Source organism: Duncaniella muris (assembly GCF_003024805.1).
GTDB lineage: Bacteria > Bacteroidota > Bacteroidia > Bacteroidales > Muribaculaceae > Duncaniella > Duncaniella muris.
The window spans coordinates 1-44,568 of record NZ_PUEC01000029.1 but is presented as its reverse complement, the minus strand read 5'-3'; the positions used below and the strand labels follow the sequence as shown (position 1 = coordinate 44,568).

Here is a 44,568-nt window from a genome sequence, read left to right as displayed (position 1 = left end):
CTGAAACAGCAACTGAGGTAAAATAAAATTGACCCCCGCCGCCAGGACTTTTAAGGGGTCAATCTTATTATGCCCGTGGGGTCAAATCCCGCGTGCCCGAAGGGGTCAAACTCTCGCGCCTTTTCCAGTTGGTCTGAAACTGGATGCCGAGTGACAGGGTGAGGTCGTTGGCCCAGGATTTGGATTTGAATTTCTCGGTTGAATCCTGATTGCCCCCGGAGGTGCTGACGGTCAGGCTTGCCGATTCAAGCGGATGGTGATAGCAGATGTCAAAGATCACGCTGCATACTCTTGATGTGCGGAAGCCCACTCCGAATCCGCCTTCGATGAAGTAGGGGGCTATTTCCCGTCTGACGGTAGTCTTTATGCCATTCCACTCTTTTGACTGCTTGTTGGTTTTGACCGCTTGGCATCCGGCTCCGATGCGTGGCATGAACTGCCATCGGCCTACCTGGGAGAGGTGTGATGCGCCGATTGAGAATGAAGGATGTATTGTGCTGATTCCTGGCATGATCAGTTTGACGAGAAGGTCTGCGTATTTATCGGAAAGCGGGTCGGAGTGAATGCTGTAGAATGTGTAGCCAAGGTCGGCATAGACATTCCAGTTGCGGTGAAATCCGAAGTTGAATCGGAAGTTTATCTGAGTGGCGGCATCGGGGCGGCATCCGAACACTTCACTGTTATGACGACCGCCGGTGTTGAAATTAGCCCCTGCTGACAAGGTAAGCATGAATGGTTTTTCAAGCATTCTAAAGCGGTCCTTACGAGCGGTGCTGTCTGCCGTTACCGCAACTTCTCCGATGCTGGCTGCCTGAACTGTCACCATGCCGAGGCATAGCGAGAGAAGGATTGTGGAAAGATATTTTTTCATGTGTGGTCCTGTGTATCTGCTAAATGTCTATCGCATAGTTGCTTGTAGTACTATTCGTCTCTGAGGGATTGTCGGGTTTAAGACGGGGTCCATGACAGCGGCTTTCACGCGCAGCTCATTGGCTGTCAGTTTTTCTATCAGCCAGAACAGGTCTCCGTGTGTGGCACTGTAGAGATAGATAACTGCGAAATTTTCGGTAGTGAAAGTCCAGTCGTAATACTGAGTTTCATTATAGGTCGTATTTCCGTTCTTGTCTGTCCATTTGTAAGTGACAGAGGCTTTGCCTTTTTTGTCAAAACTCCATGACTGGCGGCACACGATCGGATTTTCCGGATCGTGGGAATCAGTTGATTGCTCAGTCCATCTGGTGGCTGTCAGCAAATCGAGGCGCTTTCTCTGATCATCATTGTAATAGCCCGACCGCTCGCAAGACAAGCAGATCAATAGGCCAAGTATAAGCGGGAGTAAGTGTGACTTGCCGGTTTTCATGTTGCTATTTTGATGCAGAATTCGTATGTTAAGTGGTAAACTGTGCAAATATACGCAAAACCGATGATAAAAAGTGTGACTGAAATCACATTTGCTGATTTTTACGCGTGATTTATCTTCCATTCAATAAAATAAGAGCCGTCTTAAGAACGCAAATGCGGCTCGATTAAGCGGAATAAAAAAATGTCAGCCTTACGCTTGGGTGAGGCTGACATCTGATTCTTTTGGTTTGTGGTTTAGAGCTTTCAGCTATGCGACGGAGTGGGTACAGAAGTGGGAATTGACCAGTCGGCAATGAAGTCGAGAGTCTGACGGGGAGTGATTGTCTTGATGGTCTGAACAATTGTCCCTACGATGTTGCCGAAGAATTCCTCATGTACGGTTGAAAATTTGTCTTTAGGTTCCATTGTGTTTGGTCATTACGTTAGATACAAAATAGTATTCAATGGTAATAACACTCCAATGGGTGGTAGGGTTTATGGGAATTGCGTTAATAGAAGTTAAAAACGGCGAGATCTCTTCCTATCGCGAAGGCTTTGGATCAATGGTGAATCTGTCAGCCGCTTTGTAGAACGGAAAGCGCTCTCGGCTTTCTTTCAGATGGTCTTTGTCAAGCAGTGCATAGATGTGGCCGTTGCGGCGGGTTTCGCGGATCTCTTCCCCAAGGCAGTCGAAAACGGAGGTCATTCCTGCCGGATAGTCTCCGAATTTGTCGGAGCCGGTGCGGTTAGCGCCTACGGTGTAGATCTGATTTTCCACCGCTCGGGCTGCAAGAAGCAGTTTGTAAGGCTTGACTCTTGCCACAGGCCAGTTTGACGGCACCAGCAGAAGGTCATAGAGGTCATCAGGGTTGTTGCGTGTCCACACCGGGAAGCGCAGATCGAAGCAGACTATCATGCGGATGTTCCAGCTACGGAAGCGTATGGCCTGCGGTTCGCCTTCTGCGGCGGTATAGACAGTGTGTTCGTTAGAGAGAGGGAAGAGGTGGCGCTTGTCAATGAATGTGATGTCGCCTATCGGTTCGACAAAAAAGGCGCGGTTGAAATAATTGCCTTGTCCGTCAGTGGCCAGGAAACTCCCGGCTATGGCAAATCCGAAATACTGAGCCCAGCGTTTTAGGGCTTCAACCGTGCGTCCGTCATTCGGCTCGGCGGTGGCGGCCACGGCCTTTGCGTCGGGGACAAAAGCGGTGGTAAACAATTCCGGCAGGACTACTATGTCGGTGTCAGGTTCTACCTGATTGAGCTGATGGGCTGTCGAAATGAGATTGTTTTCGACATCGGCATAGGCGATGTCAAGCGGTATGACGCAGATTTTAAGCATTATTTCGGTGGCTTTCGGTGGCAGATCTGAGGCTTAGACGGTAAAATTATCCCGGTTTATTCCGGTAAATGGCCTGTAATAGGCTTTTACGGCTTCCATGTCGGCTTCAGTATCGCCGGTCGGGAAGAACGTTTTTTGCAGATGTATGGTCTTGGTGGCTGCGTCAATGGCGCCGAGCACTATCGGAATTTTGGCCCCGTAGGCAATGTGGAGAAAACCGGTGTGCCATTGCGAGACTTTGGCTCTGGTCCCTTCAGGGGTTATGGCTATTGACATCCGCTCTGTTTCCGAGAATTTTTTGATCAGTGTGTCTGTGAGTGACGAGCCTTTGCCTCTTTTGACCGGGATTCCGCCAAATGCTTTGAAGATGAGGTTCATCGGGAAGAAAAACCACTCCTGTTTGATCAGGAATCCGGCCTGCCGGCCGAGCGACCAGTAGGCCAGTTTTCCGAGAATAAAATCCCAGTTGGAAGTGTGGGGCGCAACGCAGATTATACATTTTGGATAATCCGGAACGCTGCACACCACCTTCCAGCCGAATAGTCGTAGGATTGTGCCGCTTAATGACATGGCTTTTCTTCTACGTGTTTATTTATCTTTGTTATGCTTTGAGAGCTGCTTTGTTGGCGTCTTTCTGAGCCTGCGGAAGAGCTTCGTTCATTTTCTTGACGATAGCCTCCACATGAGCGTTGAATTCGCCTTTGAGCTTCCGGTAGGCGGCTTTGAAGTAGGCTGAGCGGGCTTTGTTGTATTCAGCTGCGCTTGCAAAGGCTTTGGGCGACTGGGGGAAATCGAAGTTCACACGGCTGAGTGCGTTGTACTGTAGCTCTGCGAGTTCATAGATGATTTCATTGAGCTTTTCGGGATCAATGCCCGGAACGGTGATTTTGGCTATCACGCATTCGCCGGCGAGCGCGCCGCATATCATTCGGATTTCTTTCTTTAAAATACGTTTGTTAGATGCCATAAGTGATGGTGTTTTGGGGATGATTTATTTTCGTCCGGCATCCATGATTGAGTGGATGCCGGATGCAGTTATGCAAATTTAACAAAAAAGAATTGATTTAGGTTGATGTTATCAGGATTTTTTTGAGTGCCTGCAATGCGGGGGTGATTTTAGGCACGTCATGGCGGACTGATATGCAGCCTGTCGAGTCTTGCTGCGGATTCTTGATTTCGGTCCCAGTTATACGTCCTACGATATCGGCGAATTTTGCCGGATGGGCAGTGGCGAGAAAGATTCCGTTTTCGCCGTCTTTAAGGTCTTCGGCGAGTGCCCGGTAGGCTGTGGCGGCATGAGGATCAGCTATATATCCGTGTGATCGGTAAAGATCCGCGATCGAATCGGCTATTTCGTCATCACTGTAGGAGTAGGCCTTCATGTCGGAGCTGATCGGCGCAGGTGCCGCGTTATACATGTCGGTAATGCGCGAGAGATTCGAAGGGTTACCGACATCCATCGCACAGGCTATGCTGTGGTGCGGACGGGCGGGAGTGAAATGACCTGTGCGGACAAAGCGTGTGAAGGAGTCATTGCTGTTGTTAGCCACCACAAAGCGTTTCACCGGAAGTCCCATCTTTCTGGCCAGAAGACCGGCGGTAAGGTTCCCGAGATTGCCGCAAGGCACTGAAAATACCACTCCATCGCTGTCGATCCGGTCTGGCTGCCCGCTGAGGAGCTGACTGTAGGCATAGAAATAGTAGAACATCTGAGGCAGCAGACGGCAGATGTTTATTGAGTTGGCCGAGGTGATGTTCAGTTTACGTCGCAGATCCTGATCCACGAAGGCTTCCTTGACAAGCCGCTGGCAGTCATCGAAGGTGCCGAGCACCTCGATCGGAATTACATTGTCACCAAGCGATGTGAACTGATGGCGCTGTTTGGCTGATAGCCCTCTCTCCGGGTAGAGAACGAACACTCTGACACCGGGCACTCTGTGGAAACCGCTTGCCACAGCTCCGCCTGAATCGCCCGATGTGGCCACCAGTACATTCACCGGTTTGTCGAGATTGCGGGAGTAATGGCTGATTATGCGGGCGAGAAAACGTGAGCCGATGTCTTTGAACGCAAGGGTGGGGCCATGAAAAAGTTCGAGCACGCTGATATCTGATGATATTTTGCGCAGAGGAATGTCAAAAGTAAAAGTGTTGTAGACAATATCCTTTAGCTCGGCTGCGTCAATGTCATCGCCAAGCATTGTGGAGGCCACCACGTAGGCTATGTCGCGGATTGACATTTCCGCGATATTGTTGAAGAATGCGCGTGGGATGAGCGGGATGCGCTCAGGCATATAAAGGCCGCCGTCAGCCGGCAGGCCTGTCATCACAGCTTCTTCGAGCGAAGCCTGGCTGCTTTGTCGGTTTGTGCTGTAAAATTGCATGATGATTATAACAGAATGTGATTCTTGATAAGCAAAGATAACTAACTCGGAGCGCCGATGCAAGTGCGATGATTTAAAAATGGTGAAAATGGCCAATTTTGATGTCTGTGTAGATCGGACGGAGCATCTGCGGGAATAACTGTTTGCTTCAGGATTTGTTCAAAGTTAGAGGGTGTTTCATAATAATTTATCTAAAAGATACACCACTCAGATTTTAACTATTGTTATTACCCCCCTTAAAATAGTATTCTCGCCAGAGAGTCGTTGTTGGTGCGGATATAGTCGGTGAATCCGCGTTCATAGTCTGCGGCGGCCTGAGTGCCGAGTTTCGATCGGATATTGCTGATGCGGGCGCGAATGTCGAGCAGCCCGTCCTGCAGGGCATCTTCATTATTCGCATATTGCAGCAGGCGTTCGGCATGTTCTTCTCCGAGGTGGTAGGCTTTCTTGTCTTTGACCTTGCTTGAGACGGTCTCGGTGTGGCTGCCGCTGTTTTCAGAAAAGCTGCATGAGAGGCATATCTCACCGGTAAGACAGGCGATGGCGAGAGGCAGGAATTTCAAGATTGTATGATGAAAGAATTTCATAGAAGTGTCATTGCTATTTTTGCACACCCTTCGGCATCGGCGAGTGCATCGTGATGGTTGTAGAAGGGTATGCCGAGAAATTCACAGACAAATGGCAGTGAATATGATGTCAGCATCTGGCGTGGAATCTGTTTACGGGCGGCGGTCAGGGTGCAGTAGAATGGGTAATCTGGATAGTCCATGCCGTAGACGCGGTGGGCGGCACGGATACATTTCTCGTCAAATGCCTTGTTGTGGGCCACAAGCGGGAGATCTCCGATAAACCGGTGGATATCTCGCCACACCTCTGAAAACACTCTTGCGTTTTCAGTGTCCTCGCGTCCGATGCCGTGGATGTTCTGTGTGAAATGACGGAAGTAGTATTCCGGTTCCGGCTTGACGAGCTCGTAGAACCGGTCGGTGATTACTCCGCCGATGACTTTTATAGCGCCGATAGCGCAGATTGATGACGGCTCGTTGTTGGCTGTCTCTACGTCAATGGCTATGAAGTTATCCATTTGACGCTACTTTATCGCGCACTTTCTCCATCAGCCAGCGCGGAGTTGAGGTTGCTCCGCAGATGCCTACGGTGCCTGCGCCTTCTATCCATTCCGGACGGAAGTCAGACGGGTTTGAAACCAGATAAGAACGCTTGTTGACATCGCGGCATTCATGATAGAGCACTTTGCCGTTGCTGCTTTTGGCTCCGGCCACGAAGAGAATCACGTCATGGGCGCGGGCAAACTCCCGCAGGTGTTCCACCCGGTTTGCCACCTGGCGGCAGATGGTGTCGAAATATTCGAAACGTACTCCGGGGCTAATCCGGCGGTTGATTTCGCCGACCATCTCTGCCAGGCCCTGAAGCGACATTGTAGTCTGTGAGTAGAGGGCAATGTCGCGGTTGAAATCAATGCGGTCGAGCTGAGCTATGTCTTCCACTACGATGGCTTCGCCGTTGGTCTGCCCGACAAGCCCGTTGACTTCTGCATGGCCGGCCTTGCCGTAGATCACAATCTGTGGTCGGGGAGTGGTGCTGTCAAAAGTCTGCTTTATCCGTTTCTGCAACTGGAGCACCACCGGGCAGGTGGCATCAATTATCTCGATCCCTTTCTCGCGGGCTATGGCATAGGTTGACGGCGGCTCGCCGTGGGCGCGCAAGAGGACTCTGGCTCCCGGCAGACGGTCGAGATCGGCATGGGTTATTGTGGCAAGCCCTTTCTGTCCGAGTCTTTCTACCTCATCGCTGTTATGAACAATGTCGCCGAGGCAATACAATGGTTCCGGTGAGCGGTCAAGCTCTTCCTCGGCTTTCCGTATAGCTGTCACCACACCATGACAGAATCCTGAACGGGCATCAATTTCTATTACAGGTGAATTTTTCATCTGGCAAAATCCGCTTGTTATATATAATAAATATATGTGGCGGGACGGCTCACAGTCCTACCGTTTTCCGCCTGAACAGATCGAGAAGCCATCGGTCCTGCTCTTCGAGAGTCATTTCGGAATTGTCGAGTCTGACAGCGTCATCGGCGCAACGCAGCGGGCTTTCATCTCTTGTTTCGTCGATGTGGTCACGGCTGACCACATTGGCCAGGACTTCTTCATAAGTGATTGACTGGCCTTTTTCGGTCAGTTCCTTGAAGCGCCGTTCGGCGCGTTTTTCGGCTGACGCATCGCAGAAGATCTTCAGCTCGGCCTGCGGGAAAACCATAGTGCCGATGTCGCGGCCGTCCATCACTATGCCCTTGCTTTCGCCCATATCGCGCTGCATTTTGACCAGTGCGCGGCGCACTTCGGCTATCGTGGCTATCGGTGAGACGTGGGCTGAGACTTCGAGGGTGCGGATCTCGTCTTCCACATCTTTGCCGTTGAGTTGAGTCCGCTGTCCGTCGGGGGTGACTTTGAAGTCGATTTTTATCTCCGGGAGGGCGCTGACAAGGGCTGCTTTGTCAATCGAGCCGTCAGCGGCGATGAAACCGTGCTGCATGGCATAGAGAGTCACTGCGCGATACATTGCGCCTGAATCTATGTAGCGGTAGCCGATGGCTTTTGCCAGACGGCGGGCCATTGTGCTTTTGCCTGACGATGAGTAACCGTCGATGGCTATGATGAGATTGTCAGAATTCATATAGTTTGGTTGATAGGTTCAGCATTATGGTTGTGGCGCCGGTGTGGGGCTGTGACAGAGCCACGCCTACACCGAAGTTTCTGACATTGAGCCCGGCGCAGACTGAAAATCCCGAAAGGAAACTGCGTTTGTAGGTGGCCATGTCAGTGCGGGTTTTGTAGTTGTAGCCGAGTCCGATGTGGAATTTCTCACTCGGCACGAAGTCGGCGGCAAATATCAGATGGCGAAAGAGATTCGAACTGAAGCTGTCTTTGACAGTCGGCTCGGAGCTGTCTGTTCCGTCGCCGTTGTCATAGAAGGGGAGATGCCATTTGGTGAGATTCCATGCGGTGACTGACCATGTGATGGGTATTGAGCCGAATGATTTGGAAACACCGATGCGCAGATCGACCGGCAGGCGGTCATAAGAGTCCTGAAACCGCTTGACCTGACCGCCGAGATTTGCGATGACGGCTGAGAATGACAGGTTGCTCTCCGGATTGTAGTAGTTGACACCGAGGTCAGTGGCTACGGCCATTGCCGAGTAGGCATCGTAGCTCGAATAGATAAACTTGAGGTTTATGCCCCCGCGCCAGCGGTCTGTGATGTCATGGGCATACATGGCGTTGAACACCATGTCTTTGGGCGAGAAGTCGCCGGTGAGTATTCCGTTGACATCTGCACCGCGTATGGTGCCGTAGCCGAAATACTGTATTCCTGCGGCCCACGCTCCGTGTTCTCCGGCGCTGTGGCCGAACTTTACGCCCGCAAAATTGCTGTCGCCAACATAGCGCATGTAATTCACGCCAAGCTGCATGTCGATCTCAGGTCCCAGCAGACCGGGATTCTGATCAATGCTGTTGATGTCATCTTCGATTGCCGTGATGTTTATTCCGCCAAGGCCATAGGCCAGGGTTGACGATGGAATTTCCAGGAAACGGTAGGCTGGCGAACTGTCCTGGGCCTTCATCCCGCCGGCTGCTGTGACGGCGAGGAGCAATGAGAGCAGAAGGCCTAAGCCTCGGGCATGGGTGTGGAGCGTATGTTTGAATCGGGGTAATGTCATGACGTGGAATCTTCAAATAAATAACGCGCATGTGCCTGTATTATTATATGCCGCCGGAAATGTCAACAAAACAAAAACAATTGTAATCAATCTCAAAATACTTGCATCAAGACGCTCTGAATTATAATTTTGTATTGTCACATTAGCTGATTTTATATGCCTAAAACTCTACTCCGCTCAATTCTCCTTCTTCCTCTTATGGCTGGAGCCGCTGTCTTTTCAGCGGCACAGCAGCCCAGGCATATTGCCAATGTCTCTTCACGTGCCGGCTCGGCTCCGGTCTGTGTGGATGTCTACGAATATGATTGCGTAGATATTCAGCCGCAGTTTCCCGGAGGCGATGGCGCGATGATGCGCTTCATCAACAACGAACGCCGCTACCCATCGCGAGCCTATCACGAAGGCATAGAGGGGCGGGTGCTGTGTGGTTTTGTTGTGAACGAAGACGGTTCACTGTCACATATATCTGTGATCAGAAGTGTCGAGAAGTCGCTTGACCGTGAAGCTGTGCGCATTATCTCCAACATGCCGAAGTGGGACGCCGGCGTGCTTTCAGATACTTTTGTCCCGGTCTATTATATTCTTCCTATTCCTTTCCGCCTTTGATCTTATGGGCATCATGAGCAGCCGCGCGGCTGATGGTGACGAGATAGACTCCAGAGAATATAAGCGCCACGGCCACTATTTTCACCGGTGTGAAGCGGTCGAGTCCGAGGCACACGCCGATAACCGATGCCACAATTGGCTGGACATAGTTGTACATTCCGACAAGAGTAGGGCGCAGATTCTTCTGTCCGATCATAGTGCATATATAGGCTATGAAGGTGGCGAATATGACCACATAGCCTATTCCGGCAAGTTCGATAGCCGAGACATCACCCCAGAAAGTGCCAATCCATTCTCTGACCGACACGGGAGTGACGGCTATCGCAGCGAATGTAAACATCCATTTCATCAGCGTGAACACCGAGTATTTCTTTATGAAATTTCTGTAGAAGGTGAGATACAGCGCATAGCTTAGCTGTGCGGTCAGCACGAGCAGGTCGCCGAGCACCGGATTGTCTCCTTTCATGCCGGAACCGGCGCTTCCGAGCACCAGCATCAGCGCGCCTGTGCCTCCGAGGGCTATGCCGCCTGCCTTTTTCCAGGTGATAGGCTCCTTCAGAATGACGGCGGCAAGAAGCATTACCCAGATTGGCATTGTCGTTGTAATGATTGACGCTTCGCCAGGGGACGTGAAGCCCACGCCGAATACGTAGCATCCTTGATTGAAGACAATGCCGAGAAGGCCGGCGCCTGCGAGTCTCAGCAGGTCACGCGAGGACACATGCTCGCGGGGTGTGAACAGTGATGCGATCCAGAAGAGTATGGCCGCGCCGAAGATTCTGAAATTGGTGAGCAGCAGCGGGCTGACTATGCCCGCTGCCATAACGAGCTTTGCCACGGGTGCCATGATCCCCCACATGGTGTTTGCTCCTAACATTGCCAGATGACCTTTGAGTCTGAATTCCCTCATCGTCGAGTGAGATTGAATGATATTTTTTCTTAATTTTGTGACTTCTTTCCTGCGCGGGAAAAAATCGCGCAAAATTATTCAAAAACATTTAACCGTACAAATGTACAAGCTCTAAAAAAATCGGTCCCGTCGTCTTATGGCTTCATCTACCTTACATCCGTCTTGGCTCACCGGCCTGGCATCCTCTTCGGGATATCAGGTCATGTTCACTTCGAGAGGCGGAGATGGAAATCAAAAGCCTCCTTACGCAGATTTCAATATCTGTCATTATACCGGTGATGATCCCGCTCATGTGGCTGCTTCTCGGCAGATGCTTATCAGTGAACTTGGTCTGGATGCCGGTTCATTGATCGTGCCTCGCCAGACCCACTCCGCCAATGTGCGGGTAATAGACTCTCTCCCGGTAGATCCGGCTGCGATTGAAGGTGTCGACGCCCTTGTCACAAGGTTGCCGGAGGTGGCTGTCGGAGTCTCTACGGCCGATTGTGTGCCTGTGGTGATCGTGGATGAACGGAACGGAGTTGCAGGCGTGGCCCATGCCGGCTGGAGGGGCGCGCTCGGAGGTGTTGTCCATAATACGATCGACGCAATGCTTGAGCTTGGGGCCGATGTCTCGCGCATGGATGTCTTTTTCGGCCCGTCTATTTGCTGCGACTGTTTTGAGGTAGGGGAGGAGGTGGCTGCTCGTTTCCCTGAGGAGTATGTGGTGTGCAGAGCGGAGTGGCCACGCCCTCATATCGATCTTCCGGCCTATGTGACCGGCCGTTTGCTGTCAGCCGGTATTCCGGCGGAACGGATAAGAAATTTCTCGCCTGATCTGTGCACCCGATGTCATTCCGGCCGTTATTTTTCGGCTCGTATTGCAGGAGTGGAGTCGGGGCGTAATTTCACCTTTGTGATGTTGAAACGGAAGATCTGAACAAGATGTGTTTATTTAGAATGATTATAAATAGAGCTTGCGCCGGAAGAAATTGGCCCGCATTTTCATAATGCCGAATTTCAGCGAGTTCGCAATCTGTAGAGCTTGGTGTAAAGAGTTTCGATGAAGGAGCGTTTGCAGACGTAATATATTGAGAAATAGGAGTATACGTAGGTGTGGCGGATGCAGGGCTAAAGCAAGTGTTAAATGCGGTGTAAGTCTTTGTGACTCAGTATTGTATAAATTATTTGAAACTTCCAAATAAAAAGCGGTTTGATTTTGAAGAAAAAAAGTAAGAAATTTGCATTCACAAGTTGACAATTATTCAACGGCGCATAATCAATCAGCCTAAGTTTCCAATCAACCGACACAGACACATTTCTCCTGCCACTCAAGTTTGATTGACATGCGCTATTCACTTTAACTGAGCAATGCAAGAAGAATACTCAAAAAAATGGGACAAATGTCTTGAGATTATTCGTGACATTATTCCGGCAGAACAATTCAAATCCTGGTTCAGCCCGCTGACATTTCTGCGGGTTGAAAATGATGTTTTGACCATTTACTGTCCTACCGAGTTCTTCGCCGAGCAGCTTGAAGAGCGTTATATCAACGTTCTTGGCAAAACCCTCAAACGAGTTTTCGGACCGTCGATCCGTCTGATCTACGAATATCCTATTGTGGCAGATGATCCGAGCAGCAAAATCTCAGTCGGAAGCGCACACCCCAGCCAGGCTGTCAAGCCTATGCCCGGAGCCACCTCGAATCCGTTCAAGGAACAGATCGTAGAGGATATCGACTCGCAGCTCAACCCTGACTATACGTTTGAAAACTATTGCATCAGCGACAGTAATAAAGTGGCTCGTTCTATCGGTGAGGCTATTGCAAACGATCCGAAGCTCCAGACATTCAACCCGCTCTTTGTGTTCGGTCCCTGCGGAGTAGGAAAAACCCACCTGATCCAGGCCATCGGCATCCGCATCAAGGAACGCAATCCCCGCGCGCGCGTACTTTATATTACTGCACGTCTGTTCGAAAGCCAGTACACTGCCGCAGTGCAGCGCAGCAAAGTCAATGAATTCATCAACTTCTATCAGAGTATCGACACCCTGATCATTGATGATATCCAGGACTTCATCGGCAAAGACAAAACTCAGAAAACATTCTACCACATATTCAATCACCTCAAGCAGAACCACCGCCAGCTGATCATGTCGAGCGACTGCTGTCCGTCGCAGATGGAAGGTATGCAGGACCGTCTGCTTTCGCGATTCAAGTCGGGTATGACCGCACAGCTTGAGAAGCCTGACCTTGATCTCCGCCGCGACGTACTGACGCAGAAATCACTCCGCGATGGACTCTCGCTCCCAAGAGAGGTGATGGATTTCATCGCATCTAATGTCACTGAGAGCATCCGTGAGCTTGAAGGTGTGGTTGTTTCGCTTCTGGCCCATGCCACCTTCCTTGACAAGGATATCTCGGTCGAACTTGCGCGCCGTGTGCTCTCCAACTCTGTGAAACTCAACAAGCGCACCGTCAACTTCGAGACCATCGCCCGTCAGGTCAGCGCGTTCTACAACATTGAGACAGATCAGATCTTCACTAAATCGCGTAAAAGAGAAGTCTCGGATGCCCGCCAGATGGTGATGTATCTTGCAAAGAAACACACCAAAATGCCCCTCAAGGCCATCGGTACACGTCTGGGCCGCACACACGCCACCGTGCTGTATGCCTGCCGCCTGATCGACGAACGTATGCCGCTTGAGAAGAAACTTCAGGACGATATAGCGAAAATAGAAAGCGAACTCCTGTCGGTGTGAAGTTGTGACAGACCTCACACCAGCGCCTCGTAAGCCGGAATCTCTTTAAGAAACCTGTATCTGCCGCTCTCCTCGTCAAGCATACAGCAATAATGGTGCAGCCCGTTTGAAACGGTCAGATACTTCACACGGAGCACAATATTGTAGCGGGCTATCTGCTCGAAAACTTTTTGTGTGATGGCCACGTGAGGCGCCTTATATTCCACTATCATTATCGGTTTGGCCGCATGACTGTAGACCACTGTGTCGCAGCGCTTGCTCGTGCCGTTGAGGTTGATGGCCGTCTCGTTGGCCATAAGGCCTGCGGGGTAGCCGAAATCCGAGATCAGCCACGATATGAAATTCTGACGCACCCATTCTTCAGGTGTCAGAACCAGCCACTTGCCACGCAGCGGATCAAAAATCTCATCTCCTTTTTCGCCGTGACGCAGTCTGAGCTGTGCGGGGGGCAGGTTGAGCGCCTGAATGGCAGAGGATGGTTTTGCTTGCTCTTTCATGATGTGGTGTCTGTGGCTGTTGGATTGCAAAATTAGTAAATAAAGCGCTCTGATCGTCTGTGCATGATGATTTTTCTTGGCTTTTTCGCACACATTGCGTAAATTTGTAATATTAAAAACCTCTAAACCACTCATATCACCCCAGCCGATGGCCTCCGCAACTCCTACATTTTCAGAACTCCGGCGTCAGCTTACCGCACGGACCTCTTTAGCTCCCGTATATCTGCTTCACGGAGAGGAAGGCTATTATATCGACGAGCTCGTAAAGGATTTTGAAAACCTGATTCCCGAAGAGGAGCGTGATTTCAATCTCTACACTCTCTATGCTCCTGAATCAGGCATTGAGACTGTCATGGATGTCTGCCACCGCTACCCGATGATGGCCGAGCGCCAGGTGGTGATAGTAAAGGAGGCCCAGGCAGTCAGAGCCGATATGCTCAACAAGCTGCATAATTATGTGGCTCAGCCAAACCCGACTACAATTCTGGTGATCTCCTGCCGCGGTGCACAGGCCAAGGGCAAGGAACTGCTTGCCGCTGTCAGGAAAAATGGAGTGATATTTGAATCCAAAAGGCTCAGCGAACGCAACATTCTGCCGGTGATCTCTGATCTGATCAAAGAGAAGAAACTCAATGTCGATGCCAAGGCTCTTTCTATGTTGCGTGACTATATCGGCACTGATCTGTCGCGCCTTTACAATGAAATCGGCAAACTGGCTCTGATTCTCGGTCAGGGAGCCATGATCACCCCTGAAGCCATCGAGCGCAACATCGGCATATCGAAAGACTACAACAACTTCGAGCTGATAGATGCCATAATAGCCCGCAATGCCGCCAAGGCATTCACCATCATTGAATATTTCAGAAACAATCCGAAGAACAACCCTACGGTGATGACCGTATCCTCGTTGTTCAACCAGTTTTCAAATCTGCTCGTCTATCAGTACACCCGCGACAAAACCCAGAGCGGCTATATGGATGCCCTCGGTCTCCGTTCTTCCTGGGCCTTGAAATCATATGAAGCCGCCGCGCGGAGCTACAATGTCAGGCAGACCATTGAGATCATCTCGGCCATACGCGAGTTTGACACCCGCAGCAAGGGCATCGGCTCTCGTCAGAATGAATATGACCTGCTTAAAGATCTGATCTTCCATATTCTCACCGCCCGCGGAATCATCGGATGAAAACAAGAATGAGTTACTTATGAAAATACGCCTGCACATATGTCGTCTTCTGGTTTTGGCCTGCCTGTCAGTGCTGACACTATTGTCGCCATGTGTGGCAAAGGCTGATCTTAACGACTCTTTGTCCGGCCGGCTGGCCTATCTGAAAGAGCATGAAGATGACAAGCAGGCCATAAAAGATGTAGCCTTTCTCTATCTGAACCTCGGCAACTATGAAGAGGCTAAGAAATATGGCCGGCGCCTGCTTGACATGGGGAGCTCGACCGGCGACAGGGATTTCTGTGAACTTTACGGGCGTATAGTCATAGGCTCATCTATGCTTGACGAGGATGCCGACGAGTGTTTCCGTCAACTCGAAGAAGCACGGCTGATTGCCAATGCCACCGGCAATCTGGATGCGCTGGTCTCGATCGACAACAGTTTCGGAGCATATTATCTTCTTGGGCAGAATGATGCCTATACCTCGGCCGCATATTACTATGAAGCCCTTGAAAAGGCAAAGGAGCTGAATGACACCCGTCGTTACGGCATAATCCTGTCCAACTTGTCAGGAGCCTACCTGCTGATGAAAGATGTCTCCGGCCGCAGGCTTGCGGAAGAGGCTCACGAAATAGCCGAAAAGCGTGGAGATCCCATCCCGTTGTATTACGCCAAGTCCGCATTGACCCACTTCTGTCTTCTTGCCGACAGTCTCGACCAGGCCGGGCGGCTGATTGCCGAGATCGAAGATCTTCACCGGCAGGGTGAATTCGGAGGCGAACCGAACCTGTATCTTGTCAAAGGTCTCTTGGCCGACAAGCGCGGTGACACTCGCAGCGCCTACCGGAACTATACCCTCGCTATGGAACATTTCCGTGAATCAGATGCCTCTGAGGTCTCTGCCACTTATCTTGCCTATGCGCGTCTGCTTCGGCGCGACGGCCATCTGAAAAGCGCCATAGAGGTTCTTGAACAAGGCCTTGTCCATGCCAGAAGCGCAGAGATGAAAGTCCATGCCCCGGAACTGATGAAAGAGCTGGTCTATAGCTACCGCGATGCAGGCGACTATCGCAAGGCTCTTGATTATAGCCTTGCCTGCCAGGCCCTCCAGGACAGTGTCTTCACTCTGAGCCGCGAGCGGACACTGCATGAAAACCGTATCCGCCATGAAATCTATGCCAATGAACGGCTCATTGACGAACAGCGGATGGAACTGATGGCCACACGTCACCGCATGATTCTTCTTGCTGTCTGCGTGGCAGCAGCTGTCGCTCTGGTGCTTCTGGTCTATTTCAACTACAGGAAAAAAGACCGTCTTTATCGGGCCATCGTATTGCAGAACAAAGAATACATGGCCCGTGAACAAATGCTGGTGGAGCGGCTCGAAAGAGCCAGAGAGCAGGAGGGTCCGCAGGCTCAGGCTTCGCAAGCCTTGGCTGATGACGGTGGCAGAAGCAGGATCAACAGCCTGATGCCAAGTTTCACATCGCTGATGATCGAGCAGAAAGTCTTCTGTGATCCGGCCATTACCGTGGGTAAAGCCGCAGAGATGCTTGGCACCAACCGCACCTATCTCTCAAAAGCTATCAACGAATCCACCGGGAAGACATTCACGCAGATCGTCAACGATTATCGCATCCGTGAAGCGATCGCTCAGATCTCTGATCTGGAAACCGACAAACCGTTGAAGCAGATCTGCAGCGATGTGGGGTTCAGCTCACTTTCCACATTCTATTCGTCATTTCAGTCAATCACCGGAATGACCCCTGCCCGCTATCGCTCCCAGCTTAAGGAGATCTGATCTTCCTGCATCGGCATTTGATTTTGCGCACGTAGGTTTAGGCCCGACAAAAAAGCTAATTGCAGGCTTGTATATCATGGAGTTATTTTTTTTTGGCGTCTTGTTTTCCTGTTCTTTCAATTTTTACGTTTTCGGAAACATTAAATTTGCATTTATATCGCTGACATTTCTATATTTGCGATTGACAACAAATAATAGAATCTGTCAGCGATATTATTATTGCATTTCATAAATCACGTCTCATCAGTCGGATTTCGAAGCTTTAAAGTGAAAACCAGTCACCCACAAAATATTTTCCTTATGTTTAAACCAATCCTATACATCCTGACTGCTTCATTGGCTCTTTCCGTGCCGGCAATGGCGGATGCACAGGCTAAAAAATCGCCGTCTGTATCCACAAGCATAGATAAGATTAAGAGCAACACAATCTCAGGAACAGTACTTGACGAAAACGAAGAACCGCTACCAGGTGCCACGGTGATGATTGAAGGCACCGGCGAAGGCACTTCAACTGACATGGACGGCAATTTCACCTTGCTTTGTCACAAGCCGGAGCCGACATTGGTGTTTTCCTACGTCGGCATGAAGACAAAACAAGTCAGGGTTGATAAAAATTACAATTATATCCGCATTGTGATGGAAGCGGTCCCCAACATGATGGAGGAAGTAGTCGTGACGGGCTATCAGAACATCAAGCGTGAAAACGCCACCGGTTCCTACCAGATAATACGGGCAGAGGATATGGACAAGCGTTACACCGGCGACATCACTTCTAACCTCGAAGGCCGGGTGCCAGGCGTGGTTTTCGACCCGAAATCCAACACCAAGGATGAAAATGCTATCACCATCCGAGGCAAAAGCACCTTCAACGCCAAGGAGTCGCCGCTCGTTGTTGTCGACGGACTCCCCATCGAGGGCGGCATGAACACCGTCAACCCCTACGATATTGAAAACATCACCATTCTCAAAGATGCTGCGGCAGCCTCGATCTATGGTGCCCGCGCTTCAAACGGTGTCATTGTCATCACAAGCAAGAAAGCCAAGTCGCAGAAACTGAGCATCGACTTCAATGCCGATCTCCAGATCAGCGAGAAGATGAACTACGACAACTACAACTGGGCTTCGGCGGCCGATCTGATCCAACTCGAAAAATACAATTTCGATGCCATGCTCAAAAACAGCCCTCAGAGCATCCAGGACAATTTCAACCTGCTTGACCGCGGCAAAGCCAACGAGCTGACCCAGGTGATGCGGGTGCTTCTCGAAAACAACCGTGGCAATATCAGCGACGATGAGATGAACAGCACCTTCGACCGCTGGAGCCGTAACAACTACCGCAAGGAATATCAGAAAGTCCATGACCGCACCCAGGTCTCTCAGCAGTACAATCTTGCCTTGCGTGTCAATGGCAAAACCCTGTCGTCAAACATCGTAGTCAACTGGAACGGCAACAACGGCGGTGTCAGAGGCTATGATGCATCATCGCTCGCCCTCAAATATCTCGGTGATCTCAAAGTCGCTTCATGGATGGACCTCAATTTAAGCCTCAATGTGCTGAACAACCGCACCAAGAGTCATGCGCTCGGAAGCTATGGAAACATCAACTCATTCCTCGCATATCAATCCATGTACAACCCCGATGGTTCCCTTGCGCGCATGGAAGCCGACATCTACCCCGGCGAGGAAGTGCTTAACAATCCCGAATACGAACTTAAGGATGTGACCTACAACGTAGCTGACGAAATTGACAAAGGCTACAACACAAGCAAATCGCGCTACACCAATGTGCGCACCAACGTCCTTGCGCTTTTCCGTCTTCCCGTGACCGGATGGACTGCCCAGGCCCAGTTCCAGTATGAGGATATAGTTTCAATCAGCAGCACCCAATACAGCAAGGACTCTCAGTTCATGCGCAGCCTCTACAACCGCTACACAACCTCTTCCTCCGTGACTGAGTGGGTTGATACCGACGACCCATTCAACTGGGACTTCGGTAGCTGGGACGGTGATCCAGACCATTTTTATAAAGATCCTGTGACCATCAACAAGACAATCCACAACATCCCTGACGGCGACGCGCTGAGCGAAAGCACTGCACAAAGCCAGTACTATACATTCCGCGCACAGACCCGCTACAACCGCGAATTTCTCGGCGTACACGCCATCGACTTCATAGCCGGTTTCGAATACCGTCAGACCCATTCCTCTATGGAACAGGGCGGATACTACGGTTATGACCGCCAGACAAGCTCGAACCTCAACATGATCACCAACTGGGAATATATCAACAAACCGACCGTCGGTGTGATGGGCTCGAACTATACTCCCTATGGCGCACCCATAAGTTTTAGAACCTCTGAGACTCTTCACCGTTACTATTCTTACTACTTCACCGGCAACTATGTCTATGACAGCCGCTATTCTGTCTCAGGCAGCTACCGTGTCGACAAGGCCGACATGTTCGGAACCGACCCCAAATTCCGCGGCAAGCCCCTCTGGTCTGTCGGTGCTTCATGGAACGTCCACAACGAACGCTTCCTCCGCCCCGCCACCTGGCTCAATGTCCTTAAGCTCCGTGCCAGCTACGGTCTCACCGGCAATATCGACAACTCCGTGTCATCCTATCTTACCGCAAGCATGGCCACTAACCAGTTCGGCAATCTGCAAGGCACCCTTAACACACCCCCTAACGACCAGCTCCGTTGGGAAAAGACCGCCACTTGGAATGCCGGTATTGACTTCGCTTTCCTTGGCTACCGTCTCGCCGGTACATTCGACTTCTACCGCAAAAACAGCTCTGACATTCTGACTTCTGCCGAGCTCGACCCGACTACCGGGTGGACCACCCAGACCATCAACAGCGCCAAGATGACCAACACCGGTGTGGAACTTCAGCTTGACGGACAGATTCTTCCCGCGCGTCGCCGCAAAGACATCGGCATCAACCTCGGATTCAACATCGCCTATAACCACAATAAGGTGACCGACCTCCGCCGTTATCCTGCCTCGGCAAGCGAATTCCTCGGCATGACCTATCACAAGGGCTATCCCCTCAACTCTCTCTTCTCGATCGACTATGCAGGCCTTGTTGACAAAGACGGCACAATCTTTGTCGGATGGTATGACAGAAACGGCGAAGTCCAGACCACTTCTACCTCAAGTTCGACCTTCACAATGGACGATGTCATCTTCTCAGGCACGACCACTCCGAAAATCTCCGGCTCTCTGACTCCCGAAATCAGATGGAACGGCTTCTCGCTCTCGGCAATGTTTGCCTTCTACGGCGGCCACTACATGCGCACAGACAATGACGCATGGTCAAGCTCCACAGCCGGAACTGCCGGCTACAAGGGCGCTTTCGGCGATGCTTCCTTCTCCCGCGACCTTCTTCGCTACTGGAATGGCGATGAGGTTCCCGCCAACGGCTGGATGTCGACAAAGAACGGCAGCAACATCTCCACCGGCACTATCCGTAACACTGCCGTCAAACATGCCGACTACATGAAATTCCGCAGCCTGATCCTCAGCTACAGCTTCGATCAGAAACTTTGCCGGAAAATCGGTCTCAACGATCTTCGTCTCCGTTTCCAGATGAACAATATAGCGACATGGGCGCGCAACGGCATGGGCATCGACCCCGAAGCCTATAATCTCACCTCCGGCTTCCACATGGATAAAACTCCGCGTAGCTACACTATGAGCCTTATGTTCAACCTCTAAAAATCTAACCGACACAATGAAAAAGATATTACTGACACTTGCATCCGCTGCGATGTTGCTTACATCCTGTGACGACAAACTCGACATAAAGCCCTACGGTTCCTCAACCCTCAGTACAGTCGATGAACTTGAGACTCTTCTCAATGGGCTGCCATATCTGTGGTCCGGCAATGACTATTTTGATCTGGATGTCATCTGCAACAACACCTATCGCCCCTGGAACGGTGTCGCCGACTATATCGGCAATGACAACAGTCTCCGCTATGCCTATTTCACTTATGACGAAAGCATAGACCGGGCCGACCTTACTGATGATGACTATCGCTATAACAACCTTTATCAGAAAATAAATTATATGAACACGGTGATCTCCAAGGTGCCCGGCGCCGATGGAGGAACCGCTCAGAAGAAAGATCAGATCGTAGCCGAAGCCCGTGTGCGCCGTGCCTGGTATCACTTCCTGCTTGTCGGAATGTATGCCCGGCAGTATGACGAGGCCGAGGCCGACAAGCTTGGCGGAATCCCCTATGTCGATAACACCAATTCCGCCGAGGAAAAGACAAAACTCAGTCTCAAGAAGACCTATGAGCGGATTCTTGAGGATTGCGCTGACAATGTCCTCGAAAAACTCGTTCCGACCGGCGTCGACAACGTCTGCCGTTGCGGTCTCGACTTCGGCTACGGTGTCCGTGCCCGTGTGCTCTTCCAGATGAAACGCTATGACGAGGCTCTCCGCTATGCCGATCTCGCGCTGAAAATCAACGGCCGTCTTGAAAACCGCTCTGCTGTCAAAACCACAGGAGACTGGATTCTTGACTACGATTGTCCAAGCAACTACTATCTGATTTATTCAGACAATTCCAACCTCGGCGACTTGTATGGCTACGTGATTTCGCCCGAAGTCGCTGCCTGCATCGACCCGGATGACTACGTGTTCAAATATTATGTTGCCGAACCTTATATGGACCCCGCCTGGGGCACGCCTTATCCAACAGTTCCTGAAGGCTGTCTCCAGTCAAACATCGGTGATGCCCGTTGTAACGTCTGGGGCCTGCGCTCGGAGTCGATGTACTACATCAAGGCCGAGTGCCTGATCCGTTCAGGACAGATATCCGAAGGCCTCGCTCAGATTGACAAGGTCCGTGCCTCGCGCATCGAAGATCCTGAAATCTACGCTGACAAGACCGGTCTGACCGAAGCCGAGGCCATGAAGCTCCTCCAGGACAGCAAGCGTTTTGAATTCATCAAGACTTTCGAAAACTTCTTTGACCGCAAGCGCTGGAACTCGGAAGAAGCCTACAAGGCCACAATTGTCCGCGATCTCACCTCGCTCGGACTTGGTACATACTCCCTTTCGCCCGATTCGCCCATCTGGGTGTTCCCCTTCCCGATGAACGCTGTCAAACACAACAAATCTCTGACTCAGAACTATTGAACAGATCAAAAGACAACCCATAAATATCATTCATAAATATCATGATGAAAAGATTTTTCCTGAGTTCGGCTCTCTGTCTTGGCTTCGCCTTGACAGGAGCCGCACAGACTGAATTCCGCCACATTTCATTCGAAGAGGCTCTGACGGCAGCCAAAGCCGAGGGAAAGAAAGTGTTCATTGACTTCTACACCTCATGGTGCGGTCCGTGCAAGCGCCTTGCCGCCAATGTTTTCCCTACAAAAGAAGTGGGCGACTATATGAACAGCAACTACGTCTGTCTGAAACTTGATGCCGAAAAGGAAGGCGCCGATCTCGCAAAACAATTTCAGGTCAGCGCATATCCGACCCTGATTGTGGTCGACACCGACGGCAAACTCCTTGGCTCATTTGCCGGATATAAGGAAGGCAAGGATTTCATTGCGGCTGTCGATGCTCTCAAGGACCCTGAAATGAATCCCGAACGTGTAAAGGAACGCTATCTGGCCGGAGAGCGCAACGGCAAGCTCGTTTTTGCCTATGCCCGCTACCTCATGGAAAACAACCGTTCATATCAGGAGGGAATCCGTCAGAGCCAGCAGGTGATTGACGAGTATTTCAACTCACTCTCTGACTCCGACCGCCTGAAGCCCGAAAATGCGTTGATGTTCACAAACTACACCTATGAATATTCTAATCCGAGGCTGAAATTCATGTGCGACAACGTCAATGCTTTCGATGAATCACTGCGCGAGGATGTAAAGAAGATGATCGCCATTCTTTACCGCCAGGAAGCCTATCGCTATCTTTCCGGCAATCATCTTGTTGATGAAGCCTCTCGCTCTGCCTATGACCTCTTTAAAAAAGAATCGGCCGGCCTTGGCTATGCCGATGACTTTGCCGGAATGTTCCGCTTCATAGAGAAACGGGCCGAGTCTGATGACGCTGCCTATCTTGCATATTGCAACGAGAATTTTCCCTCGCTTGATGATGATGCGCAGTCAAGCCTTGTTTCCGGAGTGGGCGAGATCTTCAATACGGATACCCCTGAGCAGAAAAAAGCCATCTCGGCCTTTATCCGCAAATATATCGGCACAATGTCAAGCCAGGGAGTCTATATGGCGGCAATGTCGATCTATCAGCTTGAAAAGTAAAATAGGGGAGAGAGACTCCCTGTCTTGCTTAACATAAGGTTAATATATTTTGTGAGAGTGCTTGCCTGTTGCACGGGCAAGACACTCTCTGTTTGATTGGAAATGGAACCGGCGCTTGGTTTGCGTCGGCTTCATTGTTTTTTCTGCCGGTTTGTACACGTTTGTTGTTGAACGACCTCTTAAATTCGTGGTCCAAAATTTGGAAATTATGGCTCTGAATTGTAATTTTGTCGATTGATGAACGAGGAAAAGCGAAAAAGCGAGGCTGAAAGCCGTCTGCGTCAGTATCTTTCTGAGCGTCACCTGCGTTGTACTCCCGAACGTCTGGCGATTCTTGGAGTAGTTATGGATGCACGCGGTCCGTTTACACCAGCCGACCTGCTCACAGAGCTTTCCGGCCGTGACTTTCGGCTGAGCCAGGCTACTGTCTACAACACTCTGAAACTTCTTGAAGCAGCCTCGGTGGTCAGACATCGCCCTTCATCGGGCGGCGTAGAGACCTACGAATGCGCCTCGCGTGTCTACGAGCATCTCACCCTTGTCTGTTCGCGTTGCGGCCGCACCCGCGAGCTCCGCGATGCCGAACTCACCAAACTCATCAAGCTACGGCGCTATCCGTCGTTCGTCATGAGCGGTTTCGACCTTTATATCCACGGTCTGTGTTCGCGGTGCCGTGGGGTAGGGAGGGCCCGCCGGACAGCAAAAGAAAAATAAACATCACACAGTATAAATCATAGAACTTAGTAAAATCATGAAAGTTGACGTGCTTCTCGGTCTCCAGTGGGGCGACGAAGGAAAAGGTAAGGTGGTCGATGTGCTGACCCCGCGCTACGATGCAGTTGCCCGCTTCCAGGGTGGTCCAAATGCCGGCCACACCTTAGAGTTCGAAGGCAAGAAATATGTGCTCCGTTCAATTCCCTCAGGCATTTTCCAGCATGGCCAGATCAATATCATCGGCAATGGCGTGGTTCTTGACCCCGTGCTTTTCAAGCAGGAAGCCGAGGAACTTGAAAAAAGCGGAGTTGATCTGCGCTCCATCCTGAAGATCTCGAAAAAAGTTCATCTCATAACCCCGACCCACCGTCTGCTCGACGCTGCCAATGAAAAGGCAAAAGGGGGCAAAAAGATCGGCACCACAGGCAAAGGCATCGGCCCGACCTACACCGACAAGATCTCGCGCAACGGCCTGCGTCTCGGCGATGTCTTCCACAACTTCAAGGAAAAATATTCAACTCTGCGCCAGCGTCATCTCGAAATGCTCGCATCGCTCGGTGCCACCCCTGACAATCTCGAACAGCTTGAAGAAACCTGGATGGACGCCATTGTCTATCTCAAAGGCTTCGGCATTGTAGACTCCGAATTCCTCATCAACCAGCTTCTTGCCGAAGGCAAGAGTGTGCTCTGCGAAGGAGCTCAGGGCACGCTCCTCGACATTGACTTCGGTTCATATCCCTTTGTGACATCATCCAACACAATCAGCGCCGGTGCATGCTCAGGACTCGGTGTGGCTCCCAATAAGATTGGAGAAGTGTTCGGCATTTTCAAAGCCTACTGCACCCGCGTGGGCAGCGGTCCCTTCCCCACAGAACTTTTTGATGCCACCGGAAAACGCATCCGCGACCTCGGCCATGAATACGGCGCCGTAACCGGCCGCGAACGCCGCTGCGGATGGATCGACCTCGTGGCTCTTCGCTATGCCATCATGCTTAACGGTGTGACCCAGCTCATCATGATGAAGAGCGACGTACTTGACGATTTCGACGAAATCAAAGCCTGCGTGGCCTATCGCATAAACGGCCGCGAGACAACCCAGTTCCCATTCTCGATCGACGAAAGCATCGAACCCGTCTATGCCACTCTTCCCGGATGGAAGACCGACATGACCGGAATGCAGAGTGAATCGGAGTTCCCGAAGCAGTTCAAAGACTATATCGACTTCCTTGAAAAGGAACTTGCCACACCGATCACCATCGTGTCAATCGGTCCTGACAGAAAACAGACAATCATACGCGACAGAAAGGCCTGACAGGGGCCTTTCTCCTCGCCTTGTGACAATATACAACTTACCTTAAACCAAAAACCAAAACACATGGCAAAAGTAAAACCGTTCAAGGGGATTCGTCCCCCGCGTGAAATGGTCACCCGCGTCGCATCCCGTCCTTACGATGTTCTGAACTCCGAAGAAGCCCGCCATGAGGCCGAAGGAAATCCCAGCTCGCTCTATCACATCATCAAGCCTGAGATTGATTTCGAGCCCGGAACAGACGAGCATGACCCCAAGGTCTACGAAAAGGCCGTTGAAAACTTCAACGCTTTCCGTTCCAACGGATGGCTGGTCCAGGACGAAGAGGACCACTACTACATCTATGCCCAGACCATGAACGGCCGCACTCAGTACGGCATCGTTGTGGCTGCCAATGTGGCTGACTACATGGAAGGACGCATCAAGAAGCATGAACTTACACGCCGTGACAAGGAAGAAGACCGCATGAAGCATGTCCGCATCAACAATGCCAACGTCGAACCGGTGTTCTTCGCTTTCCCTGACAACGAACCGCTGCAGAAAGTCATCGACACTGTCACTGCCGGCGAGCCTGAATATGACTTCACTGCTCCTGACGGCTTCGGCCACCACTTCTGGGTTATCAGTGACCCGGTTATGATTCAGTGCGTTACCGAAGAGTTTGCCAAGATCCCTTATCTATATATCGCCGACGGCCATCATCGTTCAGCAGCAGCAGCACTGGTGGGGCATGAGAAAGCCCAGGCCAATCCCGCGCATACCGGCGAAGAGGAATATAACTATTTCCTTGCCGTGGCTTTCCCCGCTTCGCATCTTAACATCATCGACTACAACCGTGTGGTGAAAGATCTCAACGGTCTCACTCCCGCGCAGTTCCTCGACCGTGTGGCCGAAAACTTCACAGTCGAAGAGAAAGGCGCTGACGAATATCGCCCCCAGGAGCTCCACAACTTCGCGCTCTACCTCGGCGGAAAATGGTATTCGCTCACAGCCAAGCCCGGAACCTATAATGACAATGATCCCATCGGAGTGCTTGACGTGACCATCTCAAGCGATCTGATTCTGCGTGACATCCTCGGCATAACCGACCTCCGCAGCGACAAGCGCATCGACTTCGTGGGTGGCATCCGCGGCCTCGGCGAACTCAGCCGGCGTGTCGACTCCGGAGAGATGGCTGTGGCCCTTGCTCTCTATCCAGTGTCGATGAAGCAACTGATGGATATCGCGGACACCGGCAACATCATGCCTCCGAAGACAACCTGGTTCGAACCTAAACTCCGTTCAGGCCTCGTTATCCACAAACTCGACTGATACCGCCAATCACCCTTGGCAGTCAGACCGATCGGCCTGACTGCCAAGGGCAATAAAAAACAAATCTCACAGATCCGTCGCGGATTTGTGAGATTTTTTGTTGGCTATGTCTGATATGATAAAACTATGGTTGTTATAGTGTGTATTTTATGAGAGTCGTGTTTTAGGCTGTCGGGCTGTTGACGCCGATGATCCGCTTGGCTCCGATGTAGCGTTTGGAGTAGTAACCGCCGTCGGGGAAACGCTGGTAGGTCACGCCCTGCGATGTCGATGCGTGGATGAATGTGCATGAGCCGTCTTCCTTGACATCGACCACCATTGCCACATGGCCAACGGTCTTCTTGCCTCCTGCTCGGCCTGAGAAGAAGAGCAGGTCACCGGGACGGAGATCTTCGGTGTTCACCTTTTCTCCTTCGCTGTACTGGCTGCGTGACGAGCGGCTGAGATTGAAACCGAATTTCTTGAACACGTAGCCCACAAAACCTGAGCAATCGAAGGCCGAAGGGCCGGAAGCTCCGCGACGATAGCGTGTGCCGAGAAATTTTGCAGCGTAATCGGTCATCTTGCCGATGAGATCTGAATCAAACTCCTCCTCTGCACTTTCTTCTGAAGTGAAAGGCGAGAATGCCTGAAGGGCGCTGATGGCATCTCCGCTTACGCCCGATGCCGCGTTAAACAACTCTATGTGGGCTGCCGGAAGCTTGAAGGGAGTGGGATTCTGTTCTGCTTTAGTCTGAATGGAACACATGAGCGGGAGCAGGAGTGTTGCCATTGCAGTCACTATATATTGTTTCATGTCTTGTTGATGATTCTTAATTTCATTTATCGGCCTCTGTGGCCTCCATTTCTGAATTGCATTGCAAAATTAGTAAAAAGTCGCATTGCCTCAAAATGGCAAAATATTGACTTTCCGATAATTGACAAAATGAAACTTTTGGGCTTGGATTGAAACAAAAATTAGCATTAAATGTGTAAATGTTAAAAGGTAAGGGGGGGTAAAGCGCAGTAAAAATACAATAATTAACATATTGTAACAATTGAGGTGAGCCAAATATGACAAATTGTTGACCGATTTTTCATATGCAGGGGGGAGTTGATATTGTAAATGTTAAATTGGTTAGTGGGTTTTTAGGGTGTATTTATCTGTAAAACAGCTATTAGCACAATGCAGCGGAATGTGTGCACTTTTACAATATTTTGCAGATTTTAACGCAGTAAGATCACGCCTGGGAAATGGCTATAACACTCAGGGCAAAATCGCTTGATTTTTTCCAAAATATTTGCGACCTTTGCCAAAGTAAAAGCTAACCAACCTCTTAATGTGCAGATCAAGCATTCTTTCCTCGTTTTAGGTGCAATGTCAAAATAGAAATAACCCTTTATAAAGAAAAAAGATGAAAAAAAGCGCTTTGCAGCAAGCCCGTGCGGCTTACAAGCCCCAACTCCCCATCGTGCTTACCGGTGGTGTGAAAGTGGTTGAAGGTGAGGCTACCCAGTCGGCCGACAATCAGGAAGACATCAAAAATCTTTTCCCCAACACCTACGGTCTCCCCGAAATCCGTTTCGAAAAAGTTCCGGCAGAGGAGTCAGTAGAGCCTATCAATGTAGGTGTGATCCTTTCAGGAGGCCAGGCCCCCGGCGGACACAACGTCATCAGCGGTCTCTTCGACGGTATCAAGAACCTCAATAAAAAGAGCCGTCTCTACGGTTTCCTCATGGGCCCCGGCGGTCTCGTTGACCACAAATATAAAGAACTCACTGCCGAAATCATTGACGAATACCGCAACACCGGCGGCTTCGACATCATCGGTTCAGGCCGTACAAAGCTCGAAACCAAAGAGCAGTTCGACAAGGGCCTTGAAATCCTCAAGGAACTCGACATCAAAGCGCTCGTTATAATCGGCGGTGACGACTCGAACACAAACGCCGCCATCCTCGCCGAATACTACAAGGCCATCGGTGCCGGTGTGCAGGTGATCGGTGTGCCCAAGACCATCGACGGCGACCTCAAGAACAACGTCATCGAAACCTCGTTCGGCTTCGACACCGCCACCAAGGTGTATTCCGAAGTGATCGGCAACATCCAGCGCGACTGTAACTCTGCCAAAAAATACTGGCACTTCATCAAACTCATGGGCCGTTCGGCTTCTCACATCGCCCTCGAATGCGCTCTCCAGTGCCAGCCCAACGTCTGCATCATCTCTGAGGAAGTCGAGACAAAGAATCTAACACTCGATCAGGTTGTGGATGACATCGCCGATGCGGTAGTGGCACGTGCAAAAGACGGCAACAACTACGGTGTGGTCCTCATCCCCGAAGGCCTAATCGAATTCATCCCCGCTGTCAAGGCCCTCATCTCCGAACTCAACGACCTTCTCGCTGTCAAGGCTGAGGAATTCGCTGCAATTGATCCTGAAAAGCAGCGCGAATGGGTGCTCGGTCAGCTCAGCGAAGCAAATGCCAAGACCTACGAGTCGCTCCCTGCAGGCGTGGCCCGTCAGCTCACTCTCGACCGCGACCCCCACGGCAACGTGCAGGTTTCTCTTATCGAGACTGAAAAGCTCCTCTCGGAAATGGTTGGCAAGCGTCTCGAACAGCTCGCTGCCGAAGGGAAATACAATGGCAAGTATGCCACAATGCACCACTTCTTCGGCTATGAAGGCCGCTGCGCCGATCCCTCTAACTTCGATGCAAACTATTGCTATGCGCTCGGCTACACCGCAGCCTGCCTGATCGCAGCGGGCAAGACCGGCTACATGTCAAGCCTCCGCAATCTCACCTTCGCTCCCGTCAACTGGATTGCAGGCGGTATCCCCATCACCATGATGATGAACATGGAACGCCGTCACGGCGAAATGAAGCCTGTGATCCGCAAGGCTCTCGTTGAACTCGACGGTGCGCCCTTCCTGAAATTCGCCAAGGAACGCAACACTTGGAAATATAACACCTGCTACACTTATCCTGGCCCGATCCAGTACTTCGGTCCCTCTGAAGTCTGCGATCTTCCCTCGCTCACTCTCGTCTACGAGCAGAAGCGCCGCCGCTATTGATAAATAGCACTTAGAATAAAATCCTCCCGTCCCGCCGGACCGCTCCGGCAGGACGGGTGGATTTTTATTGTGAGCAATTATGCGTTTTCACTTGTTGTAAGAGATAACAGGTTGTTCCCGAACAGCCTCGGAGAGAATACGAACCGGAAATTCAATGATGCAACAAAAAATGTCAGAGGGATCAGCTCACAGACTGGTGGCTGTCATAGCGCGCGTAATGAAATATCTGCTGCCCGTAGCGGTGTCGGCAGGAATGGTAGTCTGGCTCTTCCACAAAGTCGATATCCGTCAGATAGGTGAAATCATGAGCAGCGGAGTGGACTATCGTTATCTTGTTGCCATGATGGTTCTGACAGTCCTGTCACACGTGATCAGAGGCATCCGATGGGGCATACAGCTCCGCGCCGCAGGCATTCCCCGCATACCAGTCCTGGCCGAAAGTGTCTCGATCTTCGGGGCATATGCTCTGAATCTGCTTTTCCCGTATCTCGGAGAGGCCTGGAGGTGTGTCTACATCTCCCGCCGCGAGCAATGCAAACTGTCAACCGTTGTGGGCACCGACATCGGCGACAGGGCTTCTGACGGAATAATGATTCTGCTGCTGGTGTTTATCGCCCTTTTTGTGGCCAGACCCTATATGGACCGTTTTTTCGACCGTTATCCGCTCGGTGAGGCCATTGACCGCATCACCACCAGCGGCGGGTTGTGGATCTGGATTGCCGTAGTGGTCGCGCTTCTGGTAGCCGGAGACTATTTCTTCCGCCGGACGGCCTTTGTCAAAGGTGTCAACCGGAGTCTCCGCAGAATCTGGAACGGATTCGTGGTCCTGTTCCACATGAAAGGGACCGGCCTCTACATAGTGCTCACGTTCGGCATATGGATCTGCTATTTCCTCGACACCTATCTTTGTTTCTTTGCCTTCCCCTTCACACGTCAGCTCATAAGCGGCCAGGGCTATTGCTGGGGGTTGATTCCGGGGCTGGTGGTGTTTGTATTCGGATCATGCAGCATGGGAGTCCCCTCAAACGGCGGACTTGGTCCGTGGAACATCGCCGTCATGTTCGCGCTCAGCCTTTTCGGTATCAGCGAGAGCGACGGTGCAGCCTATTCACTGGTCTGCTGGAGTTTCCAGACAGCCATGCTCATAGCGTCAGGCATATTCAGCGCCATCTACATAATACTCTCCCGCCGCAGACGCCCCGCTCATCGCCCGGTCATGGATAAAGCAAATCTCATAAATTCAGGCAATTCTGAGAAATGAACACTGCTCAGATGTGGTAAGGAGAAAATCACGGTCAGATGGGGCCGGCAAAGAATCATCCTTCACGATAAGCGATTCATATTCTATGCCGAGCTTCTTTAGTAACTCAAAAGACCTGTTGCCATCTATCGCGACAATCGAGTCATGACGGCTATCACTTGATGCTGACGCAGATCCTTTGCCCCTGCACGAGACACTCAAGATCAATATGGCTGTAATTATCAAAAGTATATGTTTCATTGCTTACCTCCTTTCCATCATAGTTTCATAAGACCTTTGAATTTAGTTCAATACTTACTATAATGTGCAAAAGGTCATAGTAATAGAAATATTGCTGTCCGATAAAACTTTTTGAGGTAAAACAAAATTAGGACTGGCACCTATTGCAGGAGTCAGTCCTTTTAGTTTTATCGGACAGCAATAAAAAAGAAATGACTATGAGACAGGCTGTCATGACAGCGGCACAACCGGCGGTGACAATTCCGGTGCCGAAAAAAAGAATCGTCCGGATTGAAAGACCCGGAATCAAGTCAAGGCGAAAGAATCCAAAGAGGACAGGGAAAAGCGCGAGAAGTATGAGAAGAATCTCAAGAAGGCAGAGGAGCATATCGCCGCCAAGAGACACAAGGAGGCCGTGGACGCGCTTACCGAGGCACGCAAGTACGCCAAAGCCGGCGACCTGAAGACAATAGACGAACGGCTTGACGAGCAGAAGAAACTGTCGGAACAAGGCGACCTCTTCGCAATGATGGAGGAACCAGAGCAGACTCAACCGCAGCAGTCCCAAGTCCAGCAACCGACACAACAGCCCGCGACGGCGCAGGTACAGCCTCAGCCAATGCCGGAACCTGTTAAACCGGTTCAACAACCGACCGTTCAACAGCAAGCTGCACCACAACATCAGTCCGCCATGCCACAGCAGGAAATGCCGGCGCAAGCTGCACACCCCGCTCAACAGCCATACGGCAACCCCGGACAGGTATATAGTGGCCAGTACGGATATCCGCAACAGGCACATCCCAAAGGTGGCTATCCTCAATATGCACATTCAAATGGCGGAATGATGCCGCCAAACGAGGGGCAGAACGCCGCGTATCCTCCCAACGGTCAGCCACGGTACTCACAACAGCCGATGCCGTTCGATCACGACATGGCGGCTCATGCACCTAGAATGGCTGATCTGGACGACGCACCTCCTTACCGGCCGGAGGAATATGCGGAATATCCCGACTTCCCGGCATCAATGTTACAAAGAAATTATGCACAACCCCAAATGATGTAAGACTATGGCACTCGAAATCACAGGAATCAAACGCGTGTTCATTTTCAAGAAAGGGACAGCCACAATCACGCTCGACGACCCCAATCCCTCTGACAGTCCCGAAATGGTGATGGGATTCTATTCCAACACCTATCCCGAACTGACAACCGCCACGGTACACGATCCCACCATGAAGGACGATGCGGCGGTCTATGAGTTCAAGACCACAATCAGAACAAAATGATAAGAACCAATGCCTGTAAAACCTAAAAAAGAGACCCAATGCAGACTCCTGAGCGAATCACAGTCGGAACAGCTCGCAAAGCTGCTCATAAGCCAGACCGAGAGACGCTATCTTTACGGAGTAAACCGGCAAAGAAGAATTACAGCACCCAGCGTTGCTGTAATTCTTTTCTGAAAACGACCTTCCAGAGCACCGTCCCTTCGTTCATAATTAGTAGTGGTGCGATAAAAATCCAACAACTGTGATTAATATATTAGTATTTAGTCAAATACAAGAGTACATTGATTCTTTGATTTGAATTTGGTTTATTAGTCTTGTTGTTCAGAAGCATCAAGATTATGAATCAAGGAAAGTTCGTGTTCTCCCAAGTCATAGAGTTTATACCGCGCTACTGGTTCGATAAGCTGGTAAAGCAATATAAAGGCGATTGGCATGTAAAGAATCTCACCAGTTACAACCACCTCCTTCATCTGCTCTTTGGTCAATTGACAGGGTGTGATTCACTTAGAGACATTTGTCTATGCTTGGAAGCTCACTCAAAAATTCTATATCGCCTCGGTTTTCGCAACATAGTGAACCATACATCATTGTCTCGCGCAAACGAAAGCAGGGATTATCGTATTTTTGAGGGCCTTGGGTTTTATCTTATCGGATTGGTTAGACCAATGTATTCAAAGGTTCAACTCTCCGATATAACCATAGACAACGTAATTTATGCGTTGGACTCCACGACCATATCCACAAGCATAAAACTCGCAGCGTGGGCGTTGGGCAAATACAGCAAGGGCGCAGTTAAAATGCATACTTTGCTTGATTTACGAGGAAGTATACCCACCAACATCCATATCACTGATGGTAAATGGCATGACAGTAACGAACTCGACATGCTCACACCGGAACCATTCGCTTTTTATGTAATGGACAAGGCGTATGTTGACTTCAAGGCACTGTTCAGATTCCATCAGTCGCAGGCATTCGGGGTGTTACGCCCAAAAGAGAACATGAAGTTCACAACCATCGAGCAGTTGGCTATCCCCGATACGACCCCAAGTATCATAGAAGACTCTCGGATTCGTGTCACCGGATACAAGTCCTGCAAGCTCTATCCTGAGGATATGAGATTCGTATGAGTATATGACCCGGACAATGATGCCATTGTTGATTTCATATCCAATAACTTTGAAGTCAGCGCATTGGAAATCGCCAATCTTTATCGTCACCGTTGGGATATAGAGGTTTTCTTCAAGTGGATTAAGCAGAACATCGTCGTCAAGAATCTTTGGGGATTCTCCGAAAATGCCGTTAAAGTCCACATTTGGACTGCCATCATAGCCTATCTGACGGTAGCAAGAATAAAAGCCAATTATAACAGCTGCTATTCTATTACCGAGGTGGCGACCTTGATCAGAATCTCTGCCTTGGAGCGTGTCGACCTGCGATGGCTTATGACCAAACAAGACCCATCAACCAATTCAGACCAAAATGTCAAAGAACTCTCTTTATTTGATGATTTTTAAACTAACGCGATTTTTATCGCACCAGTAGTAATTTAAGCATATAAATCTTTGCGGTCTAACGAATTTAGACTAACTTTGCACTATAAATCTTAAGTTGAAGATGATGGAACAACTTACCAAGCGTGAAGAAGAAGTGATGAATAAGTTTTGGGAGAAGGGCGAAGCTACCGTTAAGGAGATTATTGCCACTTATCCCGAACCTCGTCCAAGCAGAACCGCCATATCTACATTCGTGAAGTTTCTTGTTGATAAGGGCACAAGCCGGCAGGAAACAACGGATTCATCTACTATCCCCTTATAGAAAGAGAGGAGTATTGTGGTAACAATCTGAAAAATGTCGTTCAGCGATATTTCAACAATTCCATTCGTGGAGTGATAAGCACTCTTGTAAGAGATAGGAAAATGTCAGACGATGAAGTCCGGGAGTTGATAAATCAGGTGATAGAAGGCAATCGCCAAGAATAGAACTGATTATTATATGGAAGTCAAGAGCGTTATTGGCATTAATGGTGATGCGCAGGAAGATGGCAATATTTATCATTATTTGCACATATTGAATATAAATGAAATAGAACGGCTCAAATAGTTTTAGATATGAACCAAACAGAGATATATCCTCGTTCTGGTGATAATCAGACTGTCTATCTTAAATCAGTCATAACGCACCAGAATATTGAAGTCGGAGATTTTACCATTTACAATGATTTTGTGAATGACCCTCGTGACTTTGAGAAGAATAACGTGCTGTATCATTATCCTATAAATCATGATCGTTTGATTATCGGAAAGTTTTGCTCAATAGCCTGCGGAGCAAAGTTTATATTCAATTGCGCCAACCATACCCTGAAATCGCTTTCTACATACACGTTCCCGCTTTTCTTTGAGGAATGGGACTTACCGAAATCTGATGTTGTTTCTGCTTGGGATAACAAGGGCGATATTGTAATTGGCAATGATGTGTGGATTGGATATGACGCTATAATAATGGCTGGGGTGACCATCGGTGATGGTGCTATAATTGGCACACGAGCTGTTGTCACAAAGGATGTCGAGCCATACTCGATTGTTGGCGGTGTTCCTGCAAAGGAAATACGAAAACGATTCTCTACAGATATTATAGCCCGATTGCAAGAACTCCAATGGTGGAACTGGGACGCAGATATAATTCGTAATTCAATCAAAGCTATTCAAGACGGGGATTTAGGTTCATTAGACTGTCATTTTATATGAGGGACAAAACTGTATTCAAAATGAGAAAGTTACTGTTTATAATTATATATTTGTCTTTTATATCGCCTGCTTTCGCTGGTGGAAACAAGGCGATAGAGAATGCTTTGCACGAGTATATCAAAGGGAAAGATGCCCGTATAGGTGTCGCGGTCATTATCAATGGCAAAGACACCGTATCTGTCAACGGCAATCGGGACTTCCCTATGATGAGCGTAGTCAAATTTCCGCTGGCTCTGACGGTAGCGCACTGGATAAATACTAACGGTATGTCCCTGAACGATACCGTAACATTCAGCGAGAAGGCTATGAAAGAGGATACCTATAGCCCGATGCTCAAAAAGTATGGTAAGAGCCTAAATGCCATGACTGTAAGAGAACTGCTTGAATGGTCTTTGGTTGAGAGTGACAACAATGCGGCAGACATACTCCTGCATCGCGTCGGTGGAACATCGGGAGTAACATCAATAATGAGGCAAATGGGTATCTCTGATGAGATTGTAATCGGAGCCTCGGAAGAAGATATGCACCGTGATCCATACCTAAGCTATCTTAACCGTACCACACCTTTGGCAATGGCGCAGCTATTTGATAGGTTTTACCACGAACTGAGAAACGCATCACAGTTATATTCTGAAATATCCGTCATGCTTGAACAGTGTCGCACGGGGCTTGACAGGCTTGCTTTCCCCCTTTTGCCTACTAATGCCCTGATAGGACATAAGACAGGTACAGGATTTCCGACACCCGAAGGTCGCATATCCGCAGTAAATGATTGTGGATATGTGAATTTGCCTAATGGTACAAGATATTCTGTTGCCGTGTTTGTTGCTGATTCCAATTACGACATAGCAACGACCTCAGCCATCATTACTGAGGTCTCTAAGATTGTCTTGGAAGGTTTGATTAAACAAAAATAAGACAAGAATATGGAACATAAATTTTGTCAAAGCTGCGGAATGCCGCTGACTACAGACAACAAAGGTACTAATGCTGATGGCAGTCGCAACGAGGATTACTGTATCTACTGCTATAAGGATGGCAGATTCACACAAGACTTCACTATGGAGCAGATGATTGAACATTGCGCTCAGTTTACCGACGAGATAAACAAGGAGTCAGGACAGACCTTGACACAGGAACAGGCAAAAGACATGATGCGTCAATTCTTTCCACAACTCAAACGCTGGAAAAACCGGACAGCCATGTTTATTGCAATTCTGACATATAAAAAACCGCTTGAAGAAGTCGACCGTTTCCTTCAGGCACATCGTGACTATCTTGCCGAGCACTATGCGGCTGGCGATTTCATCGCATCCGGTCCGCAGACTCCCCGCGTTGGCGGTGTGATAATGATAAAGTCTGACAATCGCGCGTTGGTAGACTCCATCATCGCTCAAGATCCGTTCAACATCAACGGAATTGCCGACTACCGGATTGTGGAGTTTACTCCGACAATGTTCGTTTCCGAAGAATTGATTTGGAAGAACTGAAAATATCACGACAAGAACTAATTTATGCCCTACATATCAATCGAGAGCGGCAAACTGACCGCTGAACATAAAAACCGTTAATTGAAAATGAGCAACGATACACGAGACATCTTTTCCGGACTTAAAGCCCGCAAACCACAATATGTGCTGGGCACAAAGAACGGGGATATACGCACATCAAACGTGACCGAGGAAAAGATCCTTGATGCTATAGATGACATTGAGGATAACGGATGTGTATACCTTGAAAAATGCGTGCCGGTGGTGTTAGTCAGCGATGCAAAGGCATACTCAATTGATTACTTTAAAGATAGCAGTATAGCGGTATGTTTTATGGTCAACGGATATATGCTGCGAATGTGGCGGTCGGACGTTGATTGCGACATGGCCGCCGATATCATGTGTGACTTCTTCCGCACCGCATCGCTCCCTGATATGACCGGCTGGCACTGCCAGAAAATCCATTCCGAGCAAGAAGAGGCAGAGACGAAACTATGTGTTGACGGCGAGGATTTCCGATACTTTGATATGGCGGATGTGTTCTGTGCTTTGGAAGATATCATAGAGGGCAAATCGCTATGGATGCTTTATGATTTCACTAAAGGCGACGGCGGGTATATCAACATCAGCAGGCGTGACAATGATACTGCTCCGACCACCGGATATAAAGTTGAATATGTAAGGTGGTCGGAGCCGGTGCCTATTGGTTACAGAGGTGTTATTTTTGATGTCGGTCTCTTGCGGAACTGGCTGTGGAGTCTGATTGATGGCGAGAGATTGCCCGATCCTCTGAGCTGTTGGGAGGAGTTTGACGTAAACGATTATTTTGGAAGACTGGTATTCAGATTTTTAGACGAAGAGAAAGATGAAAGGTAAATACAGCAGGCAGGTGAAAACGGCAGTCAAGCTGATTTGGTCAAGTTTTGACCGCGATGAAATACGCCGGGGATACTCAATACTTATACTGGAGGCGCAAAAGGGCGATGCAGATGCGCTGGCATTCATAGCCCGCTGCTTCATGGGTGAGTCGTATGTATGGCCGCAGGCAGGCTTCAAAGCTGACGATGAAAACGCATCGAAGCTGATGCAGAAGAGCGCGATGATGGGCAGTGCCACGGGCGTTCTTTGTGCTGCGCGAAGCGCAAACCTCACCCCTTCGGTGGTACGTGCAATGCCGTTCGCCTCGTTTAAGGAAGCGTTTGAAGAGATTCTCGGTCAGGCAGAGCGTGGCGACGCCTTCTGTTGCTACATGGTCGGCAATGTGTATTATTGGGGCGACTATCTACGTGTTGAGCCAGACTATGCCAAGCAATTCAAAGACGAAAGCGACTATAACGCATGGGCCTGGCCGATAGCAAAGGTGTGGTACGAGCGCAGTTTCGACGGCGGTCTTTGTGCCGGATGGGGCAATTACTGCGACATAGGCAAATCCGGCCTCTGCGAGATTGCGCAAGATGTTTATGAGAAATATTACTTGAAGCTGGCGGATATTTCACCCGTAATCTGCAACAACTACGGTTATTATCTCCGCACCGAGAAGGGCGACTCATACGGTGGGCTGTTGCGATATGTGGAGGCTGCCCGCAGGGGCGACCCACAAGCCGCATACAATGCCGGGCATATCTACGAAGCCGGTGAAGAAGTGGATGAGAATATCGACCTTGCATATCAACTCTATGAAATGGCTGCCAAATGTGGACATCCCGCAGGACAATTTGAGGTAGGATATTATCTGTTTGAAGGCTTCGGTGATGTGGAGCAGGACTACGCCAAGGCTGTGGAATGGTTTGAAAAGGCATACCAAAACCCGAAATGCAGCGAGACCACCCGGACGCAGACCGCCGCCTACCTCGGTTTATGCTATCAGGAGGGGCTGGGAACAGTTCAAGACGACGATGTGGCATTCGAGTATCTTCATGAAGCAGGGGAAGACATCGACAATCTATGGGAGTCAATAACCGTCAAGGTGCTCACCGCACTCGGCGTGGCGTATGCCTTCGGTCGTGGCACCGAAACGGATATAGAACTGGGATACCAATATCTTGAGGATGCTGCAAAACTTGGTTCGGAAGAAGCTAAAGAGTATATCAGCTACATCAACTCACCGGACTATGAAGCCGACGAGCGGAAAAAAGAAGAACCGGCTACACCCGTGGCTCCGTACTGGCAGGACGTGGCAGCAAAAATCAGTGATGCGGTTGCCGCTGACCTGCGCGAAATTATTGGACGCATAGACGATGAGCGCATTTACACAGCCGCTTTGGTCACCGACAGGTATTGCTGCTCGCTGTTTCTTGCAGTGAACACCCTGGAGTACCTTGAAAGTGAGGACGAAGAGCCTGACGACGAAACCAAATGGCATCCCGACGAATGGGGATATTCCGACGGGCATGGCAGCGAACTGGTAAAGCTCAGCAAATCGCTGTGGGAAAACCACAACACGTTGCCGGGAGAAGCCTTTTTCTTCAGCGCAATGATTTCGGCGATGAAGCAGGTCAAAGATTCCGGAATCTTTGGAGAGCGCACCGATGAAATCACACTATTCATCTCGATATCAGACGATGAAGACGCCGAAAACCTCGAAGACTCGTCGGCAATGACACTGAACAGCCCCGAGCTGGCTGCCGTTTTCTTGAATAGAAACAAGTAACTTTGAAAACAGCTAAATTCGTTTAACCTCAGGAGAATCATGAATATAAAGTTGGAACTACAACAACTCTGTGGGGATACCCAAAATCTACGGCTTAATGACGTAAATATTGAGCCGGAAACGATACGGGCAATCATGATAAACGAGGTTGTCCCGTCATGTCCGGAGGAGGATTTCTACGGGAAACAGGATTCCGCGTATATGTCAACGACAATTCCATTGTTCAGAAAAGCAGGGATAGAGGTAAATTCAATACAGGATATTCTGGATCATGGAATTTACATTACCAATGCTGTCAAGACACCTAAAAGCGAATATGCAGTTTCAAAGGAGAGCATAGAGGATAGCCTGCCCTATCTGGAAAAAGAGCTTGCTTTGTTTCCAAACGTCAAGGTTATCATGCTTATGGGTGATGTGGCAAAGAAAGCCTTTAATATGATATGCAAGAAGGCGACCAAGAAAAATGCCGTTCCAAGTATATCTACTTACAAGTTACGTAATACTGAGATTTTCTATAATGGAATACGCATTATGTCCTCTTACATTATGACCGGCCAGAACATTCTGATTGAAAAGTCAAAATTCGAGATGGCATCGAAGGATATAGAAACGATGTACAGGTTAATTAAATGTTTTGATTAAAGATGGCTATTGCACCTGATGATATTTTGAAATATTGCCTTGACAACCTTGAAGGGACGGTCGAAGTAAACAGTTGGGGCGAGCGTGGGATTTTCTACAATCCGGATGCAGTGTTGAAACGTGGGGTTTATATCTTGACGATAAAAGAAAAGGATGGCGACAATGATCGAGCTTCCCACCTTGACCGCAAGGATGTGTGGCGAATAAATATAGGAGTCAGAAAACAGACTTTCCGCACTTTATTCGGAGAACTGCCCAAACGTCCATGTAAAGGTTGCATTGTAGATATGCCGTATGAATTTACCGCAAAGGATGTCATTATGCCGCATCCGGTTTATGCGTGGATGGGCTGGATTTGCGCTTTAACCCCATCTGAAGCGACATTTGAATTATTAAAACCTTACATCCTTGAATCCTACGAATACGCAAAAGAGAAATTCAAAAAAAGATGACGGGATAGTGAACTGATTATTTGAAAACGATGATAGAACATATGGAACAAAGATTTTGTCAAAGCTGCGGTATGCCCCTTGTAGAGGGTAACATCGGCACAAATTCAGACGGCAGTAAAAGCGAGGACTATTGTGGCTACTGCTACAAAGGCGGTGCTTTCCTCCAAGATTTCAACATGAGCCAGATGATAGAGTTCTGCACTCAGTTTACCGACCAGATTAACAAGGAAACGGGTTGGAATCTGACGCCCCAACAGGCAAAGGCTCAAATGCAACAAATCTTCCCAACACTCAAACGCTGGAAAGAGAAAGATGAAAGAAGTTTGATTGAAAAAGCGATCCATCTTCTTTCCCAATGCAAAGAGGTTACGCTGGCATCGGTCAATGCGGAGGGTTTTCCTCGCCCTGTGCCATTGGATAAAATTCACTCGTTAGGATGCAATGAAGTTTGGGCAGTGACCGCCGCAGACTCCGAAAAGGTTGCCGATTTCAGGCTCAATCCCAAAGCCGGGCTTTCCTATTCATTTTATGGCGATAGTGTTGCTTTGCGCGGCACAGTCGAAATCATTACGGATGATGTAACCCGCAAACGGATGTGGCAGGAGTATTTTATCAATTATTTCCCCGCCGGCCCGGCAGATTCGAACTATGTGCTTATTCGCTTTATCGGAAATGAGGCTACCATCTGGATAAACCGCGAGTTTGCTCACATCACCATATAACACATAAATTATGAGAGATTCGGAACAAATGTATCCGGTCGTTTTTACAGCAGCTATCATTCAGAGGAATTTACGGTTGAGTGAGGCATATAACACCAATGTCCGTTTTTTACTATCATCGAAAATAATCATGTTGTAATTTTGCGGGATGCAGACATTCAGAATCATACAGCCAACGCCTGCCCTGAAACCGTTTATACGGTATTATTGGATATTGCAGGATAGTACCTCCGGCATAGTGTCGCAACGCACTTTGCCGACAGGCTGTATATCACTTGTGTTCCATCGAGGCGAAAGGCTCAAAGTCACGAACCGGAATGAATTGCAACCGCATAGTTTTATTTGCGGTCAGGAAAGCGGTTATTCAGATGTGACTTCAACCGGTGACATCGAAATGATAGTGGTGGTATTCCAACCTCATGCGGCAAAAATATTCTTTCATATGCCAGTCACTTTACTACGTGACATGAATGTAGCGGTTGCAGACATTGAAAATCCAGCCTTGCGCGATCTGGCGCATAGAGCTGAGGACAGCGCAAATCACGACACCAGCATTGAGTTGATTGAAGATTATTTCTATAAGTGCCTGATGTCTGGGACACCTTATCATCTGCCACGACTGGCGGAAGTGGTACGTCATATCAACAATTCCACTCAAACAAATATCAGGGCTCTTTCGAATATTGCGTGCCTGAGCGAAAAGCAATTCTCCCGGATCTTCTCGGAAAACATAGGAACGACACCCAAAGATTTCATGCGTATAGTCAGGTTGCAATGTACCTTATCTGTCATGCTGCATAATCAGGGAATAGGTTTTGCGCAGCTGTCATACGAATGTGGGTACACCGACTAATCCCACATGATTAAAGAATTCAAGCTATTCTCCGGCTACACACCGAAAGAGTATATTGCTCGATACTCTCCTGTTTCTGACTATTTTACATTCTGAAAAATAGCGTTTATACAGCCTTGTATTTGGTTGTCACCGATTATTTTTATAATTTTGTCACCACTTAGTGACGTTATATAAGATGGAATTGAAAGAAACAGAAAAAAGGCTTCTTGAAGCCGTGAGCCATATCGTAGAGAACGACGGTTTTACCAAAATCGGGGTTAATCGCATAGCTAATCAAGCCGGATGCGATAAGGTTTTGATTTATCGCTATTTCGGTGGATTGGATGGTTTGCTCGTGGAATGGGCAAAGCGTCATGACTATTATTCGTTTGCCTATTCGGAGTTTATTGACACCATTAAACGAGCTAAAGACGGTAACATAAAGCAGATTGTTAAGGATGTGTTTATGTGTCAACTTAACTATCTAAAAGATAATGTACTCATGCAAGAACTTCTGGTATGGGAACTGTCAGGTCATTCCTCTTTCAAGGGAATCATTGAAGAACGGGAACGTATCGGATATAAACTGCAGGAGGAACTGAATAAGTTTTTGGATAGAGACAGTGACAACAATATGTCGATTGCAATAATCATATCCGCAATCAACTACATCGTTCTTTTCACAAGGCAATATCACAAAATCAACGGTATAGATTTCAGTAACCCGGAAGCATGGGAAAGAATGGAAGCTATGATTTCCAAATATGTGGATTTTATCTTTGACAACAATAATCTATGAAACATATTATTACAATAATACTTACATTATTTCTTGCAGCATTTGCTATGGCGCAGGAAAGAAATTATATTTCCATCTGCGGCAAGACCAAAACATCCATCAAATGGACGGAATATGGGCGGTAAAACGAAACGTGCAATGTTGAGTGAGCGGTCGGAGGTCAGAAGCCGCGATGTTTCAGTGAGTTACGGCGCGATGTCGTGAAATGGCCGAAAAAACGAAAAGTACATTTGCTTGGATTTTGCTTGGATTTTCCGGGCGGTTGTTTGGATAGGAGGTTGGATTGATATTGGATTGTGTGCGGTCGTGCTTGTGGCGCGGCCTTTTTTAATGCGTGTTCGTCTGCATGGAGCGCGTCGGTGGCCTGTGGCGGTCGTTGTTCCGTAGGATGATAGAAAGGCCGTGGCGCGGCTAAATGCGCGGAAATACGGCCATTTATAGGCGTGTGGCGGGCTGTGGCCGTGGTGTGGCGAGGAATAGATATGCCGCCGCGCATTAAAGGCTATTTGAGCGGCGATTGACTACCGATTAAAGACCATTTGAACGCCATGCGCCGGGATAATTGCCACCGATATTCGTACCCGTCGTTTCAACCGAAAATCATCAAAAATTTGTGTTGCACATAGGCTTGGACATAGTGTTGGACATAGTTTTCAGTACCATTTTAAGATAGGTTCAAACCCCTATACGGCCAAAAATCGGCTAAAAATCGGGCAATTTCACGCGATAACACCCCCTATAATACCACAAAAAGCGGGGTAATTCCAAGCCGATAAAGCACTGTAACCAACTGAAACTGTGTAGAATACAAAGGCCATAAGCCTTAAAAGCCGCGAAAAATAAATAAAAGCGATGAAAAAGCGGCCTGTCAGCGGTCGCGGTGGATGAACTTAAACGGTATCAGAGCGAAGCCAATCACCCTACATGCGCAGTAGAATCTGTGTTTACAAGAGCGGCAAGACGCTCCGCGTGTTTTTTTGTTTCGGCCAATTCAGCCTCTAACCGTCCTATCTCCTTTGCTTGCCTTTCGATTGTCGCCAACAACTCCGAAAAGAATTGCGGTGCTTCTTGCGTAGGCGAGATTTCTTGCTTTTGCTCCTGTGATTCTTGATTTAAGGGTTGATCCAGCGTCATATTCCCTACTCCCAAAATCAACCACGACGGATTGACTTCGGGAAAACACTTGAAAAAGCGAGAGATGTTGTCTTCGCTGATTCCGTTATTTTGCGCTAATACACCTCTCGTTACTCCCGATTTTCGGTAAAAATCGGCGGCAGACATGCCTATTTCAGCGAGATAAAGCAAGATTTTTTGCTTTATAGGTGATTTTTCTTGCGAGATTTCTTGCATAGGTGAGATTTCTTGTTTAACTTTGCAGCGAATTAAAATTTTAACAGCCGCCAAAGGTACTAAAATTTGGCGAGATAACAGTAAAGAACCGAAAGGAATATGACAACAGAAGCGAACAACACCACGGAACGGAAGGCTCTAAACCTTGTGCAGCGCATAGTAGCGAACCGCCTTGAAAATGAGAATGGCAAAATACAGGTGAACATGAAAGCTCTTGGAGAGGACTTCACATATTACCTCGGCTGGAAATGCGAGGATATATACAAGCGGCATCTCCTGCGCAACTTCTACCGCGATATGCTGACACAACTTGCGCACCCGGACACAACCGAGGAGAACGCAAAGGAATATCTGCGCCACACGGTAGAACACCTCGCCGATGACATTCTGCACGGAAGCCCGACACGCCACTCAACCAACGCGATAGAGAATCTCGCACACACTTGGGAATTTGAGACCAAGCAGGAAATGTATAACATCGCTGTGAGACTTCATAGCCAATTTGAAGACTGAGCCATGATGACAAAGGAGGAATACATAGAAGCCTTACAGGGGGTCAAACGACCCTTGATAAAGGCACACGACGAGATTGCGGGAGTGGCCGACTTTATGGAGGCTCGCTTGCAGACCGAAAAGGAGTTTGCCGACAGCCGGGTATATGGCACGGTCTGCTACGCCCTCGGAATCTTGGAGGAACAGATAACAAGCATAGGAAATCAAATCACCAAACTCAAAAAATAATGGAACGTCTGGAAAACCCAGGCTCGGATGACCCCTTAGACCAGGTTGAATTGACCCCTTAAGCCAAAATATCACTGACCCTTTTGCCCAATATAAAAATGACCCCTGTCGACGTAATGTCAGCAGGGGATTTTATATGTATCTTTGAATTCCGTTTTGGCCGAAGGGGGATATAATTCAAAGAAAA

Annotated in this window: 41 protein-coding genes and 4 pseudogenes; 29 read left to right on the top strand and 16 right to left on the bottom strand. The window is 49.2% G+C overall.

Annotated features, from left to right (window positions below):
- Positions 1-67: 67 nt before the first annotated feature.
- The 12 genes from C5O23_RS11460 to porQ form a co-directional block, all read right to left on the bottom strand.
- Positions 68-871 (bottom strand): hypothetical protein, encoded by an 804-nt coding sequence (locus C5O23_RS11460; RefSeq protein WP_107033074.1) that lies wholly within the window; start codon positions 869-871, stop codon positions 68-70.
- Positions 872-898: 27 nt separating this feature from the next.
- Positions 899-1,360 (bottom strand): DUF4124 domain-containing protein, encoded by a 462-nt coding sequence (locus C5O23_RS11455; RefSeq protein ID WP_107033073.1) that lies wholly within the window; start codon positions 1,358-1,360, stop codon positions 899-901.
- A gap of 245 nt (positions 1,361-1,605) precedes the next feature.
- The gene (locus C5O23_RS14335; RefSeq protein WP_160632081.1) at positions 1,606-1,767 is read right to left on the bottom strand and encodes a hypothetical protein; all 162 of its coding nucleotides are present in this window, start codon (positions 1,765-1,767) and stop codon (positions 1,606-1,608) included.
- A 115-nt stretch (positions 1,768-1,882) separates the two neighbouring features.
- The gene (locus C5O23_RS11450) at positions 1,883-2,683 is read right to left on the bottom strand and encodes a nitrilase-related carbon-nitrogen hydrolase (RefSeq protein WP_107033072.1); all 801 of its coding nucleotides are present in this window, start codon (positions 2,681-2,683) and stop codon (positions 1,883-1,885) included.
- 33 nt (positions 2,684-2,716) lie between these two features.
- Positions 2,717-3,253, bottom strand: coding sequence for a 1-acyl-sn-glycerol-3-phosphate acyltransferase (locus C5O23_RS11445; protein ID WP_107033071.1), 537 nt, complete (start codon positions 3,251-3,253; stop codon positions 2,717-2,719).
- A gap of 31 nt (positions 3,254-3,284) precedes the next feature.
- Positions 3,285-3,650, bottom strand: a complete 366-nt coding sequence (locus C5O23_RS11440; RefSeq protein WP_133166558.1) for a hypothetical protein — start codon at positions 3,648-3,650, stop codon at positions 3,285-3,287.
- 97 nt (positions 3,651-3,747) lie between these two features.
- Complete coding sequence (gene thrC, locus C5O23_RS11435; protein ID WP_107033069.1) at positions 3,748-5,064, bottom strand: threonine synthase; 1,317 nt, start codon at positions 5,062-5,064, stop codon at positions 3,748-3,750.
- 236 nt (positions 5,065-5,300) lie between these two features.
- The gene (locus C5O23_RS11430) at positions 5,301-5,627 is read right to left on the bottom strand and encodes a hypothetical protein (protein ID WP_133166557.1); all 327 of its coding nucleotides are present in this window, start codon (positions 5,625-5,627) and stop codon (positions 5,301-5,303) included.
- Positions 5,628-5,647: 20 nt separating this feature from the next.
- On the bottom strand, positions 5,648-6,148 hold the full coding sequence (locus tag C5O23_RS11425) for a 3'-5' exonuclease (RefSeq protein WP_107033067.1): 501 nt from the start codon (positions 6,146-6,148) through the stop codon (positions 5,648-5,650).
- Positions 6,141-7,013: a 4-hydroxy-3-methylbut-2-enyl diphosphate reductase gene (locus C5O23_RS11420; protein ID WP_107033066.1), complete on the bottom strand. Its 873-nt coding sequence runs from the start codon at positions 7,011-7,013 to the stop codon at positions 6,141-6,143. The genes C5O23_RS11425 and C5O23_RS11420 overlap by 8 nt, the downstream gene beginning before the upstream one ends.
- A gap of 49 nt (positions 7,014-7,062) precedes the next feature.
- Entirely contained in the window at positions 7,063-7,758 is a 696-nt protein-coding gene (gene cmk, locus C5O23_RS11415) for a (d)CMP kinase (RefSeq protein WP_107033065.1), read from the bottom strand.
- Positions 7,748-8,803: a type IX secretion system protein PorQ gene (porQ, locus tag C5O23_RS11410; protein ID WP_133166556.1), complete on the bottom strand. Its 1,056-nt coding sequence runs from the start codon at positions 8,801-8,803 to the stop codon at positions 7,748-7,750. The genes cmk and porQ overlap by 11 nt, the downstream gene beginning before the upstream one ends.
- Before the next feature lie 156 nt (positions 8,804-8,959).
- Between porQ and C5O23_RS11405 the strand changes: the two genes are divergently transcribed.
- Positions 8,960-9,409 (top strand): energy transducer TonB, encoded by a 450-nt coding sequence (locus C5O23_RS11405; RefSeq protein ID WP_107033064.1) that lies wholly within the window; start codon positions 8,960-8,962, stop codon positions 9,407-9,409.
- Here C5O23_RS11405 and C5O23_RS11400 read toward each other — a convergent pair.
- Positions 9,390-10,319, bottom strand: a complete 930-nt coding sequence (locus C5O23_RS11400) for a DMT family transporter (RefSeq protein WP_107033063.1) — start codon at positions 10,317-10,319, stop codon at positions 9,390-9,392. The two genes, C5O23_RS11405 and C5O23_RS11400, sit on opposite strands and share 20 nt — an antisense overlap.
- A 136-nt stretch (positions 10,320-10,455) precedes the next feature.
- Between C5O23_RS11400 and C5O23_RS11395 the strand changes: the two genes are divergently transcribed.
- Positions 10,456-11,238, top strand: coding sequence for a polyphenol oxidase family protein (locus C5O23_RS11395; protein WP_107033062.1), 783 nt, complete (start codon positions 10,456-10,458; stop codon positions 11,236-11,238).
- A gap of 431 nt (positions 11,239-11,669) precedes the next feature.
- Entirely contained in the window at positions 11,670-13,058 is a 1,389-nt protein-coding gene (gene dnaA / locus C5O23_RS11390) for a chromosomal replication initiator protein DnaA (RefSeq protein ID WP_107033061.1), read from the top strand.
- A gap of 14 nt (positions 13,059-13,072) precedes the next feature.
- Here the strand turns inward: dnaA and C5O23_RS11385 are convergent, their stop codons facing one another.
- Positions 13,073-13,525, bottom strand: a complete 453-nt coding sequence (locus tag C5O23_RS11385) for a type I restriction enzyme HsdR N-terminal domain-containing protein (RefSeq protein ID WP_369699873.1) — start codon at positions 13,523-13,525, stop codon at positions 13,073-13,075.
- Positions 13,526-13,703: 178 nt separating this feature from the next.
- Between C5O23_RS11385 and holA the strand changes: the two genes are divergently transcribed.
- The 8 genes from holA (at position 13,704) to C5O23_RS11345 (ending at position 26,137) form a co-directional block, all read left to right on the top strand.
- Entirely contained in the window at positions 13,704-14,738 is a 1,035-nt protein-coding gene (gene holA, locus C5O23_RS11380; RefSeq protein ID WP_107033059.1) for a DNA polymerase III subunit delta, read from the top strand.
- Between the two features lie 19 nt (positions 14,739-14,757).
- Positions 14,758-16,518, top strand: coding sequence for a helix-turn-helix transcriptional regulator (locus tag C5O23_RS11375; protein WP_107033058.1), 1,761 nt, complete (start codon positions 14,758-14,760; stop codon positions 16,516-16,518).
- Between the two features lie 300 nt (positions 16,519-16,818).
- The gene (locus tag C5O23_RS11370; RefSeq protein ID WP_107033057.1) at positions 16,819-20,238 is read left to right on the top strand and encodes a SusC/RagA family TonB-linked outer membrane protein; all 3,420 of its coding nucleotides are present in this window, start codon (positions 16,819-16,821) and stop codon (positions 20,236-20,238) included.
- 16 nt (positions 20,239-20,254) lie between these two features.
- Positions 20,255-21,673, top strand: coding sequence for a RagB/SusD family nutrient uptake outer membrane protein (locus tag C5O23_RS11365; RefSeq protein ID WP_107033056.1), 1,419 nt, complete (start codon positions 20,255-20,257; stop codon positions 21,671-21,673).
- A 41-nt stretch (positions 21,674-21,714) separates the two neighbouring features.
- A complete protein-coding gene (locus C5O23_RS11360; RefSeq protein ID WP_107033055.1) occupies positions 21,715-22,803 on the top strand; it encodes a thioredoxin family protein in 1,089 nt (362 codons plus the stop codon).
- 237 nt (positions 22,804-23,040) lie between these two features.
- Positions 23,041-23,517, top strand: a complete 477-nt coding sequence (locus C5O23_RS11355; RefSeq protein ID WP_107033054.1) for a Fur family transcriptional regulator — start codon at positions 23,041-23,043, stop codon at positions 23,515-23,517.
- Between the two features lie 37 nt (positions 23,518-23,554).
- Complete coding sequence (locus tag C5O23_RS11350; RefSeq protein WP_107033053.1) at positions 23,555-24,829, top strand: adenylosuccinate synthase; 1,275 nt, start codon at positions 23,555-23,557, stop codon at positions 24,827-24,829.
- Positions 24,830-24,892: 63 nt separating this feature from the next.
- Entirely contained in the window at positions 24,893-26,137 is a 1,245-nt protein-coding gene (locus tag C5O23_RS11345) for a DUF1015 domain-containing protein (protein WP_107033052.1), read from the top strand.
- Positions 26,138-26,300: 163 nt separating this feature from the next.
- On the opposite strand, the gene C5O23_RS11340 is transcribed toward C5O23_RS11345, so the two are convergent.
- Positions 26,301-26,933, bottom strand: coding sequence for a C40 family peptidase (locus tag C5O23_RS11340; protein ID WP_107033051.1), 633 nt, complete (start codon positions 26,931-26,933; stop codon positions 26,301-26,303).
- A gap of 598 nt (positions 26,934-27,531) precedes the next feature.
- On the opposite strand from C5O23_RS11340, the gene C5O23_RS11335 reads away from it, so the two are divergent.
- The 16 genes and pseudogenes from C5O23_RS11335 (at position 27,532) to C5O23_RS11245 (ending at position 42,290) form a co-directional block, all read left to right on the top strand.
- Positions 27,532-29,187: a diphosphate--fructose-6-phosphate 1-phosphotransferase gene (locus tag C5O23_RS11335; protein ID WP_107033050.1), complete on the top strand. Its 1,656-nt coding sequence runs from the start codon at positions 27,532-27,534 to the stop codon at positions 29,185-29,187.
- Positions 29,188-29,356: 169 nt separating this feature from the next.
- The gene (locus tag C5O23_RS11330; protein WP_161553603.1) at positions 29,357-30,448 is read left to right on the top strand and encodes a lysylphosphatidylglycerol synthase transmembrane domain-containing protein; all 1,092 of its coding nucleotides are present in this window, start codon (positions 29,357-29,359) and stop codon (positions 30,446-30,448) included.
- Positions 30,449-31,028: 580 nt separating this feature from the next.
- Positions 31,029-31,730: pseudogene (locus C5O23_RS11320) on the top strand (PRTRC system protein E); the annotation flags it as partial.
- A 4-nt stretch (positions 31,731-31,734) separates the two neighbouring features.
- The gene (locus tag C5O23_RS11315) at positions 31,735-31,953 is read left to right on the top strand and encodes a PRTRC system protein C (protein WP_107033047.1); all 219 of its coding nucleotides are present in this window, start codon (positions 31,735-31,737) and stop codon (positions 31,951-31,953) included.
- Between the two features lie 338 nt (positions 31,954-32,291).
- A pseudogene (locus tag C5O23_RS11305) lies at positions 32,292-33,470 on the top strand (IS4 family transposase).
- Between the two features lie 100 nt (positions 33,471-33,570).
- A pseudogene (locus C5O23_RS11300) lies at positions 33,571-33,935 on the top strand (BlaI/MecI/CopY family transcriptional regulator).
- Between the two features lie 129 nt (positions 33,936-34,064).
- Positions 34,065-34,700, top strand: a complete 636-nt coding sequence (locus tag C5O23_RS11295; RefSeq protein WP_065539640.1) for a CatB-related O-acetyltransferase — start codon at positions 34,065-34,067, stop codon at positions 34,698-34,700.
- Between the two features lie 20 nt (positions 34,701-34,720).
- Complete coding sequence (gene bla / locus C5O23_RS11290) at positions 34,721-35,617, top strand: class A beta-lactamase (protein ID WP_107033077.1); 897 nt, start codon at positions 34,721-34,723, stop codon at positions 35,615-35,617.
- Between the two features lie 9 nt (positions 35,618-35,626).
- Positions 35,627-36,190, top strand: coding sequence for a zinc ribbon domain-containing protein (locus C5O23_RS14680; RefSeq protein ID WP_370291694.1), 564 nt, complete (start codon positions 35,627-35,629; stop codon positions 36,188-36,190).
- 87 nt (positions 36,191-36,277) lie between these two features.
- Positions 36,278-37,066, top strand: a complete 789-nt coding sequence (locus C5O23_RS11275) for a hypothetical protein (protein ID WP_107033045.1) — start codon at positions 36,278-36,280, stop codon at positions 37,064-37,066.
- Positions 37,056-38,840, top strand: coding sequence for a DUF4303 domain-containing protein (locus C5O23_RS11270; protein ID WP_107033044.1), 1,785 nt, complete (start codon positions 37,056-37,058; stop codon positions 38,838-38,840). The genes C5O23_RS11275 and C5O23_RS11270 overlap by 11 nt, the downstream gene beginning before the upstream one ends.
- Positions 38,841-38,879: 39 nt before the next feature.
- The gene (locus C5O23_RS11265; RefSeq protein ID WP_107033043.1) at positions 38,880-39,482 is read left to right on the top strand and encodes a uracil-DNA glycosylase family protein; all 603 of its coding nucleotides are present in this window, start codon (positions 38,880-38,882) and stop codon (positions 39,480-39,482) included.
- A gap of 2 nt (positions 39,483-39,484) precedes the next feature.
- Positions 39,485-39,934 (top strand): DUF6194 family protein, encoded by a 450-nt coding sequence (locus C5O23_RS11260; protein ID WP_240597814.1) that lies wholly within the window; start codon positions 39,485-39,487, stop codon positions 39,932-39,934.
- 41 nt (positions 39,935-39,975) lie between these two features.
- On the top strand, positions 39,976-40,656 hold the full coding sequence (locus C5O23_RS11255) for a zinc ribbon domain-containing protein (protein ID WP_107033075.1): 681 nt from the start codon (positions 39,976-39,978) through the stop codon (positions 40,654-40,656).
- Between the two features lie 148 nt (positions 40,657-40,804).
- Positions 40,805-41,605, top strand: a pseudogene (locus C5O23_RS11250) (AraC family transcriptional regulator).
- Positions 41,606-41,687: 82 nt separating this feature from the next.
- Positions 41,688-42,290, top strand: a complete 603-nt coding sequence (locus C5O23_RS11245; RefSeq protein ID WP_107033042.1) for a TetR/AcrR family transcriptional regulator — start codon at positions 41,688-41,690, stop codon at positions 42,288-42,290.
- A gap of 915 nt (positions 42,291-43,205) precedes the next feature.
- Here the strand turns inward: C5O23_RS11245 and C5O23_RS11240 are convergent.
- Positions 43,206-43,694: a transcriptional regulator gene (locus C5O23_RS11240; protein ID WP_133166555.1), complete on the bottom strand. Its 489-nt coding sequence runs from the start codon at positions 43,692-43,694 to the stop codon at positions 43,206-43,208.
- Between the two features lie 45 nt (positions 43,695-43,739).
- On the opposite strand from C5O23_RS11240, the gene C5O23_RS11235 reads away from it, so the two are divergent.
- Positions 43,740-44,153 carry a hypothetical protein gene (locus tag C5O23_RS11235; protein WP_107033040.1) on the top strand — a complete coding sequence of 138 codons (414 nt, stop codon included), beginning with the start codon at positions 43,740-43,742 and terminating at the stop codon, positions 44,151-44,153.
- Between the two features lie 3 nt (positions 44,154-44,156).
- Entirely contained in the window at positions 44,157-44,381 is a 225-nt protein-coding gene (locus tag C5O23_RS11230) for a hypothetical protein (protein WP_107033039.1), read from the top strand.
- The last annotated feature ends 187 nt before the right edge of the window (positions 44,382-44,568 follow it).

What these genes read in the sequence shown, in the direction of transcription:
- C5O23_RS11315 (WP_107033047.1), top strand. Translation starts at nt 31,735, where the DNA reads ATGGCACTCGAAATCACAGGAATCAAACGCGTGTTCATTTTCAAGAAA.
- C5O23_RS11365 (WP_107033056.1), top strand. Translation starts at nt 20,255, where the DNA reads ATGAAAAAGATATTACTGACACTTGCATCCGCTGCGATGTTGCTTACA.
- C5O23_RS11270 (WP_107033044.1), top strand. Translation starts at nt 37,056, where the DNA reads ATGAAAGGTAAATACAGCAGGCAGGTGAAAACGGCAGTCAAGCTGATT.
- C5O23_RS11395 (WP_107033062.1), top strand. Translation starts at nt 10,456, where the DNA reads ATGGCTTCATCTACCTTACATCCGTCTTGGCTCACCGGCCTGGCATCC.
- holA (WP_107033059.1), top strand. Translation starts at nt 13,704, where the DNA reads ATGGCCTCCGCAACTCCTACATTTTCAGAACTCCGGCGTCAGCTTACC.
- porQ (WP_133166556.1), bottom strand. Translation starts at nt 8,803, where the DNA reads ATGACATTACCCCGATTCAAACATACGCTCCACACCCATGCCCGAGGC.
- C5O23_RS11375 (WP_107033058.1), top strand. Translation starts at nt 14,758, where the DNA reads ATGAAAATACGCCTGCACATATGTCGTCTTCTGGTTTTGGCCTGCCTG.
- C5O23_RS11425 (WP_107033067.1), bottom strand. Translation starts at nt 6,148, where the DNA reads ATGGATAACTTCATAGCCATTGACGTAGAGACAGCCAACAACGAGCCG.
- C5O23_RS11440 (WP_133166558.1), bottom strand. Translation starts at nt 3,650, where the DNA reads ATGGCATCTAACAAACGTATTTTAAAGAAAGAAATCCGAATGATATGC.
- C5O23_RS11265 (WP_107033043.1), top strand. Translation starts at nt 38,880, where the DNA reads ATGAATATAAAGTTGGAACTACAACAACTCTGTGGGGATACCCAAAAT.
- cmk (WP_107033065.1), bottom strand. Translation starts at nt 7,758, where the DNA reads ATGAATTCTGACAATCTCATCATAGCCATCGACGGTTACTCATCGTCA.
- C5O23_RS11460 (WP_107033074.1), bottom strand. Translation starts at nt 871, where the DNA reads ATGAAAAAATATCTTTCCACAATCCTTCTCTCGCTATGCCTCGGCATG.
- C5O23_RS14335 (WP_160632081.1), bottom strand. Translation starts at nt 1,767, where the DNA reads ATGGAACCTAAAGACAAATTTTCAACCGTACATGAGGAATTCTTCGGC.
- C5O23_RS11345 (WP_107033052.1), top strand. Translation starts at nt 24,893, where the DNA reads ATGGCAAAAGTAAAACCGTTCAAGGGGATTCGTCCCCCGCGTGAAATG.
- C5O23_RS11340 (WP_107033051.1), bottom strand. Translation starts at nt 26,933, where the DNA reads ATGAAACAATATATAGTGACTGCAATGGCAACACTCCTGCTCCCGCTC.
- C5O23_RS11400 (WP_107033063.1), bottom strand. Translation starts at nt 10,319, where the DNA reads ATGAGGGAATTCAGACTCAAAGGTCATCTGGCAATGTTAGGAGCAAAC.
- dnaA (WP_107033061.1), top strand. Translation starts at nt 11,670, where the DNA reads ATGCAAGAAGAATACTCAAAAAAATGGGACAAATGTCTTGAGATTATT.
- C5O23_RS11420 (WP_107033066.1), bottom strand. Translation starts at nt 7,013, where the DNA reads ATGAAAAATTCACCTGTAATAGAAATTGATGCCCGTTCAGGATTCTGT.
- C5O23_RS11275 (WP_107033045.1), top strand. Translation starts at nt 36,278, where the DNA reads ATGAGCAACGATACACGAGACATCTTTTCCGGACTTAAAGCCCGCAAA.
- C5O23_RS11245 (WP_107033042.1), top strand. Translation starts at nt 41,688, where the DNA reads ATGGAATTGAAAGAAACAGAAAAAAGGCTTCTTGAAGCCGTGAGCCAT.
- C5O23_RS11360 (WP_107033055.1), top strand. Translation starts at nt 21,715, where the DNA reads ATGATGAAAAGATTTTTCCTGAGTTCGGCTCTCTGTCTTGGCTTCGCC.
- C5O23_RS11235 (WP_107033040.1), top strand. Translation starts at nt 43,740, where the DNA reads ATGACAACAGAAGCGAACAACACCACGGAACGGAAGGCTCTAAACCTT.
- C5O23_RS11445 (WP_107033071.1), bottom strand. Translation starts at nt 3,253, where the DNA reads ATGTCATTAAGCGGCACAATCCTACGACTATTCGGCTGGAAGGTGGTG.
- C5O23_RS11255 (WP_107033075.1), top strand. Translation starts at nt 39,976, where the DNA reads ATGGAACAAAGATTTTGTCAAAGCTGCGGTATGCCCCTTGTAGAGGGT.
- C5O23_RS14680 (WP_370291694.1), top strand. Translation starts at nt 35,627, where the DNA reads ATGGAACATAAATTTTGTCAAAGCTGCGGAATGCCGCTGACTACAGAC.
- C5O23_RS11370 (WP_107033057.1), top strand. Translation starts at nt 16,819, where the DNA reads ATGTTTAAACCAATCCTATACATCCTGACTGCTTCATTGGCTCTTTCC.
- C5O23_RS11455 (WP_107033073.1), bottom strand. Translation starts at nt 1,360, where the DNA reads ATGAAAACCGGCAAGTCACACTTACTCCCGCTTATACTTGGCCTATTG.
- C5O23_RS11295 (WP_065539640.1), top strand. Translation starts at nt 34,065, where the DNA reads ATGAACCAAACAGAGATATATCCTCGTTCTGGTGATAATCAGACTGTC.
- C5O23_RS11230 (WP_107033039.1), top strand. Translation starts at nt 44,157, where the DNA reads ATGATGACAAAGGAGGAATACATAGAAGCCTTACAGGGGGTCAAACGA.
- bla (WP_107033077.1), top strand. Translation starts at nt 34,721, where the DNA reads ATGAGAAAGTTACTGTTTATAATTATATATTTGTCTTTTATATCGCCT.
- C5O23_RS11355 (WP_107033054.1), top strand. Translation starts at nt 23,041, where the DNA reads ATGAACGAGGAAAAGCGAAAAAGCGAGGCTGAAAGCCGTCTGCGTCAG.
- thrC (WP_107033069.1), bottom strand. Translation starts at nt 5,064, where the DNA reads ATGCAATTTTACAGCACAAACCGACAAAGCAGCCAGGCTTCGCTCGAA.
- C5O23_RS11450 (WP_107033072.1), bottom strand. Translation starts at nt 2,683, where the DNA reads ATGCTTAAAATCTGCGTCATACCGCTTGACATCGCCTATGCCGATGTC.
- C5O23_RS11350 (WP_107033053.1), top strand. Translation starts at nt 23,555, where the DNA reads ATGAAAGTTGACGTGCTTCTCGGTCTCCAGTGGGGCGACGAAGGAAAA.
- C5O23_RS11335 (WP_107033050.1), top strand. Translation starts at nt 27,532, where the DNA reads ATGAAAAAAAGCGCTTTGCAGCAAGCCCGTGCGGCTTACAAGCCCCAA.
- C5O23_RS11405 (WP_107033064.1), top strand. Translation starts at nt 8,960, where the DNA reads ATGCCTAAAACTCTACTCCGCTCAATTCTCCTTCTTCCTCTTATGGCT.
- C5O23_RS11330 (WP_161553603.1), top strand. Translation starts at nt 29,357, where the DNA reads ATGTCAGAGGGATCAGCTCACAGACTGGTGGCTGTCATAGCGCGCGTA.
- C5O23_RS11260 (WP_240597814.1), top strand. Translation starts at nt 39,485, where the DNA reads ATGGCTATTGCACCTGATGATATTTTGAAATATTGCCTTGACAACCTT.